This is a genomic window from Neobacillus sp. 204, assembly GCF_046562815.1.
Classification (GTDB): Bacteria; Bacillota; Bacilli; order Bacillales; family Cytobacillaceae; genus Neobacillus.
In genome coordinates, this window is sequence record NZ_JBJORY010000005.1 from 230,687 (window position 1) to 288,357 (window position 57,671).

A 57,671-nucleotide genomic window follows, 5' to 3' on the forward strand; every position below is an offset into this window, starting at 1 on the left:
CTTTCTGTGAAATATCATCTACGTAACAAAAAATAAATCTGTCTTGTGCTAAACAAGATTAGTTGGATAAAAACAAAAAAACATCTCCACAATGTAATGGAGATGTTGGTGTGATTAGATTCAGGTTACTAGTATTAAGTAAAAAGAGTCTAGCCTTCAACACCTTCCTATCCTCGTAGGTTTATTGGCGCACAAGAATTAGGCAGGTTTCCTGGCTCATGGTCATCGCTTCCTATGCCTTCCCATCGTATTCGACAGTGACACAATATAGGTTGCTCTCATTTACAGTGGCGGGACCGCGTTGGCTTATACCAACTTCCCTTTTAAGCTTAAAATCTACTGACAAGATTTTAGCACCTAATTTTAAAAATATTTTTTGTTAAATTAATTATAGAAAAAGTGGAATGATTTGTATATGTTTTTTTACAATAATTTATTGATCAATACTTCTGCATAAATTTGCCATTTCAATTGCAGCTGTTGCGGCATCCCAACCTTTGTTACCTGCCTTTGTACCAGCCCGCTCTATTGCCTGTTCAATGGAATCGGTTGTTAAAACTCCAAAAATAACCGGAATGCCACTTTTTAGATTGATTGCAGAAACACCCTTTGCCACTTCATTACAAACAAAGTCAAAATGTGGAGTTGATCCGCGAATGACGGTTCCTAGTGTGATCACTGCATCATATTTTTTGCTATTAGCCATTTTTTGCGCGATTAATGAAATCTCAAATGCACCTGGTACCCAAGCAAGATCCACATCCTCCTCACTCACTCCATGTCTCTTAAGTGCATCCTGTGCCCCGCTTAATAATTTACTTGTAATGAATTCATTAAAACGTCCAACTACAATTCCTATCTTTAATCCAGATCCAACTAAATTTCCTTCAAAAATATTTCCCATGAGTATGCCTCCATCAATAGTTTTTGAGTTTTTTAATTAAACTCCCCGTTTAACCAAGTTTTCCTTTTTCACTCGATATTCAACTAAGTCCTTGATTGTAATCATTTTTAGGTTCATCTTTTCAGCAATTTTTTGAAGTTCAGGGACGCGCGCCATCGTTCCGTCCTCCTTCATAATTTCACAAATGACCCCAGCAGGCTTGGCACCGCATAATTTGGCAAGATCTACGGCTGCTTCAGTATGCCCTGTTCTCCGTAGGACTCCCCCTTTTTTAGCAATAAGCGGAAACATATGACCTGGTCGTATAAAATCAGATGCTTTCGAATCCTGGTCAACCAGACTCATCACCGTTGCCGAACGTTCAAACGCTGAAATGCCTGTCGTCGAAAACTTGTGATCGATGCTTACGGTAAAAGCTGTTCCGTGTGGATCCGTATTATTGGAAACCATTGGAGATAAATCCAGCTTTCGAGCTAAATCTTCCTCAATCGGGACGCAGATTAAACCTCTTCCGTGTGTCGCCATCAAATTGATCACTTCCGGCGTTGCCTTTTCAGCAAGGGCAAGAAAATCCCCTTCATTCTCCCGGTTCTCATCATCACAGACAATGACAACTTTCCCTTTTTTCAAGTCAGAAAGGGCTTCATCAATTGTATTAAACACGTTTCCTCTCTCCTTTCGATTGTTTTTAATGCTAGAAAATTAACTCACCTTATTTAAAAAAAGCCATTCTTTTCTAAAAATTCAGCAGTTATCCCTTTGGAACTTTTTTGCCCAGGATCAGTCGACAAGTTTTTGATCATATGTCCCACATATTTACCAATCATATCGCATTCTATATTAACAATATCTCCGGAACCTTTAAGTCCTAAAATCGACTCAGACAATGTATGTGGGATAATCGATAATGTAAAACTGTTTTCCGATACTGCAAATACAGTTAAGCTTGTCCCATCCACTGCAATGGATCCTCTTAAGATTACATACCTTAATAACTCCTGCTCTGCTTCAATTTCATAGTAAATAGCATTTTCAAGAGATTGTTTACTTTTTATTACCCCTGTACCATCAATATGTCCTGAGACGAAATGACCGCCAAATCTTCCTCCTGCCGCCATCGCCCGCTCAAGATTTACTTTGGAACCACGTTTTACCATGTTTAGACTGCTGGCTCTGACCGTCTCTGGCATTACATCTACCGTAAATAGTTTACCAGTAAAAGATGTAACCGTTAGACAGACCCCATTAACGGCAATACTGTCGCCAAGATGGACATCATTCAGTATTTTTTTCGCTTCAATGGTTAACACAAACGACTCGCCAGTCCGCTGGATGTTTGCGACTACGCCTATTTCTTCAATAATTCCAGTAAACATATCGTTCCTTCTCCTAACTATGTTTCCCTTTAATGCTTACTCTAAAAAATAAGAAAGACCCTGAAGACAAACGTCCTCAGGGTCCTGTATAAGACAATAGAAAATAAAGGCTTAAAAATAGGCATACTTCACCTACAGTTAATCCCGTCTTTTCCTTCTCCCATCCAGACTTTAACTGTCGGCCCTGGAGTTTCACCAGATCCACCGCTTAACAAACAAATGTTAACCGGGTCACGGACTAAGAAGCATGGCTTCATCACCGCCGGTTAGGAATTTCACCTGACCCCGAAGGAAATTATTCGAATATATATTTATATGTTATGATACTTGATTCTAATAGTAAAGGATTTTGCACTAAATAGTATGCCCTAAACTAGAAATCAATACGCTAAGCTTTAACAGACCTCTTATTTATAAGTCTTGACTGGCAAGTAAATATCAAAATGGAGCTCGCCATTCTCTATAAGATGTTTATTATCTTCCTTGTATACCTCAATACTTAATGCGTTGTGATCTTGTTCATACCCATATTCGTCCATCCATGAAAAAATTCGTTTATATGTATTTTCTACTTCGTCATGGCTTCCTTTATGGGTAGCGCAAACATAATTTTTACTTGGAATCGTAAACCCAACCATTCCATCTGGAACTTCCTCAATTTTTTCAACGGGTGTTGTCACATAATAAGTAACTTCTGTTTCTCTACTATGAAAAGGTGCAATTAAAACAGGTTCGTTCGTTTGATAAGATACCTCTTCCAATCGATTTAGCATCTCCTTAAATAAACTCGGGAGTGCACTGATTTGTGAATAGGTTCCATTCCATGAAATTCCAACAACTTTTATCTCTTCTTTTTCGATTACTTGGATACTCATTCTAATCCCCCTTTTGAATTATCATATTAATATAATTCTAATCCTTGCTCTTAAATCCTGCATAAATAATTCGACTAAATCATTCAAAAAACTAACGATTACTCCGCTTACTTAGATTCAAAAAGGCCGCTCACGTTAATGAACGGCCTTTTACTAGTTTTTAAGGTTACTTTACCTCTTGAGGGATGGCTAAATTCAACCCTTTGGCTACTTTTTCACCATATTCTGGGTCTGCTTTGTAGAAATGCTGGATTTGGCGAAGCTTAATGTCCTCTCTCTCTATCGGCTTCATTGCACCTACAACTGTTTCAATTAGGCGGGCACGCTCTTCTTTAGACATTAATCGATAGAGGTCACCGGCTTGTGAATAGTGGTCGTTATGATCATAGGCCACCTGTTCAGCAACCCCAGTAACCTGGAAGGCTGTTTGTTTATGATTAGGTTCTTCCTTTGGTCCGCCAAAACTATTGGGCTCATAATAAACAGAGCCGCCGCCGTTTTGATCGGAACGCATCGCGCCATCACGTTGATAGTTATTAACCTCCACTTTCGGACGGTTAATTGGCAGCAAGTTATGATTTGGACCTACACGATAGCGGTGGGCATCTGAATAAGCAAAAAGTCGGCCTTGAAGCATTTTATCTGGTGAAGCCTCGACACCAGGGACCATTGTTCCCGGTGAGAATGTGGCCTGCTCAACTTTAGCAAAGTAGTTCTCAGGATTACGGTTGAGAACCATCCGTCCTACCTCGATTAACGGGTAGTCCTTATGTGACCATACTTTTGTGACATCAAATGGATCGAAGCGATACGTATCAGCATCTTCAAATGGCATGATTTGAAGATGCAATCTCCAAGCAGGGAAATCTCCCTTCTCAATTGCATTAAATAAATCTTCCGTATGGTAATCAGGGTTATCTCCGGCTAGTTTCCCGGCAAGTTCTGGTGCCATGTTCTTAACGCCTTGCTCTGATTTAAAGTGATATTTCACCCAAACGGCTGCTCCATCCGCATTTACCCATTATCGGACGTCCCTTTGTTTATTCTATCATATCAATTGTTGGAAAATTTTAAAAAATATGAAATAAATATGACTTTATAAATAATAGTGGCAACTTGCCTGATTATCTTTTGAATAAATACTTAAATTTTAATTTAGATGAAAATAGCATATAATGGACTTAACACTTTTATAGGAGGATTTTTTATGACTGATTCAAATCAAACAAATACAAATGAAGAAACGAAGAAGAAAATTAGTCTGCAAGAGGCGATGAAACTACAGCTGCAAAATAAGAAAAACAAATCCGCTGGCGGAAATGTAGGCGGAAGCGCTTCTATGGCCACTAAAAAGCTGCAAAGCCAGCAAACGAAAAAAGTAAGTAATTCACGGAGAAAAATGGGTGTCTAGCGGTCAAAATCGAGCCGATATTTCCCCAGGTGCTCTTGTCAAAATAGTCCTTAAAGCGGATCAAAGAAGCGGGAAACTAACAGAGGGTACCGTCAAGGATATATTAACCAAGTCCAGTTTTCATCCTCATGGTATAAAGGTTAGGCTCACGGATGGGCAAGTTGGCAGAGTGAAGGAAATAAATAATTAGTTAGTTAAACCCCTTTGTGCTAAATCGCAGAGGGGGTTTTTTTAGTGAATTGCTCTATCATTTACCCTGCGGATTATTTATTATCCTTCTCGGTCAATCCAACTCCTTTTCATTTTTCAGTAGAAACTAAAAAAACAGACCCATTCGCTGGGTCTGTTTATCGGCGGGTCATTATGATTTACGGACGTTTACTGCTTGTGGTCCACGTTGGCCACTTTCAATTTCAAACGTTACCTCTTGACCTTCGTCTAATGTTTTGTATCCTTCGCCTTGAATAGCAGAAAAGTGAACAAACACATCTTCTCCACCTTCGCGCTCAATGAATCCAAAACCTTTTTCACCGTTAAACCATTTTACTTTACCATGTTCCATTCTTTGTAGCCTCCTAGCATGTAACAATTACATGTAAATTGCAAATTGACTTGCCTAATTATTTTTACCCATTTTTTTTTATGCTATACTAGCCAACTTTCAAAAAAATTTTTTCTCTGAATCAGCTATTATCTAAGACCCATTTCTGGATTGCTTTTGCGACACCATCTTCTTCGTTCGTCACTGTAACCCAATCAGCAGACTCTTTAACAATGTCTTGAGCATTTCCCATTGCGATTCCTAATCCGGATGCCTTGATCATCGCCAAATCATTGAGACTATCTCCAACTGCCATCACATTTTTCATTTCCAATCCAAGCCTGTTGCAAACAATTTCAAGACCTTTGGCTTTATTAATTCCAGCTGAATTAACTTCGATATTCTTCAAGGTTGAATTGCTAAGTTCAAATTCACCTTTTTCCTGTAATTCCTTCATGATAAGCGCTCTTGTTTCGTCATCATCGATATTGAAACCAAATTTCATCCATTCGAGTGAATGTAGGTCTTCTGGCATTTCATTATGCCAATTTCGTTCCGTACTAATTGCCCAAAACTTTGTATTATGCTGCTGCGTTAAATTCCACATCCACTCTATATGTTCTGACTTTACCAAATTCCTTTCCACTAATTCACGTTTATCATCCCAAATTTCACTTCCATTAACCGTTACTAAATACGAATCTAATTCCAATGAGTCAGCATGCTCTCTACTTGTCAGCAGCGAACGTCCTGTGCTTAAAACTACAAATATTCCTTTGTCCTTAGCCGCTTTAATGGCTTGGCGATTTCCTTCTGAAACCTGTCCTTTATTATTTAAAAGAGTACCATCCATATCGAGTGCAACTAATTTAATTTCAACATCATTTTTAAAATTTTCCATATGTATAACGTGCTCCCTTCATATTTTTCCCATTACTAGATTAACACCATCACTAAATACTAATCAAACATTTTAGTTTACATAATGTTTTTATAGTTAACAAAAAAAGAGAACCCTTCGAATTTGTCGTAGGGTCCTTGGATATTTATTGTTGATACTGAACACGATGAAGGTTGGCAAAAATGCCTCCTTGTTCAATTAACTCATCATGGCGGCCTTCTTCAGCGATCCCCTCCTCCGTCACCACAATGATACGGTCAGCATTACGTATGGTTGCGAGCCTATGGACAATAATAAGTGTGGTCCTGTTTTCAGCAAGTTCTGTCAATGCTTCTTGGATAATCAATTCTGTTTCCGTATCAAGAGCTGAAGTGGCTTCATCCAATATTAAAATGGGCGGGTTTTTTAAAAACATACGAGCAATTGCCAGGCGCTGCTTCTGACCACCTGAGAGCTTCAATCCTCGTTCACCGATTTGTGTGTTGTAGCCTTCAGGCAAGGAAGCTATAAATTGTTCCAAATGAGCCCTTCTCGCTGCCTCTGCAATTTCCTCATCGGATGCATCCAGTTTTCCATAAGCAATATTTTCTCTTAGTGTTCCAGTAAACAGAAACACATCCTGCTGAACGATACCGATTTGTGACCGCAACGACTTTTTAGTCATGTTCCGGATATCAAGTCCATCGATATATATGCCTCCACCATTCACATCGTAAAATCTTGGTATCAGGGAGCACATGGTTGTTTTGCCCGCCCCAGATGGGCCGACAAAAGCCACAGTCTCCCCGGCAAGAATGTTCAAATTAACATGATCAAGGACGGATTTATGATTATCGTAGCAAAAGGATACGTTATCAAAGATGATATTTCCATTAAGTGATCCTATATCCACCGCATTCTCTGTATCCTTCACGTCTGGCTCTGCATCAATTACTTCAATAAATCGTTTGAAACCTGCCATCCCCTTTGGATAAAGCTCCATGATTGCACTAATTTTATCCACAGGTTTCAATAAGACATTCACATAGAGAATAAAACCGACCAGTGCCCCATAGGTGAGTTGGCCAGTAAAACTCAACCATGATCCATAAACAAGAACGATAATGGTAATTAGCCTTGTCATCATGTAAATACCCGAAATACTAAAAGACATGACACGATATCCGCCTAACTTTGCGCCGCGGTAGGTCTGATTATTCTTTTGGAATCTAGCAATCTCAAATTCTTCATTTGTAAAGGATTGAACCACGCGACTGCCGGAAACACTATCCTCGACACGAGCATTGACGTCTGCAATGCTTGTGTACATGTGCCCCCATGCCTTATTCATTTTTAAATTACAGACAACTACTAGTAACATCAAAAATGGAAGCACTAAAATCGAAACAAACGCGAGTTTCACATTTATCGTCAACATGATCCAGAATGCGCCAACAAAAGTCATGATTGTGATAAAAACATCCTCTGGACCGTGGTGGGCAAGTTCGCCAAGATCAAATAAATCATTGGTAATTCTGCTCATTATATGACCTGTTTTCGTATTATCAAAAAAACGAAAGGATTGCTTCTGGACATGTTCAAACAATTCCTGCCTCATATCCGTTTCGATATTAATCCCGAGCTTATGTCCCCAGTAATTCACAATGAATTGCAGAAACGTACTTAGTAAATAAACCAGAAATAGACCAATGCTGACAGAAACAATCGCTTTCCAATCTCCATTCGGAAGTAATTTATCAATGAACCATTGCATTGCAAGCGGGAAGGCTAATTCAAGGGCTGCTACTATGACTGCACTGACAAAATCTAAAATAAACAGCCTCTTATGGGGTCGATAATAAGAAAAAAAACGTCGAATCATATGTAATCTCCTTTTGTGTAGAAACTCATAATTGGTTATGAATCACAATAATAGGATTATATGAAAAATTTACTAACTTTTTCAAGTTTTAAGAAAATATTTACAATAAAAAAACGCCAGTCACATTTAACAAGCGTTTTTTTGTTCTATTAATGGTGATGGTGGACGCCCATTGTAGGGTTAGTAATTAACCATTCTTCTTTCGGTAATTGGAAATATTGGATCCAGATACTATTTAAGGCAGGTTCATTTTTATCAAGAATAAAATCAATTTCTTTATCGCTTGTAACCACTACATCGTTTTCTGTTGGCGTATCCAGCATTAAATCATAATGGGCGTGGTCCCCATGAATACTTGTGACATAAACTCGGTATAGTTTTCCTTGTGCTTCTTCTTGTTCTAACATTTTTTTCAACGCTTTAGCTGCATTACGATTAACTTTTACCTTCATTTTTTGCTCTCCTCTATCTATGTATTCCTACGTATTATCCCACTTTTTATCTAAAATAGACAATTAAAAGATTTGTGACAACAAAAACATAGTTAGATTTTTTATAAAATCAACTTCCCTTATTTTCCCTCGCATTGGATATTAAATCCTTAACAAATTTGTCACAATTTAATCCAAAAACCTATATTATCATCACAGCAATATTGTTAATATAGGTTTTGAGAAAAAACAAAAAGACTAATTAATATTAAATAATAATTAATATAAACATATTTAATTCAGTAAAAAACAGAAAGGAAAATAGTTTTATCTTGTTTGTGAAAGATTTCACGATTATAATCTTAAAAGTGTACATTATGGAAGGGAGATATATACATGTTTAAAAAAAGCTACTTATTTCCACTGTTAGCTTTATTACCAATTCTACTTTTAAGCGGCTGTTCAAAAATGGTCGTCTTTGATCCAAAAGGACCTGCAGCACGTGATATTCTTGATTTGATTAACTGGTCACTTATTTTTATGCTGCTAGTGGTTGTCGTGGTATTTGGTTTATTTGGATATATCATATGGAAATATCGTGCTAAACCTGAAAATGCAGATTATCAGCCTCCTGAAGAACATGGAAGCACAAAATTAGAAATAATTTGGACTGTGATTCCTATTCTTATTGTTATTGCTTTAACAATTCCTACTGTTAAAACAATCTATAAACTAGAAAAAGTACCTGCCGGGTATGAAAATAAAAAACCAATTACCATCAATGTGACTTCCGCCGATTGGAAATGGATTTTTAGCTATCCTGAGCAAGGAATCGAAACTGTGAACTATGTGAACATACCTGCTGGTACTCCGGTACAGTTTAAATTAACCTCTGCTGGCACAATGCAATCCTTCTGGGTTCCTGCTTTAGGCGGTCAAAAGTATACCATGAATAAGATGGAGACAGAGTTGTACCTTACCGCTGACAAACCTGGAGAATTTTTAGGAAGAAATACAAACTTTAACGGCAAGGGTTATGCTGAGATGGAATTTACAGTCGAAGCAAAATCCCCGCAAGCCTTTGAAAAATGGGTAAATGAAGTCAAAGATACTGCGCCTAAGTTAACGGAAAAGAAATACGTTGAACTACTTAAGCCTACACACTTAGGACGTGAGACATTCGTTGGTACTCATCTAGTCTGGGTCAACCATGCAGATATGAATTCAAAAACGTATACAAACCCTGAATTATATGAAGTACATGGCGTAAAAGGAAAGATTTTTAAAGAAAAAGAAACAACTGGGAATTCTATGGACATGGATGGAATGAACACGGACGAAAATTCTGATGGAGGTGAACACAATGGGCATTAATTGGCATGACTTTTTTATCGTCGGCAACCCATTAATACTAGGTTCACAGATTGCTATTCTCTTAACGATGATAGGCATTGTAGCTGGAGTTACCTATTTAAAGAAATGGAAATGGCTTTGGAGAGAATGGTTGACAACTGTCGATCATAAACGAATTGGGATCATGTATATCCTTTCTGGTGTGCTGATGTTTTTCCGAGGCGGAGTAGATGGGCTTTTAATGAAGGCTCAAACATCTCGACCAGAGATGAAATTTTTAGATGCACAGCATTACAATGAAATTTTTACAACACATGGTGTTATCATGATTCTCTTTGCAGCAATGCCATTATTAATTGGTTTAATGAACGTGGTGATTCCGCTGCAAATTGGTGCTCGTGACGTGGCCTTCCCACAACTTAACGCTCTTAGCTTTTGGTTGTTCTTTAGTGGTGCGATGTTGTTTAATATTTCGTTTGTTATTGGTGGTTCTCCAGATGCTGGTTGGACTGCGTACTTCCCTCTTGCAGGTAAAGAGTTTACGCCTGGAATCGGGAATAACTATTACGCAATTGCCCTGCAAATTGCCGGGATTGGTACCCTGATGACGGGAATTAACTTTATTGTTACAATTTTAAAAATGAGAACAAAAGGCATGACATTAATGAAAATGCCAATGTTTACTTGGACTTCCTTTATTGCGTCAGTCATTATTGTAGCATCCTTTCCTATTTTCACTGTAGCTCTTGCATTAATGACATTTGACCGGATCTTTGGGACGCACTTCTTCACCTTAAGCGGTGGAGGAATGGATATGATGTGGGCTAACCTTTTCTGGTTATGGGGTCACCCTGAAGTTTATATCGTTGTTCTTCCTGCGTTTGGAATGTTCTCTGAGGTTATTTCCACCTTCTCCAGAAAAATGTTGTTTGGATATAAATCAATGGTATTCTCCATTGTTGGTATTGCGTTTTTAAGTATGCTTGTTTGGGTCCACCACTTCTTCACAATGGGAGCTGGACCAGGAGTCAACTCTGTCTTCTCGATTACGACAATGATGATTGCCATTCCAACGGGTGTCAAAATGTTTAACTGGTTATTCACGATGAGAAAAGGTCGAATCGAGTTTAGCACTGCGATGCTCTGGGCGCTTGCGTTTATTCCTTGCTTTATCATCGGTGGTGTAACTGGGGTCATGCTCGCAATGGGAGCTGCCGACTATCAATACCATAACACCCTATTCCTTGTCGCTCACTTCCACTATGTGTTAATTCCTGGGGTTGTGTTTGCGGTATTTGCAGGATTATATTACTGGTGGCCAAAAATGTTCGGCCATATGCTCAATGAAAAAATCGGAAAAATTCATTTCTGGTTCTTTACGATTGGATTTAACTTAACCTTTATGCCAATGTTCTTCCTTGGATTAGACGGTGCAGTTCGCCGTTCATACACCTACTCGGCTGAATCAGGCTATGCACCATTATTCATGTTATCTACGATTGGTGCTGTCATTTTAGCGATCGGGTTTGGTGCCCTTTGCTATAACATTTATTGGAGCGCACGCTATGCAGACCGCAATATTTCAAACGACCCATGGAATGCAAGAACCCTAGAATGGGCTACTGCTTCACCGCCTCCATTCTATAATTTTGCAAAACTACCTGAAGTAAAATCTGTTGATTCCTTCTGGTATATGAAAAAGAATAACGAAGGATTAACACTAAAAGACGACGAAATTACAGAGATCCATATGCCAAGTAATTCCGGCTTACCAATTTATATGGGTGCTATCTTTGGCATCGCTGGTTTCTTCCTTGTCTTTGAATGGAAAATTGCGGCTCTTATAGCCACTGTAGGAATAATTATTGGCTTAATCATTCGTTCATTCGATTATAACGATGGCTTCCATGTTTCTGTTGACGAAATAAAAGAGACGGAAAAAGCATGGCGTAACGTCGAAAAAGGGGGGAACAGCCATGTCAGCTAATGTGAACACAGCCTTACCACTCGAATATCAAACGGAACAAAACCGGATGAATATTCTCGGGTTCTGGATTTTCTTAGGAGCGGAGATTATCCTCTTTGGTACTCTCTTTGCGGTCTTTTCTGTACTAAATGCGAGATATGCTGGTGGTCCAACACCAAAGGACCTTTTTGAAATCAAAGATGTCATGATTGAAACGATCCTTTTATTAACAAGTAGTTTTACATGCGGTCTAGCAATCTATGAGATGCGCCGCCATAACCGTAATGGTCTATTATTATGGTTCATTATTACCCTCCTGCTAGGAGCCGGCTTCGTGTTCATGGAGATTACGGAATTTATTCATTATGTCCACGAAGGCGCAACAATGCAAACAAGTGCCTTTCTATCTAGTTTCTTTGTTTTACTAGGTACACATGGACTGCACGTGAGCATGGGGATTGGCTGGGCCACTATGGTGATTATCCAAATTTTAAAACGAGGTTTAACACCTGTAACTGCCCGTAAAACATTTATTATCGGCCTTTATTGGCACTTTTTAGATGTTGTTTGGATCTTTATATTCACATTTGTGTATTTAGCAAGGATGGTGGCATAAATGGCTAAAAATACAAAAGGGTTTCCACTTACACACGTATTAGGTTTTATCATGTCACTAGTACTAACCTTTGCAGCACTCGGTGTGGCACTAAAAACCAATCTTCCTTTTAAAACGATCCTCTGGATTATCGGTTCCTTAGCTATAATCCAGGCTGCGCTTCAACTATATATGTTCATGCACATGAACGAAGGAGAAGACGGCAAATCCCAAATCATCAACGTCGTTTACGGCTTCTTCATCGCCTTCGTAACCGTCGCAGGATCCATATGGGTCATGTCATTTGGAATGTAATTAGAAACAAAAATAGGTGTCAGGCACCATGTGAAATTTTCACATGGTACCTGACACCCTTTTTTTATTTTTTTATTCCACCATTACTTTTTCTTTTATTTCTTATTAATTGGAAGATGATAAACGCCACATATAGTGGAATCGCGACATATATGAAATATGGGAAGCGGTGCTGTTCTTTTTTAAAGACGAGGTAGATCGCGTACCCTAGGAAAAGCGTAACCAAAATTCCATATTTCGGTAGTGGAACATCTTTCAGGCTAGGAATTTTTATCGTACTAACCATCAAATAGCAAATAATAAAAAAGGCAATTGGAAGAATGATCTCTGGCATTTTCCCCTGGAATAGAGTAAGCAGAGTTAACAAGCCTCCCCCTGCAGTTATTGGCACACCGGTAAAATACTTTTTTGAAGATTTGACGGCATTAATATTAAACCGCGCTAATCGGTAGGCTCCAAATAAAGGGAATAACCCTGAAATAGCCATCCCTGCAATGCCAAAGTCAGAGAAATAGGAATAATAAGCCATCATAGCAGGTGCCACACCAAATGTAACCACATCCGCTAACGAGTCAAGTTCTTTCCCCAATTCACTATCCACATGTAACATCCTGGCTATCCTGCCATCCATGCTGTCAAGCATCATCCCTATCAAAATTAGGATGGCTGCATTTTTATAATCCCCCAGGGCGGAATACATAATGGATAAATATCCAAAAAATAAATTTGAAATGGTAAATAGATTAGGAATACTGTTTCTGATAATATGTATCACTCCATACGTTTAAAATAATTACGCAATTTCTTTTTCCTGCTTTTTATTCCTATTATAACGTTTTTCTTGATAATATTGGAAAGATAAAATCGCTGTTGTAAGCCAAAAGCCGCTAGCAAAATAGCCGCCCAGGATATCACTGGGGTAATGGACACCTAAATAGATCCGGCTGATACCAATGGCTAAAATCATTACCACACTTACGAAAATTAATATCCATCTTCCCAAACTGCTAGTAATATGCCGCCATAATAAAAACGAAATAATTCCATAGACCGTAAATGCATTCATCGCATGACCGCTTGGAAAACTATAGCCTTCTATCTCAATTAAGCGATGAAAATCAGGGCGTACTCTTTGAAAAAAATTCTTTAAGATCCCATTTAATATCGCAGACCCTGTTATTGCTGCAACAAATAAAATCAATTCTAAGCGATGATGCAGCACTTTATAGAGGAAAAATAAAAGAAAAAGGCTAAGGACAATGACAAATGGGGCAGAACCAATAAACGTAAAAAATTTCATTACATTAGTTAGATCCGTCGTTTCGAGTCCTTGAACACTATTGATGATTATCCGATCAAAATGGATGATTTTTCGGTCACTTATGAATAAGGATATCAAACTAAAGCCAATTATGGAAACAACACTTATGATAAAGGCGATAACAAGATACGATTTTAATTTCATTCAAACAAACCTCTCTGGCAAAATGGAATTATGATTCTAATTGATATGATACTCTTAGTTCCAGCTTCTACAACCTTTAGTATCACTTTACCTTTGAATAGTATGTCAAAAAAGTACTATCCTAGTTAGCAATCATAAAAAAAGGCAGATTTGTTAAGTCTGCCTTTCAAAATAGGCAAAGGCTGTGTTAAACATGTCTGTTGATTTCCGCTCCAATCAACAGAGTGGCAAAATCAACAATAACCTTTAACACTGCCTAGGAAAAAATAATTAAAATGTTTCAGGCTCTTCTCTCACTGGTTTTGTGCTCTTCTCTTTTGAAAAAAACCAACCTGCTGCAGCAATACCTACCAATACCACATAAAAGCTTATTTTCCATCCTGTTGAATGCGCAAAATCCTCGTTTAAAATAGATAACATTGGATGTGATAACGTATAAACGGCAAGTTTCACACCCACCCACCCTACGATCGTAAAGGCAGCAATTTCAAGACCTGGTCGTTTTTCTAAAAGCTTGACAAACTGATTCGCAGCAAAGCGCATAATAATTAGCCCAATGATACCACCAGCAAAAATAACTAAGAATTTACCACCATCCAGACCACCTATATTTGGAAGTGGTGTGTTTGGTAAGGCAACAGCCATCGCTACAGCAGCAAGGATCGAATCAACCGCAAAAGCAATGTCCGCGATTTCAACTTTCAAAACAGTCACCCAAAAGTTGCTTTTCTTTGATACTTTCTTCTCCTCTTGTTCTTCTGCCTTTCCTTTTATGACCTTACGGAATATATGATTACCGGCCATAAACAGTAAATATAGAGCTCCAATAGCTTGAACCTGCCATACATCCACAAGAAACGAAATCACAAACAAGGAAGCAAAACGGAATATAAAGGCTCCTGCTAAACCATAAAATAATGCCTTCTTACGTTTTTCTTCTGGTAGTTGTTTAACCATAATCGCAAGTACTAAAGCGTTGTCTGCTGCTAAGAGACCTTCTAATGCCACCAAGATCAATAACACCCAGCCGTATTCCAGTAAAAGAGTAATGTCCATGAATATTTCCTCCTTAAAAGTTGTTTCTTTTCAAAAATACTCCCTAACGCCATAAAAATAGGCCTTTACTGATTACAGCAAAGGCCTAAGAGAACACAAAAAGACCTTTACAGTAAAGTAAAGGTCTTGCTAACAACGTCGATGTTGCCAATAAAGCCGGAGAAGTGAATCCTCGGAATGACGACTTTATTGTAGCAGCTACTCCCCTTTAAAAAGGAAATATTTAATTACTATTACTTTATTATAATTCCATTAAAATGTCAATGCGAGTTTAAGTTTGTAATAAACTTATCCCCCATGACCTTACATTTACATTCCGTAAACCTCTAAGTATTTCTTCTCAAGATATTCAACCAGATATTCAGCGTTTAATTCTTCCCCAGTTACCTTTACAATCAACTCATTCGGTGTATACAGCTTTCCATATTGATGGACATTTTCTTTTAACCATTCTTGAATCAGATCAAATCGCCCATTTTCAATATGATTATAGAAATCAGGCATATCTTTTTGAATCATACGGAGGATTTGCGCTGCATAGAGATTTCCTAATGAATATGACGGGAAATAACCGATGCCTCCAAAGGACCAATGAACATCCTGCAAGACCCCTTCAGTGTCCGTACTTGGTGTGACACCAAGATAATCCTGCATTTTCTGATTCCAAATAACTGGCAGGTCTTTCGCTTCAATCTCCCCGCTGATTAATGCTTTTTCAATCTCATAACGAAGCATAATATGCAAATTATACGTTAATTCATCCGCTTCTACACGGATAAATGATGGTTCCACTGTATTCACGGCCCGATAAAATTCATCGACAGAAATATTTTCGAGTTGCTTTGGAAAATACTCCTGCAATTTAGGGTAGAAGTATTTCCAGAATTCCTTACTGCGGCCGACCATATTTTCTAAAAATCTCGATTGAGATTCATGAATGCCGAAGGATGCCCCGCTTTGGAGAACTGACTCCTCAAACTGAGGATTGATATGCTGCTCATAGATTCCATGCCCTGCCTCATGGATGGTTCCAAATAAAGCAGATCTCACATTTCTTTCTAAATAACGAGTTGTTAATCGTACATCTCCTGTATTTACAGTTTGAGCGAAAGGATGCACCGTTTCATCCAATCTGCCAGCCTCGAGGTCAAAGCCAATAATAGGCAGGATATAGCGATTGAATTCTTTTTGCTTTTCAACTGTAAACGATTGAGCAAATAGTTCTGCCCTCGTCCGCTTACCATTTTGTTGAATGCGTTCTAATAGCTTAACACTTGAATCTCTTAATTTAGCAAAAAGTGGATCTAGTTTTTTCACAGTTAATCCCGGTTCAAACTCATCCAAGAGAGCATCGTAAGGATGGTCCTCATACCCATAGATATCAGCAAATTTCCGCTTATAATCTACGATTTTCTCTAAATATGGAAGGAAGTGGGCAAAATCATTTTTTTCCCTCGCCTCTTCCCAGGCATCATTTGCCTGAGCTGTTAAAATGCTGTATTCCTGAAATAAATCAGCAGGAATGCTTTTCGATTTTTCGTAGTACTGATTATATTCTCGAACTTTTGCTCTTGTCACTTCATCTAATAAATCCAAGTTTTCTGGGAGGGTTAGTTCTGATAGCAGGTCGCCCATTTCTTGAGAAACAGAGAGTTTAAAAATTTCTGTCCGAAGGGTTCCCGTTGCCTTGGCAAAGGTATTCCGCCCTTTTTTCGGTGCCATGACCTTTTGATCCCAGTCGGCTAAACCGATGATGCTTGAAAAATGAGTTATTTTTTCATCTAAAGCCTTAAATTGCTTTAATGCCTTTTGTACCACTGGATCAATTACTTTCTGTTCCACGATATACAGACCTCCTAATCAATCTTTATTTTTTTTCTAAAGATGTTTGTTCAAGAAAACAACCACATCCCTTTTTGATTATAAAGTAAAATTTCAAATATGGGAAAAAATTAGAATTTTTTTTATAGACAAAAAATTTATAAACAATGAAATGTGTCGATTCCTAAATACTTATTCAAAAAAGAATTGGAATAATTATCATACGGCCATTTACGAATGGGCAGAATATGTATGTAAATCAGATTGTTCTGTAAAAAGGATGTGCAGGAAATTTGGAAAAACAGCATAAAAAAAAATCCAACCACCCCTTTCGCCTAAATATACTATTTTTCAGTGTTTTTTTATTATTTTCTGTGCTAATCCTACGGCTTGGCTTTGTGCAAATTGTGTATGGAGAAAATTTCAAAAGGGATTTAGCAAGAAAAGAAGATATAACGATTAGTACTCCTGTACCAAGAGGAAGAATCCTTGACCGCGATTATAGAATTATTGTTGATAATGTCCCTAAAAGTGCCATTTCCTACACAAATGAAGGATTTAGCCAAAGAGTTATGCTTGAAACTGCAGAAAGATTAGCGAAACTGATAACTATAAAAACAGATAAGGTGACAGATAGGGATAAACGTGATTTTTGGATTTTGACTAATCCTGAGCGGGCTGAAGCCAAAATTACCAAAAAGGAAATGGAGTTATACTATGCAAAAAAATTATCTGATAGCGATATATATCAGTTAAAATTAGAGCGCATCACAACCAGTGAATTAAATGAAGTATCTAAAGTCAGACTAGAGGTTCTTGCGCTATTTAAAGAGTTCAACAATGGCTACAAGTTTACCACCCAAATCATCAAGAATGAAGACGTTACTGCTAAAGAATTGGCGGTGGTGAGCGAGAATCTTCAATCACTTCCTGGGGTGGATACAACTACTGACTGGGAGCGATCCTACACATTCGACCGAACTTTAAAGTCAGTCTTGGGAAAAGTAACTAAATCAGATGAAGGACTGCCTGCCGATCAATTGGAATATTTTTTAGCAAGAGATTACAGCCGTAATGACCGAGTGGGTAAAAGTCAACTAGAATGGCAATATGAGAATGTCCTTCATGGTTATAAATCAAGAGTTAAAAATGTAACGGATAAAACAGGCAATGTGATCGAAAATCATCCCGTTTCAAATGGAAAAAAAGGAAAAGACCTTGTCTTAAGTATTGATATGGATTTGCAAATGAAGGTGGATCGAATTATTGAAGAGGAGCTTTGGGCTGCGAAAAGATTTCCAGGAACATCTCTAACTGACCGAGCTTATGTAGTCTTAATGAACCCAAAAACCGGCGAAGTATTAGCTATGTCTGGTAAAAAAATAGTTAGTGATAAACAAACTGGCAAAGTAGGAATGGAGGATGACGCCCTCGGTACGTTTACCACCACTTATAACGTTGGTTCCACTGTCAAGGGGGCAACTATCTTGACGGGATATAAAACAGGCGCTATTGCTCCAGGTACGATTTTTGATGATGCCGGTTTAAAAATCAAGGCCACCCCTCTAAAAAAATCATATGCCTACTTAGGTAGATTAAATGAAATCAATGCCTTAAAATTATCATCCAACGTTTATATGTTTCATACAGCCATAAGAATTGGAAACGGGCATTATCAATATGATAAACCATTAAATATAAGCGCAAAGGCTTTTGATACTATTCGAAACTCGTTTGCATCGTTCGGTCTTGGAACAAGAACAGGTATTGATTTACCGAATGAGCAATCTGGATTTAAAGGTCAGAGTCATCTCCCAGGATATTTGCTTGACCTTGTGATTGGACAATATGATACTTATTCTACAATGCAGTTAGCACAATACGCTTCAACCATCGCAAATGGCGGATACCGGATGCGGCCGCATGTCGTCAAACAAATGCTCGAACCAAAAGAAGGAACGAGTGAACTCGGCGCTGTCGTAAAAGAAATCTCCCCAACGGTCCTAAATACCATTGATATGAAATCGGATTGGATGTACCGTGTCCAATTAGGTTTTAAAAAAGTCATGCAAGAAAGGGGCGGCACGGCCTTTAAATATTTCGGAAATGCACCCTATTCTCCAGCAGGTAAAACAGGGACAGCTGAGGCCTTTTATGACGGACCGGAGCGGTACCAATTTGGTAAGGAGCCACCTCCAGTAATGAACCTTAGCTTGATAAGCTACGCCCCTAGTTCGAATCCTGAAGTTGCGATGGCGGTTATTGTACCATGGGCTTACCAGGGGAAAAAAGATAACCGAGCGAATCTAAAAATAGGCCGGCGTGTCTTGGATACTTATTTTCAGATGAAGAAAAAATAATGATTCCTAAGGGTGCCATAAATAGGCATCCTTTTGGTTATTTTCTACTTTCATTTTTCCTCAGCACTGATTTTACTGCTTTTTCAATTTCTGCATAGCCCGTACAGCGACAAATATTTGATTCCAGCCATTCCTTGATTAGGTCATCATCTGCATCTGGATGCTGCTCAATTAATGAGTGACAGTTCATAATAAACCCAGGGGTACAATAGCCACATTGGAAGGCAAAATTTTCAACAAAAGCCTGCTGAATGGGTGTATTCTCTAAACCCTCAACGGTCGTTACTTTTTTTCCATCCGCTTCAACTGCCAGCATAAGACATGATTTCATCGGCCACCCTTCAACATTAATCGTACATGCGCCGCAGTCCCCGTTTAAGCAGCCAGGTTTCGAACCTGTTAATCCTAGATTATTTCGAATCGCATATAAAAGGGTGTCGCCTGACCTCACCATTAAATTCCGCTTTTCTCCATTGATGTTTATCCTAATCGTGTGAGTTTTCACCTCTCCCCCACCTTCCTTTAAATAATCTATCAATCTCAAGAACCCGTTGTATCCAAAGCAGCCAACACATCTGACAATAGATTCCGCAAAACAAATAGCCTGTATGGTGCTGAACCTTCAACATCATCTAGAATTGGCTTTGGTAACTTGGCGAGGGACTCATCAATTCTTGCCACCACTGGTAGGTCTCTATTATTTAAAGCAGCCTCTAACTCCTTTGAACGAAACGGAAATGGGCACAAGCCGCTGATAGCGACGCGCATTTCCTGGCCCGATTTCAATGCGGCAATTGTAATTAATGGGTATCCTGTATCCCATTGCTGCCGACGCTTGATACTAACAAATGGTGCTGAAATGAACCGGGTTTCTGTTGCTAATTGTACGAGAAATTCCCCTTTTTTCAATTGAAGCTGTTCGTGAAAGATTTCATTAATCGGGACCATCTTTTTTCCTTCAGGTCCCACAATTAACACTTGGCTATCTGCTAATAAAAATGGTAAAACCGCTTCTCGGTAAAAAATTTGTGCACAGATATTCCCGCCTAAAGAAATTTTCCCTCGTGCCGTATGGTCGGCCACTTCACTCGCTGTTTTTGTTAATAATGGAAAAAGATTTGCTTCTTCAATCTGTGTGAGAGTGAGGGTACTGCCAAGCAGCAAATGGTCACCGCCAATTTGCATAACCTTGCATTCGGGGATGTCCTTAATATCAATAACCGCTTCGGTATACGATAAATCTATTCTCCCCAGCGTAATTAATTCCGTGCCTCCTGAAAAGAACTGCGGTTGCTTTCCTCCCTGATCTAAATATTGATATAAGTGGACTGCCTCTTTCAATGTAGTTGGCTTAAAATAATCAAAATCAAAGGGAAGCATTATTTTTGCGCCTCCTTTGCTTTCCAAATCAACTCTGGAATAAGGGGCAAATGGTGAAGCGAAACACTTGCTGCAGTTGACAAAGCATTTCCAAGTGCTGCAGGCATGCCCATTAAACCATGCTCACCTACACCGCGGGCCCCATACGGACCATCTATTTGCGGTGTTTCTACGAATTCCACTATATATTCGGGATTCTCCCCGTAGCGAAGCGGCCGATACGTTCGCAGCTGAGGGTTCAGTACCCTGCCAAGTTCGTCAAAATAAAACGTTTCCCGCCCTGCAAAAGCTAATCCCATGCTCATTGCTCCCATTACCTGACCCAATGCGGCTTTTTCATTTAAGACGCGTCCAATGTCGACAACGGTACATGCCTTCAAAAGCCGATAGGTATAATCTCTTTTATCAAATTCTATTTCAACCCCGTAAGCAGCAACCGTCCATTCAGGGCCTGGCTTACCCGCTCCTGTTTCAGGATCCAAATGGGTTAAGTGACGTAAGATATAGTTTCCCCTGCCAATGATTTGCCCGCCAATCGAATTACCATTGGGATATTGATACCCATAACAAATGTCTTTAAAAGGAATTCCGATGACAGGATCATCCCTTAAAAAGACTCTACTGTTAGCGACTTCAAGATCTTCTGTTGATGCCCTTAAAACGGTTGAAGCGATCTCCTTTAACTGCTTTATCACATCCTCAGCCGCTTCGAGGAGCGCCCTGCCCGCCATAAATGTTCCTCTGCTCGCAACTGTCTTCCAATGCTCTGGTGTTGTTTGGGTATCCACTTCCATTCGAACATGGATTTTATCCACATCCATCTTCAGCTTTTCAGCAAGGATCTGAGCAAGGATTGTCTTCGTTCCTGTTCCAATTTCAATTACACCTGAAAGTAAATTGATACTCCCGTCTCGATTAAAGGTTAATATCACTCCCGAAGGGGCATTAGGATCAATGGTCGAAGTTTTCCAACTGCAACTAATACCTTTCACTCTAACAAATCTTTCGTTTACTTCTTTAACTGCCCCTTCATCCCATTTCATTAAAGCTCTTACTCTTTCAATACACTTTTGTAAGTTGCCGACATTACTTTTGTTTAAGCGAACCCTTGTTGGAGTAGTATTTCCTGGCTTTATCGCATTGAGATAGCGAAGGTCAAGCGGGTCCATTTTTAATTTTTGGGCAAGTAAGTCCAATGTTCGTTCGATCGCAAAGGAAAGTTCGGAATGGCTAAAGCCTCTAAATGGGGCTGCATAGGGATGGTTCGTATACATGTCATAGGAATCACACCAGACATTTTGAATATTGTAAGGTCCAGTACAATCGGCCGCTCCCGCCCTTGTTAGGTCGACAGCTTTATCGGAATAAGCTCCGCCATCCCATAAATAACGTATTTCAGCTGCTTTTATTTTCCCGCTGCGGTCGGCACCTAGTTTAACTTTTGCATCTAAACCGATATGACAGGGGGACGTTAAGATATCTTCTTCTCTCGTATTAAATATCTCCACCGGTTTTCCGCCAACTGCCTTGGAAGCGAGATAGGCCAGAACTTCAAGCTGAACGGCGGCCTTTCCGCCATATGCACCGCCAACAAGTGGCGTTCGGACAATAATCTTTCCCATATCCTCATCAAAGTAATCAGCGATCAGTCTTTTCACCATAAATGGGGCTTGAGAAGAAGTGGTAATCATGATATTTCCATCGGGCAAAATTTCGGCTGACGCACATCTTGTCTCCATTGCCGCATGATCAGAAGGAGCCAACGAAAAACTCGCTTCCACCACCGTGTCAGCTTCGGCCCAGCCTTTTTCCATATTTCCTTTCCGAATTTTAACGTGTGAAGCAATGTTGGTGTCAGGCACCGGGTGCGAGTCATCCTCCTTTTTATATTTACTTAAATTTTCATGGACCAACGGTGCCCCTTTTTCAAATGCTTGTGACGGTGAATTTACGACGGGAAGTAATTCATATTGAACCTTAATCAGATCGGCTGCCATTTTTGCCTGTGCAGGTGAATCGGCAACAACAAGTGCAACCGTTTCACCGTGGTATCGTACCTTGTCAAAGGCTATAGGTGGTCGGTCTCGGATTGATTCCCCCGTTAACGGATACTCCTTCCCTGCAAGAATGGCTCTAACCCCATCTATTTTCCATGCTTCTGATGTGTCAATGTTTACAATCTTGGCATGCCCATAAGGACTTATGACCATTTTGACAGACAGCATCGGAATGGAATGGTAATCATGGGTATATTTTGCCCTCCCTGATACCTTATCCAGTGCCTCCTTGCGAATGACGCTTTTCCCAATGACCTCCAAATTTATCCCTCCTCCCACATTGGATCATAAAAACATCCATGTATCTCCAACAAATGAATCACATTCATACCTATCCTATTTATATTAGTTTGGAAGCTATTCTTAGAATGAGAAATTTTATTAGTTGGACCACGCTGTTACTTTCTCTCCTTAACTACTTCAGCAATTTTCCTTTTTAAGACTTCTGAAATATACTAGTAAATGGTATGATGTTGCAGATATTGCAAAAAATATATAGATTCTATATCCAGCAAAGGAAGAAGTTATGAAGAAAAATCGAGCATTATTTTTAACGGCGGTTGCATCGGGCACGATGTTAAATCCACTTAATTCATCAATGATTGCGTTAGCATTACACAGTATTCAAAAGGATTTTAACCTTTCCTTTTCAACCGTTTCCTGGTTAATATCCAGCTTCTATTTAGCAAGTGCAGTAGCACAGCCAGTGACGGGAAAAATTGGTGATATTTTCGGACGAAAAAAGACCTTCTTAACCGGTCTAATTATCGTTGCTTTTTCTGCGCTTGGCGCCCCTCTAGCATCCACTTTTATGATGTTACTGGTCATGAGACTATTTCAATCGATTGGCAGCAGTGCCATTTACCCCTCAGGAATGGCGTTAATTCGAGATCATATTAAAGATAGACAAGCTTCGGCCCTCGCTGTATTATCAATTTTTGCTTCAGCCATGGTCGCACTTGGACCGACGATTGGTGGATTCTTAATCGTGTTGGGGAATTGGCCAGCCATCTTCTGGGTCAATTTTCCGTTTATTATTCTCAGTTTTCTTCTAGGTTGGTATTTGTTTCCCAAGGATAGGAAGCAGGATAAGTCACACATGAAGGAATTGCTCTCCCATCTAGATTTTCTTGGAATCGGATATTTTGCTGCAGGAATGGTATTCTTTTTATGGTTCCTGTTATCCTTTGAAGAAAAAGTTCATTATCTATCAGGTATTGTTGGAATCATCTTTTTCGGTTTATTTGCTTGGAGAGAGTTAAGGGTTAAAGAACCATTTATCGACATTCGAATTTTTAGAATACATCCAAAGCTATCGATGGTATATATCCAATTTATCATTTTGAATATCTTTTTCTATTGTTTATTTTTCGGTTTGCCAAGTTATTTTCAAGAAGGAATGGGTTTAAGTGTGGAATTGAGTGGTCTGTTAATGCTGTTTATGTCCGGTATCAGCATTATTATTTCATCTGTCACCGGAAAATGGATCGACCGAACCGGTGTAAACCAGCCGATTATGGTTGGCGCTTTTATTTCCATAATTGGGGCCCTCGCTTTTATGCTGTTTTTTGTTCAGTCTTCCTATCTCGGGATTGGGATTATTTTATCGATCATGGGTTTAAGTTACGGAACTGGAAATGTGGTTCTCCAAGTGGCAATGGTAAAGGAGAGCCCAAAAGAGATTATTGGTACAACATCCGGCCTTTTTCAAACTTGCCGATATTTAGGCTCAATTTTAGCCTCGATTATTTTAGGGTTAATTTTTGGGAAAGGCATAACAGCGGAAAGTATGAAAATCGTTGGAGAAGTATTACTGATAACGGGAATCATCAGCTTTTTAATGAGTTTATGGTTTTCACGAGAGACATTGAATTTTAGAAAAATGCGGCATATTTGATGTTGAGATTCCTCAATCAATACTAAAAGAAACAGCCTCGATTGAGACTGTTTCTTTTATTTAATCGGCAATACATAAAACAATACACAAAAAAAGTGAGCCACACTTGCTGCCAATACAAACACATGCCAGACTGCATGGTGATACTTAAACCCACGCCAAACATAGAAAATGGCACCAATTGTGTAAAGAGCACCGCCAATAATTAAATAGGTCATCCCTTGCGGTGATAGATTATTTACTAAGGGTTTCCAGGCAAAAACAATTAACCACCCCATGACAACATAAAGAGCCGTTGAGGAAAAAAGGTACTTTTTCACAAAAAAGCATTTAAAGACTGTGCCTGCAATCGCAAGTCCCCATACAATTCCAAAAAGTGTCCACCCTAGTGTCCCTTTAATTACTACTAGTAGAAACGGTGTATAGGTACCAGCTATAAAAAAATAAATAGACGAATGGTCAAAAATTTCGAAAATGTCCTTTGCTTTGCCTTCCGGGAAGCTGTGGAGCAATGTGGAGGACATATAAAGTATAACCATCGTTACACCAAAGATCGTAAAACTTACAATATGCCAAACATTTCCATAATGGAATGAAAAAACAATTAATATGACCAAGGCAGAAATACTTAACAATGCTCCCACACCGTGTGTGATAGAATTGGCGAGTTCCTCTTTTTTGGAAAAAATATGTGTTGCTGCCATTAGGAATTACTCCTTTCAAATCATAAGCCTACTATTTCAATTTCATAGAAATAATATTCATGAAAATACCATGATTATAAAAGAAGGACAATGGACATTTGTCATTTATTCTAAGTAAAAAAAACTCATCCTTGAGGATTACTAACTATTATTGTTCCGATCTTCCATTATTTTCTTAATATCTTCTCGAGGGCTCCAGCAATTAAATTTGTAGTTTGTTTTTGTTTCAAATCCTAATCGACCACAAAAATAGAGCATCCCCTCTGACTTCTTCTCTGCTTTAAAATGCCTGCATGTCGCACAACAATGAAAATCTTTCATTTACACACCTTTTCTTAAACTATTAATCTTTCGTTCATAGTTTATTAATAATTATTCGTTAAGATATTAATAGGTTCACGGAAGAACCTTAAACCTCCGCCCCCTTAAAATATAGATTAGTTTGTATACCCGGCCATTGCCGGGTAATTTTTTTGTCAATTTAACCCTCCCCTTCATCTTGTATTTTTAAAAATAAGTATACTTATTCAAATCCCTGTCAATAACAATACCAATTAAAGGAAAATTGGGGTGTTAGATGATGCAGGGAATTTATTTTATTAATGATCGAATTTGTTTAAATGGGCTGACTAAGGAAGAAAGTATTTCCTTACAAGAACAATCCTTAAAAAAATTTATCAATGACCAAAAAATTCAAGTGGTAAAGTTCAATCCCTACCAGTTAAACGACTATTACACCATTCCACATGCGCTTCTGTACGACTTAAAAAAGGAAAAAGTCCATATCGATTGTTTCATGTATTACTCCTCACAAGTAATAGAAGACTTCATATACAGTTATCCAGCTAAATGGCTGATCTTAAAGAGCTTCTTTAAGGAACTTATTTCTATTGAAAAGCAAAATGATTTAAATATTCCAGAAGTCGTTTAATCAAGTGAATTTTTTGCTTGTTTCCGATAAATAATGACAAAGTTAATGATAAAAATAATGATCAAATAAACGCCATAAATGCCAAAAGAGTAAAGCTTGTTGTTACTAAATGATGCACCGGCATACGACAAAAGTAGAATATTTGGGATTTTCCCTATGATGGATGCCGTAAAAAAAGTCAGCCATCTTACATGACTTAAACCACAAATAATATTAACAACCGGTGCGGGGATAATTGGAATGAGACGACAGGTTAAGATGGCAACAAAGGAATTTCTGTTCAGAAACTCATCGTATTCTTGAACTTTTGGATATTTCATCAGTTTTTGTTGTGCATAATCGCGAAAACCATACCTAGATAAGAAAAAGAATGCCATTGTTCCAACCATTGCTCCTGTTAAGGAAACGACCATTCCTTGAGCTGTCCCAAATACAGCGCCAATCGTTCCTGCTAAAACAGGAAATGGTATAACGGGAAAAAAGACACAAATTGCTACTAGCAACATGCTTATGAGAATTGAGATCGTCCCGCCTTGTTTCATAAGGTGCAGTAATTCATCCTTTTGTATCAAACCAATCGCAATAATTACTAGTAAAATGCCAATACTTATCGCTCTTTTAAACATCCAGCTCCCCCATTAAGTTCTTTTTTTTACACAATTTTATCATACTATATTTTTAATTTTTAAAAAATAAAAAGAGCCTTTCATTGAAAGACTCCTTCTACTAGTCTATTAAAATGCAGTTCTTGCGCCAAGGTATCTTGGCTTCCAATAGGAATTTGTCATATCTGCAATTGAAACACCTTTTGAACCCGCTTGAATGAATTGGTTGTTGCCTAAATATATCCCCACATGTGTAGGTCCTGGAGCGTAAGTTTCAAAGAATACTAGATCTCCAGGTTTTGGTGTACTAACGGCTTTTAATCCTGACCATTGTGTCGCTGCAGTTCTCGGGATCGGTACACCAACTTTATTAAATACGTAAGAGGTTAACCCACTGCAATCAAAACCTGCTGGTGTATTTCCGCCCCATAAATACGGTGTCCCAATGTATTTTTTGGCTTCATCTATTACCATTTGCGCTTTTGATACTGTTGGTGTTGATGTCGCACTTGATGTTACTTTCAAAACTTGTCCAACATAAATCGTGTCAGTTGTAAGATTATTCAGTGATTTTAACTGGGTAACGGATAGATTAAAACGGACTGAGATCAGGTATAAAGTATCCCCTTTTTGGACCATATACGTTCCTGTTGCCGTTTCATGGGCATGTGGTGCTAATAATGTTAGCTTTTGATTTACATAAAGATTATCAGATGTTAGGTGATTCCAAGTTTTTAAGTCTGTGACAGTAACTTTATTGGCTTGTGAAATTTTCCAAAGAGTATCCCCAGATTGCACAGTATAGATGTTTTCGTGTGCACTTGCCGTTCCACTAAAGGTAGAAAACAGGATCCCCGCCGTTGCTGCGAATGATAGTAGATGTTTTTTCAACGTAGCACTCCTTCAATTCGTTTGTGTACTTTCATCATAAACGACAGTGGAGGGTTGTTAAAATCCCCAAAGATATGGCTTACAAGTAAAAAAAATACAGTATTAGCAAGAATAACCGTAAATATATCAAAAAGTCATGGCCAAATCCTATATATACTGGTTTTCGTGGCGTTCTTACATTATTTATTAATATTTTTGTAACATAATTGTAATAGAAAAGATGTTTAATATTTTTATAGAAATCAGACATTTCACCCTAGTAATGTAGAAATATTGTAACATTACTCCCATGCACTGCCGATTGATAAACCTATAATAAACCTATAGAAATAATCTTTATAGTTTTATAAATAAAAATGAATTTAGGTGATGAAGATGCAAGGAATAGGAAAAGGACATCCACATGCAATGGGGCATCCTCATGGAATACGAAATGTAATAGATTATGAAAAGAATCCATTTATTGTCATTTGGGAAGTAACAAGAGCTTGCCAATTAAAGTGTGTTCACTGCCGCGCTGATGCACAGCTTACTCCAGATCCCCGTGAACTAACACATGCAGAAGGAATTAATCTAATCGATCAAATATATGAAATGGATAATCCGATGCTCGTTTTCACTGGCGGGGATTGTATGATGCGAGAAGACCTTTATGAGCTTGCAGATTATGCAATCAAAAAAGGTATGCGTGTTTCCATGACACCTAGTGCCACTGCTAATGTCACAAAAGAAAAAATGAAACTGTTCAAAGATGTCGGACTTTCACGCTGGGGCTTCAGCTTAGACGGACCCACACCAGAGATTCATGATCATTTCCGCGGGACTCCTGGATCATTTGATCTAACCGTTGAAAAAATAAAATACTTAAACGAATTAGATATGCCACTACAAATTAATACAGTAATCTCCCGCTATAATTATGATTCTCTTGAGCAAATGTCCAAACTAGTTGCCGAACTTGGAGCTGTCATGTGGTACATTTTCTTACTTGTTCCAACAGGCCGAGGACAAATGGATGCGTGTATTTCTCCTGCTGAGCATGAAAAAGTATTCCGTTGGTTGTATGAATTAAGCAAAACTGCACCATATGATATCAAAACAACAGCAGCACAACATTACCGCAGGGTTGTTTTACAGCAAAAAACACGAGACCAATTGATTGAAAAAGGTGAGATTCATTACGAAGACTCAATTACCACTGATTTTGCTTCCATGCACGATGGTTTAAAGCGGGCACCAAAGGGAGTAAATGACGGGAACGGCTTTGCTTTTGTCTCTCATATCGGTGATGTCATGCCAAGTGGATTACTTCCAATCGTCGGTGGAAACATCCGTGACACCCCACTTGCAGAAATTTATCGCGAGGCTACAGTATTTAAAGATTTACGGCAACCTGATAACTACAAAGGAAAATGCGGCGTATGTGAATATAACAAAATGTGTGGCGGTTCCCGTTCACGTACATATGCAGTAACAGGTGATTATATGGAAAGTGAGCCGTTCTGCGTTTATATTCCGCAAGCAATGAGAAATAAAGAAACTACAACGAGCTTATAACCTTTCGTTTCAACCAAGAGGGATTCTATATTAGAATGCCTCTTTTCTATTTTAATAATTCTGGTTCTGGCTTTGGCCACTTGTGTTTAGAAATTTCCTAAGTTACTTTGAAATTTGAACATTAAAAGTTATGATTAGCTTACGGATAACCACAAACTAAGGAGTTAACATGATTAGAACAATTGCAGTAAATCAAGCGTTTCAATTAATTAGGGATCTTCCAATTGAGGAATTGGTTAATGGTGAATTCCTTTGGTACTGGATTGATTTTCACCAGCCAACCACCGAAGAAATTGAATTCTTAAGAAGCCCCCTCAACTTTCACCATCTAGCAATAGAGGATTGTATTCATCATTTACAAAGGCCCAAGTTGGATTATTATGAGAACTACACTTTTTTTGTGACACAGGCCCTAAATCAACAGACATTTACTAGAGAAGAGATTAATTTCTTCCTCGGTGAGAACCAAATCATCACCTTTCACTACGAACCCTCAGTCGAAATTGATACGGTGTGGAAACGATTTAACCTATCAACAAGTATTGATCAGTGGGATCCTTCCCACGTTTTATACTTTATCCTTGATAAAATGGTGGATAATTATTTCCCTCTAGTCTATCAAATTGAGGATATGTTAAATGAAATTGATGACAATTCAAAAAGGAAAACGATGGAGGCATTGCTTGAGGATTTATTTGAAATTAGACATCATCTCCTTTCGTTACGGCATACTATTACACCGATGCGTGACCTTATTTATCGAATCCTCAATTCTGAGCGAATGACTTATATCAATGGAAAAAAAGAATATTTTTCAGACATTCATGATCATTTACTTAAATTAACAGAAATGATTGAGGCAAACCGTGAACTTACCACGGACATCCGCGATAGCTATATCTCACTTAACTCACATCAAACCAATCATGTCATGAAGGTTTTAACAGTTATTACTACTATTTTCATGCCGCTCACCTTTATAGCTGGATTATATGGAATGAATTTTCACTATATCCCTGAATTATCCTGGAAATATGGTTATTTTGCCACGCTGATCCTGATGGTATTAGTTGCGATAGGCATGTCTCTTTGGTTTAAAAAGAAAGGTTGGTTTAAATAAAAAGAAGGACTAGCTCCAGCTAGTCCTTTCCTTTTCCCTAAGTCATCGCTTATTTCCACTCTTCATAGTCAACCGTTCCACCTGTTAAATCAATCGTGTTCCGCTCACCTTTATAATATGTTTTTCCATCTTTTTCAAAAATCAACTTTTCATAAGTATATACTTTTTGCCCATTAGGCAGATGTATAACAACCTTAGGGCCAGGGTTTTCTATTGGTGCTTCAATTTTGATTGTGTTTTGGTAATATTGACGAAAAACAAAGAAACTGGCAGTAACTACAAGGCACATTACTATGAAAAAAAATAAACCCTTAAAGGAAGTTTGCTTCGGCTTAGAGTGATATAGTTCAACTCTGGTCAATTTTTTCTCCTCCTGCTGTTGATTATGCTTTAAATAATTTTTCAAATAGTTTGAATACTCCATTCTTGCCCAAACATTTATTATTTAATCCATTAAAAAAATTTATCACCTGTTAATTTATGCAGTGTCTTTACAATAGTTGACTATAATCGCTAAAAAACACATGAAATACATAATTATGTATAATAGTAAGGAAAGATTATTCAGAAAGGAGAATTGGCTATGCTAAATACAAATACAAAAGAAACCATGAAATTAATTGCTGATTTAGTATCTATTCCAAGTCCATCAGGGAATACGAATGAAGTTATAACCTTTGTTGAAAACTACCTAGCCGAGTTACAAATTCAAACTTATCGAAACCGTAAGGGCGGATTAATAGCAACCATCGAAGGGAAGGACTCAAGTAAACACCGCATGCTTACAGCTCATGTGGACACGCTTGGTGCAATGGTAAAGGAAGTAAAATCTAATGGGCGCTTAAAGATTGATTTGATTGGGGGATTTAAGTACAACTCCATTGAAGGAGAATACTGTCAAATTGAAACAAGCAGCGGAAAAAAGATTACTGGAACCATTTTAATGCATCAAACTTCTGTCCATGTCTATAAAGATGCAGGGAAAGCTGAACGGAACCAGGATAATATTGAAATTAGAATTGATGAAAAGGTACATAATGCTGAAGAGGTTCGTGCGCTAGGAATTGAAGTAGGTGATTTTGTTTCGTTTGACCCTCGTGTAGAAATAACGCCAAGCGGCTACATTAAATCACGCCATTTGGATGATAAAGCAAGTGTGGCCATCCTGCTTCAATTAATGAAACAAATTAAAATGGAAAATATCGCCCTGCCTTATACAACTCATTTCTTAATTTCTAACAATGAAGAAATCGGATACGGCGGGAACTCAAATATTAATCCAGAAACAGTGGAGTATTTAGCAGTCGATATGGGCGCCATGGGCGACGGCCAGTCTACTGACGAGTATACTGTTTCGATCTGTGTTAAGGATGCAAGTGGACCTTACCATTTTGAACTCAGAAAAAACCTAGTTAGACTTGCCGATGAGAACAACATCAAATATAAATTGGATATTTATCCTTTTTATGGTTCAGATGCTTCTGCCGCTATCCGCTCTGGTCATGATATCGTTCATGGGTTAATCGGACCTGGTATCGATTCTTCACATGCATTCGAGAGGACACACGAAACTTCCATTGAAAATACAGCAAAACTACTGTATCATTACGTACAAGCAGATTTAATCCAGTAGGAGATGAATATATGTTTTCAAATATTGGTGTACCAGGATTAATATTAATTTTAATCGTGGCATTAGTAGTCTTTGGTCCAAACAAACTTCCGGAAGTGGGCCGTGCCTTTGGCAGATCGATTCGTGAATTCAAAAAAGCTACAGAAGGAATTGCGGACGACATTAAGGAAGAAATAAAAGAAGATATCCAAGAGAGCAAACAAGCTACCGTTAATTTAAAAAAGTAATTTTTTTAAAAGTATACTTAAGAAAAACATCCCCTTCAACTATGAATGGGGATGTTTTTGATTCTCATTTCTTAGTAAAAGCTTGGACCTGATTCATTAATTTTTTCCGTGACTTGGGATTTCGGAATAGATATGCCGCCCCTAGAGCAACAGTAGTCATCATTAAATTTTTTCTTTTCATAACAAACCTCCTTGGTGGTTATCATTCTTAAATGTTCCCTTTATCAAGTCATTTTAACAACTGTAATTATTAACAATCTGAGCGGAAAACAATGAAGAGTAAATACAAAAAAACTAATTCACGAGGAATTAGTTTTTTATTGAAGCTGATTACTTTTTTAGTAATTCTTTGATTTTCGCATTATGTTGTTTAGATTGGTCTAACAATTGATTTAGGAGTATTGCTGCTTGCTTGTTGTCCTTCTTATCAACTGCCATTTTTAATTCATGCAACGTTTTCCAATGGGAAGTTTCTTTTCCGCCATGAGCTTGCTTTAAAAACTCTTCTTTCGTTAACTTTCCGGCATCAAATTGTTTTTTTAGTTCTTCTATTTTTGCTCTTTTTTCATTTTTCCATTGCTCACGTTTGGCAGCATTCTCAGGACTCATCCATTGGTCTCTGAGTGTTTTCTTTTCTGCAAGGACTGCTGTCCATTCTGCTTTTTTATCAGGCGTATACAGGTCTACCCAGGAAAGAAGCATTTTCTGTCTTTCCTCCATTTTTGCCTGCCAATCTTTGTGCATCATGTGATGATCGCCGTTCTCTTTACAATCACATGGGGCTTTTTCTCTTTGAATACCCTTGCTGTTGTCAGGTGTTGATGGGTTTGCAGAAGCCATTCCAGGTATTGAGAATAATAAACCTAGTGATAAAAGTAATATCGGTAACTTCATGAGTATCTCCTTCCATTTCAGTTTTTTAGTAAATTCACCATTTTTTGGTACGAATTTATCATTCCCAATTTGTGAAAAAAAATTTACCAATTCGACAAATTTTTAGTTAAAAACCACTTGTGAATTTATTTTAATTCACGTATTCTATGAATATAGAAGGTATGTGATATAATTCACAAATAATATATGAGTTTTAGTTTTATTTTTATTTTTTTCCCTTCCAGATGGTCCCCCCTTTCTGGAGATTGAATAGAATATCCCTAAGTAATAATGCCTTCAATCCCCCCATTAAAGGCAGACAGCCCCATTCCACATCTATGGAATGGGGCTGTATTTTCTAGTGCCATTCTAATAATTCAAGACGATTGCCAAAGGGGTCATGGATGTGAATTCTGCTTGCACCAGGAAGAAGATCGTCTTCTGTAAATGTCACTCCTTTTGCAAGAAGATGTCCTTTTAATTCCTCGATATTTTCAACAACAAAGGCAGGATGTGCTTTTTTAGCTGGTGAAAATGGTTCCTCTACACCAATGTGAAGTTGGAAGGTCCCAAACTCGAACCAAACGCCACCACGTTTCTTTAATTCCACAGGCTTTTCAACTTCAACTAGTCCTAGTATATCACTGAAAAATTCCCTTGCTGCTACTTCACAGTCCTTAGGGGCAGCCAGTTGGATATGGTCAATTTTTTTTATTGCAAATGCCATAGACACTCCTCCATTTGTCAATTATTCTCTCCCATATTTTATTAATTTTATAATTTTCTTTCAAGTTAGAACTTTCATTATTTGGTTTAAAATGCTGTGTTAAACTTGTCTGTTGATTTGCGCTCCAGGCGCTTCGCTTTCCGCGGGCGTGCCGGGGAGCCTCCTCGTCGCTTCGCTCCTGCGGGGTCTCCCCTGCCCCGTCCTCCCGCAGGAGTCTTCGCGCCTTCCGCTCCAATCAACAGGGTGCCACAATCAATAATAAGCTTTAACACAGCCAAATAAAAAAGGCTATTCCCGTTCAAAAAACGGAAATAGCCCCTCTTTAATAGACATCTCTTTTTGTAAATACAAAAAATGACACGAATAAACCTACTGCCCACCAAACAAGGAGGACTTGGATGGAGAATGAAAGATTCATCCCTTCAATGGGTGGGGCGGTTCCTTTCATAAAATCAGTTAGCCGTAAATTGACCATAAAAAAGTATTTGGCGGATTCCCATGAGGATACCATATTTGTTAAGATGGCTCCTGAGATTAAGGAAGCTAGCATTACACCCATACCTGCTGCGGTACTACGAATCAATACTGACAACATAAATGAAAGCGTACCGACGACAATGGACACAAACCAAACTAGTCCAAAGTCCATTAATAAAAACTTCCACTGACTGATCAGTTTGACTTCTGAGGTATTTAATCCTGTTTCAGTCACATTAAATCCAGTAAGAATCGGTGCTCCCCATCCTTTATAACCAAAAACCAAACCTGAAATTAAATAGGAAAGAATCCCTGCGATCGCAATAATTAAAGATACAGCTAAACATAAGGTTAAGTACTTACTCAAGAGTACCTTCCACCTTTTGACGGGCCTAGTCAAAAGCAGCTTTATCGATCCTAGGCTATGTTCGGATGAGACCAAATCACTAGCTATGACCATAACCATTAAAGGAATAAACAGGTCTATGGAGTTTTCCAAGAAGATTCTCATAAACGTTGGTGCTCCTGGTTCAGACGGATTAATATTATGATCCAGATAATATTGCTGCTGCTGTAAAGAGATTTGCAACTGTTTTTTCCATTCATCAGTGATTCGACTGCTACTTAAACGATTCGTTGTATCAACAATCTGCTGTTGTAATATCGTGCGCCAATCACTGGTTCCTAATTTTTCACGTTGTGTTTGAACTTGTTTGTATTGTGCATATGTAAATAACATGACAAGTACGCCGATAATGATGGCAATGACAAAAAGGCGCTTCTTGGCAACCAGCTTCATCATTTCATTCTGAATCAATTTATTCAATCGTGTCACCCCCCGTTAGTTCGAGGAATAAATCTTCTAGAACTGGTATTTTTCGATTCATTTCCGTCACTGAAACACCAGCTTCAACAAGCTGTTTATTCCATTGAGGTATCTTTTGTTCATTAAATTCAGTCATGATGGTTCCATCTTCTGTTTCTTCAATTTTTGTTAATGAACGTAATACTTCCTTTCCCCGCTCCAAAGGTTGTAGATGCCAAATTACGCGTTCACGATTTGAAAGCAAATGTTGGACCGTATCCGTCCGTATAATCGTCCCTTTTGATATAATTGCGACCCTATCACATAATAATTGGATTTCACTTAAGAGATGACTTGAAACTAAGACACTTAAACCTTCTTCCTCTGCAAGATACCGAATAAATTGACGCATTTCACGAATTCCTGCAGGGTCCAACCCATTGGTTGGCTCATCTAGGATCAGCACTTTTGGTTTTCCCAATAATGCTTGAGCAATTCCAAGCCGCTGGCGCATTCCTAGGGAATAGGTCTTTACTTTATCATGAATTCTTTCCGTTAAGCCTACAAGTTCGGTCACCTCTTTAATTCGCTCTTCCCCTATTCCTTCGAGCATTCTGGCAAAATGAAGCAGATTATTATAGCCAGAAAGATAGGGATATAATTCGGGATTTTCCACAATGCAACCGAGGTTTTTCATCGCCTCCTGGAAATTCCCTTCAATATTAGAGCCACAAATAAAAATACTTCCGGATGTTGGTTTGATTAATCCGACGAGCATACGAATGGTAGTTGTTTTCCCTGCTCCATTGGGTCCTAAAAAACCAAATACTTCACCCTCACGTAAATCGAAAGTCAGTCCTTTAATGATTTCCTTTTTTCCGATGACTTTTCTTAAATCCTTTACTGCTAATGTAATTTTCTTCTCCATTGAATTCCTCTCCTTACCAAGTGAGCAATGAGGCTACCCTTTCGGCAATTAAACGATACCCTTTTGAGTTTGGATGAAACTTATCTGAATATAAATAATCATTCACCTTTAACTCAAATAAATCGAAAGTTGGGACAAACACGATTTTTGGAAAAGAGGCACTGACTTCAGCGCTGTCGTAATTCCAGTGTCGGACCACTTTGGACATTTCTTTTCCCTGATCTAAATTTATAAATGGATTATACAATCCAATGAAAAACACATTTGCATTGGGATTATTCTTGCGTATTTTTTCAAAAACATATGTTAAATTGTCGAGGTATTTCTTTTCAATATTTGCAATGTCAGCTTTTTCAAAATCCATTAATACTTGTCCCCCACGGAACAAGTCGTTGCCGCCAATCGTTACCAGCACCATGTCAGCTTTTTGAATTTGGCGCCCTACTTCTGTTTCCTGAACTTGCTTCCTAAGAGAATCTGATCTTTGACCATTGATGCCAAGATTGGTAAGTTGAACCGGACGACTTGTTTTTTTCTTGATTTCATCAACCAAGACACCCACATAACCCTTTCCAGTCTCATCACCTGTTCCTCGAGTTAATGAATCACCGAGCGCCACGATGGTTAATCCTTTTTTATTTTCTACCTTGGAAACAGTCTTTACTTCCGGAACCTTTTCCGGTTTTCCAGCATAATACTCACCGACTGCCCAGCCAAGCCCGATCAGCCAGAGGAGGCAAAATAATACAGCGATGCCCGTGATCGAACGTATGACATTCTTATTCATGAAAATAACACCCTTTCTGGCCATTTCTCTCTTTCATTTAATCATAGTTGAGAAATGAATCAAACTTTCAATACCTATAATTGCTAACAATCTTCGAAAGTGTTGGTAATTAGTAACTTTTTAAAATACTCCCATAATAAAAACAAAGGAACCTTCAAGAGGATTCCTTTGTTATGAATGGTTCTACTATTTGGTCCCAGTTTCAATAGCAACATTCCTCAATTTCTTAATCAAATAAATGACTCCTATTAGGATGAACAGAATTATTCCTGTAAGAATCAAGTATCGCTTAATGACTTCAAATAAAGTCCCCCATTGAGGTCCGAGAATTTTCCCTAAAAATATAAAACTGGAAACCCAAATCGTCGATCCAATTCCTGTATACAAGGTGTAAACCTTTATTGGAACACCAGTGATCCCTGAAAAATATCCGATAAAATGTCTAAATACTGGGATGAATAATGAAATGATTAACAGTTTATTTCCATACCTTCTTAACCAGTTTGAGATTGCCTGTAACCGATCAGGTTCTAGATGAACACGTTTGCCATACTTTTCAAAAAAACGGATACCGAGCTTGCATCCAACCCAATACGATAGCAACATCCCTAAGGTACTTCCTGCCGCTGATGCAACAATACTACCGATCCAGTTGAGCTGTTCAAGAAAGGAAAGAAACCCTGCATACGCCAGCACAGCTTCCATAGGGATTGGAAGTGCCAATATTCCTAAGGCAATCGAAAGAAAAAGAACAAGATATCCATACTCGTTCATCGTTGTGGTTAAGTAGTTCAATGATAAAAGCCCCTTTCGATTATTCGAATATATGGCAGTAACAAGGCATAAAACCATATAGGTATTTTATCCATTCTTCCCTAATCTAGTATTGTTTTAGATGATTTCTAAGGGTTTTTTAGAAAAAATGTTTGTAAAAATACCTTAAAAAACAAGCCGACTTCAGTGGAAGTCGGCTTGTTTCTCTTCTATTCTTCTAGATTCCCCATCGGACCAAAAAATTCAAAGTGAATTTTGTCCTCCGTAACACCTATTTCCTTTAAGGAACGATTAATGGCTTTCATAAATGGTACAGGTCCACAGAAATAAAAATCTGCGTCCTGGATATCCATTTTTTCTTTCAGCCAATCATGTGTTACATAGCCTTCAACATCAAAACGATTATTTTTGCGGTCCTCTTCGGTAGGTGAATCATAGAAAAAATAGGAATTTACATTGTCTAGGTTCGATAAATCCTCTACTTCATCTCTTAAAGCATGCACATTCCCATTGGCAGCCGCATGAACAAATGTTACCTTCCTTTTTGGCTGAACCTCAACAACAGTTTTTAGCATACTCATCATTGGTGTTAAACCAACCCCGCCGCTTAGTAACACAACTGGGGTATTTTTTTCAGTATCAAGAACAAAGTCCCCTGCAGGTGCACTAATTTTTAAAATATCTCCTTCATTCACTCCATCATGTAGATAATTGGACACCAAACCATCTGGATTTTCTGTTCCTGCTTCACGTTTGACACTGATTCGGTAATAATCTTTACCAGGAGCATCTGAGAGGCTATATTGACGAATATGGGTGAACTTTTCACCTGCTATTTCTAATTGGATACTAATATATTGACCAGGAGAAAAATCTGCAATTCCATTATTATCTTCAGGTTTTAAGTAAAATGAGGTGATCACTTCACTTTCAACTACTTTACGGTCCACAATAAAGTTGCGAAAACCACTCCAGCCTCCCTGTTGTTTTTCCGTTTCATCATATAATTCAGCTTCTACACTGATAAAAACATCTGCGATGACATTATAAGCTTGTGCCCATGCATCAATAATTTCATCCGTTGCCGCATCTCCCAATACATCCTTAATTGCTAACAAAAGGTGCTTCCCAACAATCGGATAATGCTCTGGCAAAATTCCAAGGCTTCTATGCTTTTGCGCAATTTGTTTTACAACCGGAAGAATAGCCTCCAGATTATCAATGTACATAGCAGCTGCATAAACCGTTCCAGCTAATGCTTTTTGCTGTCTCCCTTGTTTTTGATTGGCATGATTAAAGATATTTAATAATTCAGGATGGTTGCCAAACATCAATTGGTAAAATCGAGTAGTAATTGTTTCTCCGTGTTTTTCTAATACAGGTACCGTAGATTTAATGATTTCAATTGTTTGTTGATCTAGCATGAATAACACTCCTTGTGTAATTACTATTTCCATAGTGATTATATGAAATTTACCACAGAGAATAAGTGATTTAAATCACTTATTGATATATTTGAATAATTCGAACTATATATTTTGTCACAAAACGTTAACTTTTTAACATGACAAATATAACTTGTTGCAAAATTTTCATTCTTGTAATGTGGATTCTAGTTATCAATAAACTTAGTAACTACACTAAAAGTCACTTTTGAGGTAATAGGATAACTTAAATTGGAGATTTTCACTGGAGGAAGAGGATGAAGATGAATAAAGCTAAAATTGCGTGGATAACTGACACCACGGCTTCTCTCAGCACAGAATTTATCGAACAAAATAATATACATGTAGTTCCCCTTTATATTGTAATAAACCAAGAATCCTACAAGGAGACAATCGAAATTACACAAAAAGAGTTTTACGAGCGAATGAAACATGAAGATTCGAAATTTCAAACCTCGCAGCCGGCACTCGGTGATTTTGTGGAACTGTATACAAAATTAAAACAAAACTATGACTTTGGTATCGCTGTTCATGCCTCCAGTCTATTATCTGGTACATTTCAAACCTCTGTGATGGCAGCGGAAATGGCTGATTTTAAATTGGTACCTATAGACTCGCTCACAGGTTCCTACCCTCTCTCATTTTTAATAAAAAAAGGGATTGAACTAGTGGAAAAAGGGCATGAAATCAATGAAGTGGTTGAGGAACTCAATGGACTACGTAAGCACACTCGCTTATATTTAGTCCCATCAAATTTAGACCAGCTCAAAAAAGGCGGCAGAGTATCTGGCGGTCAAGCGATTTTAGCTTCTTTATTTAACATCAAGCCAATTTTAGCCATTGAAGATGGAGGAGCCAAGATTAAAGATAAAGTTCGAACAGAAAAGAAAGCAATCGCCTGGCTGATTAATAATTTAAAAACCGACCTAGAAACAAAATGTGTCAAGAAAGCAGCCATTGTTCATGCAAATGATTCCGAACGGGCGGCTGAGTTAGAAAAATTAGTGAACGAAGCCTTCCCGGATATTGAAACTGAAATAATGATGCTGATTACGGTTGCCGGGGTGCACACGGGGGTTGGAACGCTGGGACTCTCGTGGGTATGCGAATAAAGATTCGGACTGAGCTTCAGTCCTTTTTCTTTTTTAAATATGTTATTATTTTCCACAATCTTAATCTATTATTTTGTATAATAAGCTTAATTGGTTTATAAAAAACATGAAATGGATTTGAAATGATGAAAAATAAGAAAAGAGTGTTTTTATTGGCAGGAGTTCTTATAACTTTAGGTTTGATTTATATTGGTATTTTACAATTTAAAATTAGTCAATATAGTCATAAAGAAGTACCTAAAAATGCAGACTATTTGATTGTTCTTGGGGCAAGGGTTAAAGGAACTGTTCCTTCTCTGGCGTTTGCGAGTAGAATAAATGAAGCAGCTGAATATCTAAAGAAAAACGAAGAGACATTCGTTATTGCTTCAGGAGGAAAAGGACCTGGAGAGGATATTTCCGAAGCGGAATCGATCAGGAGAGAACTTGTCGATCAAGGTATTAGCGATGCTCGGATTATTTTAGAAGATCAATCAACTGATACATATGAAAATATTAGTTTTTCAAAAAGACTTATTCCTGAAGGTGCCAGGAAAGGTCTTGTGGTTACAAATAATTTTCATCTTTACCGGGCAGTCTCAATTGCCCGAGATAACGGCTTAGTGGTGCAAGGACTCCCCGCAGAAACTCCGTGGAGTGCTGTGATAAAATCCTATTCCCGTGAATATTTAGCGATTACAAAATTCTATCTAAAAAGATATATTCTTAACTAGCTCCTAGTTATGAAAGATCAAACAAGAGTTCTGTGAATCAGTACTCTTGTTGTTTATTAATCTTGGGTTGTTTTTGCATAGATACATGTATCTCGTAATTCTTGAGTATCTGCAGAAATTCCATCATTTCTTAAAATGCCTTCTAATGTAAATCCTAACCGTTCTGGAATGGCCCGGCTTTTAATATTTTTGGAGTCGCAGCGGATTTCAATCCGTTTTGCATTAAGTTCTGTAAAGGAAAATTTTGTTATCGCTTTCACCGCTTCGGTTATGTATCCCCTCCCGTTATGACGCGTATCAATCCAGTACCCTATCTCAAACTTTGGTATTGTCCAGTTGATTCGATGCAAACCTGATGAACCTATGAATTCCCCTGTTTCTCGATTAAATATATGTAACCTCAAATCCTCGCGGGTTAAAAACTTAGCATGCGCTTCACGCATATTTGCTTCTACATCTTCTTCTGTTTGCTCGCGGTGGGCCCAAGGCATCCAGTCTTTAAGTTCGTTAAATGATGCCTGCATTGCTTGGTACACTGCTTTACCATCTCCAGGCAGCGGCATACGTATTAATAATCTTTCGGTATAAAACTGCTCTGGAAAGTCTAGTAGTATCGGATTCATTTTTTTGCTCTCCTCCTGTACTTATTCTAATCGCTCAAAAACCACAGAAATTCGCTCATTGAATTGAAAAATTCGCTCATAAAACAATTTTATCAAAAAAAACAGTCCAATATGTTAGTACATTTTATAAAAAAGACTCTTCCCAATTAGGAAGAGCCCGAAAAGTCATAGTTTTAGTATGCTTTTGCCCAATAAACCATCTTGTCTGCATCATTTCCACAGCAAACGCACTTATCCGATACTTGTTCTTGCTCAAAGGGCATACATCTAGAGGTTGCCCCAGTATCTTCTTTAATTTTTTCCTCGCATGCTAATTCGCCGCACCACATTGCCTTAATAAAACCTGGTTTAGCTTCAAGCGTTTCCTTTAACTCAGCAAGAGTTAAAGCAACGGAGGTTCTCTCCTCCCGATGATTCAGTGCTTTATTATATAAACTCGTTTGAATTTCATCTAATAGTTCAACCAGCTTTGTTTCTAATTGATCTAAAGGAACGAACACTTTCTCTAAAGTATCGCGTCTTACTAAAACAACCTGCTTGTTTTCAATATCTTTAGGACCAACCTCAAGACGAACTGGAATGCCTTTCATTTCATACTCATTGAACTTCCAGCCTGGCTTTTTATCACTAGCATCAATATCGACACGGGCAACCTTACCAAGCGACTTTTTCAAATCATAAGCAAAATCAAGTACGCCTTCTTTATGCTGCGCAATCGGAACAATCATCACTTGAGTCGGTGCAGCTTTTGGTGGAATCACTAGACCGCGGTCGTCACCATGAACCATGATTAAGGCCCCGATAATTCTTGTTGTAAAGCCCCAAGATGTTTGATGTACATATTGAAGCTTTCCTTCTTTGTCAGTGTACTGAATACCAAATGCTTCGGCAAACCCTGTGCCAAAGTGGTGAGACGTACCGGACTGCAATGCTTTACCATCATGCATTAAGCTTTCAATGGTAAACGTAGCTTTCGCACCAGCAAACTTTTCTTTTTCCGTTTTTTGTCCCTTTACCACTGGAATTGCAAGGATTTCTTCACATACAGCGGCATAAACGTTAAGCATTTTAATCGTTTCTTCCATTGCTTCTTCGTCAGTCGCGTGCGCCGTATGACCTTCCTGCCATAAAAACTCTAATGTCCGTAAGAACGGACGCGTTGTTTTTTCCCAACGGACAACGTTTGCCCATTGGTTATAGAGCTTTGGCAGGTCTCGGTAGGAATGAATGATGTTGCTATAATGCTCACAGAAAAGCACCTCTGACGTTGGACGGACAACCAATCGTTCAGCAAGTGGTTCAGACCCGCCATGTGTGACCCATGCTACTTCAGGTGCAAAACCTTCCACATGGTCTTTTTCTTTTTGAAGCAAGCTTTCAGGAATAAACAATGGCATATACACATTTTCATGCCCGGTTTCTTTAATTCGGCGATCCAGCTCATTCTTTATATTATCCCATAGAGCATAGCCATAAGGTCGAATAATCATTGAACCACGTACGCTTGAATAATCAATCAAATCAGCTTTTGTAACGACATCTGTATACCACTGGGCGAAATCATCGTCCATTGCAGTAACATCTTTAACAAATTCTTTTGCCATGTTTGACACCTCATTAATTTTTTTAAAATATGAGAATGGGCGCTTCCGCTTTTCGACGCAAAAAGGCCTTGATCCTAATAAGGGACCAAGGCCTGGCGGTACCACCCTAAATTCATAAAGCAAAATTGCTTTATACTCTTTACCTGATAACGGACATGATCCGCATGTATCTTCAAATTCATCCGATACAGAACTCAGGAGGCAGGTTCAAATGACCGTCTTAAGAAACCTCACACCAATGGTTTCCTCTCTTGATAAGACCACTTCACTTTACTAATCCCCGTCACAGTTTCAATAGTATTTTTGAAAATTATATATTTCAAAGTAAAAAAAGTCAATTTTTTTATGGAATATTTTTCTGAAGTGAGCATAATCCGATCGAATTCACTTTAAACGAAGTTTCAAATCGGTTAAAATGCTAGTAATTAGAAAAAAATGGGGTGGTTTACATGGAAAAAGAGAAGGATGATCTTCAAAAGGAAGAAGAAGAAAAAGAATTTTTGCTTGAATATATCAAGATGCAAAATGAGGCCATGAAAAGGATTTATAAAAATACCCTGGATAAAGAAGAAAAAGAATAAAGTGATCTCTCAAAAATCCTCATTAGTAATTTTACCCTTAACAATATTCATAAAACGTTCATAATAATCACTGAATATACAAATTTGAATCGTTTATTTGCATTTATAATACTCTTATGTTGTTAATCATTTACTCATAAGAGGAGACCAAAAATGAATGTATTTGCGATTATTACGGCAATTATTGTTGCACTCGGGACCAGCTATTCCATCTATTCTGTTTACCGTCATAACAAAAAACTAGCAAACCAATCTGGAATATTGATTAGTATGGTCATTGCGGTGATTACAGGTTTACTTACCGGAAGTATCATTGGCATCATTTCCGGTGAGATTTTTCTAGTAGTCGGAGTCAGTATGATTATAGGTTTTGTCGTAGGTTTCTTAGCTGGCCATCCAGTTGGTATTTTAGCCATCCTAATGGGATCTATTTCTGGTTTGATGGGAGGAATTATTGGTGCCATTCTAGGTGTTTTCCTTCAATTTATTAATCCCACTATTTTATTAGGAATTTTGTTAGGATTCTATATTCTAATTATCGGATTCGTAATAATGTATATTTTCGTAGAATCCAACAATAAATTAACGCTTGATACCCAAGAGCTCTCGCCATTTGCGATCATCGCAGGAGGAGTAGTACTGGTATCGTTGTTTCTATTTATGTACAGCAGTGATATGGTGGAAATTCCAGGTCAAAGTAAATCAGCCCAAACAAATTCTGCACAAACAAATGCGAGTCAAGCGGTTGCCAAAACGGAAGTTGATGTAACAAAAGAAAGCAAGCCGCTTGTTAAGATGGAAGTAACCACTCAGGGGTACGAACCCAATGTCATTCGAGTCAAAAAGGGAGTACCAGTCGAGCTAGAAATTAAAAATCCACTTGATAGTAGTAACTGTATTTCTACTTTTATGATTCCTGATTTTGATATAAACAATGTCAACTTAAAAACTGGTATAACAAAACTAACCTTTACTCCTGATAAAACAGGCGAGTACACCTTTAGTTGTGGAATGCAAATGTTTAAAGGAACAATCATTGTAGAATAAACATGTCAATAAGCACACGAAATTGAATTCGTGTGCTTATATTTTATTCATCTATTCAAATAAGCTATCGACTTCTCGCTTCTTACGCTTACTTTCGGCAGCGAGGACTTTAATAGACAGATAGATTCCTGTCCCAGTTAAAATCATTAAGGCCACGGCAATTAAATCAATTAACCATTTCACATTTGTATTTCCAATTCTACCTTCATGAAGTCCACGGATAGTGGACATAATCGAACCTTGCCCCGAGCCTTGTTCGCGAATTCCTTCAGGCATGTTTCCATTTCCTCCAATTCCACGTTGCCCATGGAATTGACCATTTGCATTTGTTCCATTCTGACCATTAGCTTGTCCTCTAAATTGACCACCTTGCTGCCCTGAATTTTGTTCATTTCCTTGCGTAAAACCACCATTCATTCCTTGTGAACGCTGTCCTTGATTAAATTGTCCTGGTTGAAAATTCCCTCGCATATTTTCGATTTGCGTTTGGCCGATTAACCATGGTTCATTCATTACCAGGCCTGTCAAGGACTCGATAAAGATGAAAATGGAAGCAATTAGGCCAATCCAAAGATGCGCCCTTCTCGTTTTCTTCATGTTCAGATTTCTCCCTTCAGTTTTACATTTCATCATGTGATATGCTTGTATTAATAAATATCAACCACATTATGAAGGGCTTTCCTTAAGATTTTCTTAAGAAACATCCGCCTCGCTCCATCTTTTTTCATAGAAAAAACCCAAAATCAATGTTTTTGGGTTCTTGGAAAAATAACTTCAATTGTTGTTCCTTTACCGAGGGTACTTTGCACCTTTGATTTACCATGATGTTTCTCAATAATCCACTTCGCAATTGATAAACCCAGTCCTGTTCCTTCGACAGCAGTCCTTGCTTTATCGCTTTGATAGAAACGGTCAAAGATTTTTGGAATATCATTTTCAGGAATTCCGATCCCGGTATCCTTAATTTTAAGAAAGATAGATGAGTGATTCTGTGAACATGACAGTAGGATCTCTCCGCCTTCATTCGTATATTTCATAGCATTATCCAGTAAAATGACGATTAACTGATGAATCCGTGCCTTATCTGCAAAAAATATAACAGGTTCAGATTCTTGCAATTGCAGCGACTTTTCTTGATACAGTGCAATTTCCTCATAATGTTGAAGAATTTCTTTCAATAGTTCGTCCAGTTGAAAAGCTTCCTTTTTGACTTCAATTTGATCAGAGTCAGATCTCGCTAGGGTTAATAAGTTCGTTACTAATTTAGAAAGCCGCCTTGATTCATTTGATATGGTTGAAACATCGATAATTTTCTCCTGAATCGTTGCATTGGGTGCCCTAAATAGTAAATCCGTTTTTGCTTGAATGACCGCTAATGGGGTTCGTAACTCATGTGAAGCATCAGACACAAACTCTGTTTGCTTATGCCAGGCTTTTTTAATTGGGACAAGTGCCCTTCCCGCTAAAAAATAGCCAGAAGCAACAGCACAAATGATTCCAACACCCATTCCAATCAACATAATTAACAATAGCCTGTCCAATAATTCTTGTTCCGAGTTAACATTGCGAATGAATTGAACGGTTAATCTTCCTAATTCAGGATGATTTACTTCAATGGCAATATATCTAAACGAAAAATCTTCTACATCAACATCCTTTAACGTATTTAATTCTTTTGGTCGAATCAATTTCTCATTACCAGCGAAAATGTCTGAATCCCGGTTTTGTTCCAACAGAAGCTGATGGTCGGCATTCCAGATTAGGGTTAATATCCGTGGGTCTCTCTTAAAAAATCTTAGAAATCCTCCTCCATTCCCCTCATGAATTTCACCTGGTCCTGCCGGCTGCTGTTGAAAATGTTCAATCGATTCAAGCAGTGATTGATTCACATCTTTATATAATTTATTATCTGTATAAAAATAAATAACGGTCCCGAGTATGCTAATAAGAACGATAAATACTAATGAATTTAGAAATGTCAATTTAATAAGTGTTTGCCGAAACATGTGAGCTCCTATTCTTCGTTCAACATATAGCCGACGCCACGAATCGTTTTAATATCAGTATGATATCCTGATGGTTCTAGTTTTTTACGGAGATGGTGCATAAAAACCTCAACAATCGCGATAGTTGTATCTGAGTCAAAGCCCCACACCCGGTCATAGATTTGTTCTTTTGTTAGGATGGCTCCTTTATTTTGAATCAGATATTCTAACAGCTCGTATTGCTTTGCAGTGAGTTTTAACTGATTTCCATCGACAATAATGTCTCTTTCCTTGCCTAACAATTCTATGCCACGATACTGGATTGTTTGATTGGTTGTTAAACTGCCACTTCTCCTTAACAAAGCACGGATTCTTGCCTTTAATTCTGCTGCTTGAAATGGCTTCACTAAATAATCATCCCCGCCGCTATCAAGTCCTTTAACTCGATCTTCAAGTGAATCTCTAGCGGTAAGGAAGAGGACTGGTATTTTCAATCCTTCCTTTCGAATGGTTCGTAACACTTCAAAACCATCAATCTCAGGAATCATGACGTCCAACACGAGCACATCATGAATATTCTGCATGGCCAAAAACAATGCATCCTCTCCATTAGAAGCTTGATCCACTTCAAATTCATCGGATAAAAGTTGAACAATTGATTCAAGTAATGACAAATTATCCTCAACTACTAATACACGCATGTCTATCTCTCCTATGCAAGGAATTATTATAACTGTAATTATATAGAAAACAAAGCGATCGTAACATCCTTACGACCGCTGTTCTCATTCTTAACTTACTTGAAAATGTGATGTTCTTCCAAGAACACCATCAGAATGATTTTTCCTTTAGTTTCTGTTTTTTTCGCCAAATTGTCCATTACCAGTACGATTCATCCCACCTACATTACCAAAGCCGCCGATTCCAGTTCCAAAACCGCCTCCTTGCAACGTTCCTTGCGTTTTAGTTGCTTTACTTCCAGTAGCTAGTTGAGGTAATTGAAGGATTTCACCCTCTGTGACTCCTTCCGTAATTTCGACATAATCTTCGTTTGCCAATCCTGTTTCGACTGTTTTATGCTTCTTATCAGAGGTTTGTTTATCCATTTCAATAGAGGTTACAATTACATATTTTTGATCATTTGAACTGTAAATGGCATCAAGTGGTACATAAAGGACATTTTCTTTACTTACGGTAAGAATACTCGCTTCTGTGCTCATTCCTACCATTAATTTATCTGGTTTGCTGATGTGAATAGTGACATCAAAAGTGGAAACACCAGTTTCAGCTGTTCCCTCATCCGCAATCGCCGTTACTTTACCTGTGAAGGTTTTATCAGGGAAGGAATTCACATTTACACTTACTGTTTGCCCTTTCTTGATTTTTGAAATATCCAGCTCATCAATTTGGACCACCGTTTGTAAGTCTTCATAGTTGGTTACATGGGCGACAACTTGTCCGCTCGTTACGCGCTCACCTGCGGTAACTGGAATAGTCGTAATAACTCCAGTCGCGGAAGCCGTCACAGGGTCACTCCCATCCGTAAAAGTTATTATTTCATCTCCTTTTTTTACTTGCTCACCAGATTCTACTAATACCTCGTCTATTTCTTTGTTATTAAGCTTGGATTTAATGTCCTCGCTCGTTACCGCTTGAACTGTTCCCGAACCGCTAATTTTGACCTCAAATGTTCCTTTTTGGACAAGGGCTGTTCGGACTTGGGCGGACGCAGCCGCCTTTGTTGTTAATTTCGAGGTATACCATTGATAACCGGCAAAACTAATAATAAGGAAGCCGAATATAATGATGATCCATTTTTTCATCCTACTTACTCCTTTTCTAATCCTCTCCATCTCCCTGGTACAACTTATTTTTTGGAATAAGTTTATTATTATCTCCTTTCCTTAACTTTTCCTTAATAGATGGTACAAACACGAAAAGAGAGACCCTGCCTGTCCGAACTTGATTATTGATTGACACTGTTTTTTGTTTATTATATAGTTTAACAAGTGAATAGTTAAACAGTTTAACTATTTTTATTATAAGGGGTGAAAACAACCATGGATAAAAACATCATCCAAGAGTTAATCGACCGTTATGTGTCCGTTTCTTTTCAAGTACACAAAAAGGCGGAGTATTTAATCAAGGGACAAATTGGCGACGAACTCACGAACGATCAGCATTACATACTAAGATATATTCATCAGGCAAAGGAATGCACTTCCACGGAGCTGGCCGATGCTTTCGAGGTCAATAAAAGTGCCATTACGGCCATCATTAATCGGATGGTAGACCGAGGACTAATACAAAGAACTCGTGATGAAAACGACCGCAGAGTGGTTTACTTATCCCTAACAAAGGAAGGTTACACCCTTTACGTGGATTGCCAAGAAAAAGTTCAACTGCTCGTTGAATCAATCATCACCCAATTTGAAGAAAACGAAATTACTGCTTTTATTAATACGTATGAAAAATTAGCGCAAATTTTAGTCAACAAGAAAAACGAAGAACTGGGGGAATAAAAAATGAGAGCAATCATAAAAGGAAAATGGCTCATATTAATTGCGTGGATCCTTGTTATCACTGCACTATTTATGGTAGCTCCAAATATGGAAGCGCTTGTTCGGGAGAAAGGGCAAATTACTGTACCAGAAGGATATTCCTCAACTATCGCCGAAAAAATCCTCAAGGATGTTCAATCCAGTGAAAACAGCGAAAGTAATTTGCCAACTGCCCTGGTTTTTCATAGTGAGAAAAAGTTAACACAGGCAGACTTTACAAGTGCCGAAAAAGCCGTTAATCAGTTGGAACAAAACAAGGAAAAACTAGGGATTTCCGAAATTTTAACCCATTTTAATAACGTGGACCTAAAGGATCAGCTGGTTTCAGAGGATGGGAAAACGATTCTGGTTTCCCTTAAAGTCGATGTAAAAGATCGCGAAGCCAAAGAAATTGCAGATGAATTGTATCAAGAAATTGACGATGTAAAACTCGATCATTACTATACAGGAAACTGGGTGATCAGCGATGACCTAGTAACCAACTCTCAAGAAGGATTGAAAAAAACAGAGGGGATTACAGTTGGGTTCATACTGATCGTGCTCCTTCTTGTGTTTAGATCCGCGATTGCACCAATTATTCCGTTAGTTACTGTAGGCTTCAGTTATCTTACAGCACAATCGATTGTGTCTTTATTAGTGGATAAGGTAAACTTTCCACTCTCCACCTTTACACAGATTTTCTTAGTCGCTGTCCTCTTTGGAATTGGAACAGATTATTGTATCTTGCTGCTGAGTCGTTTTAAAGAGGAAATGGCAAAGAATGATAGTGTAACAGATTCGATTATAGAAACCTATCGAACTGCCGGAAAAACCGTTTTCTTTAGCGGAGTTGCCGTCATGATTGGTTTTGCTTCAATTGGATTTTCAACCTTTAAACTTTATCAATCAGCCGCAGCTGTTGCTGTAGGCGTGGCGATTCTTTTAATTGCACTTGTTACGATTGTCCCCTTCTTTATGGCTGTGCTTGGTAAAAAACTATTTTGGCCATCCAAAGGCAAACTCGAACACAGTGAAAGTAAATTTTGGGGATTTGCAGGTAAATTTGCACTTGTACGTCCATTGATTGCTTTTATTATCGTCGGCGTTATCTCTGTTCCCTTCTTATTCACGTATAAGGATCAGTTATCGTTTAATTCACTAGAAGAAATCAGTGATGATTTTTCTTCGATCAAAGGCTTCAATATTATTTCCGATTCATTTGGCCCTGGTGAATCGATGCCAACCCAAATTGTGATTAAAAATGATGATCAAATGAATACTTCCGAATATATGGCGATCACTGAAAAAATAAGCCAAGAACTCACCCGCGTCAACGACGTGAATACAGTCCGGTCCGTAACCCGTCCAACCGGTAACACACTTGACGATTTATATCTTTCTAAACAGGTAGCAAGTCTTGGTGATGGACTTAGCCAGGGTAATGATGGAATTAAAAAAATCAGCGATGGCTTAGAGGAAGCTGGCAGTCAGATGGCAGCCAATCAGCCTAAAATGCAGGAAGCCACCGACGGAATCAGCGAATTAATAACTGGAACAAATAAACTAAAAACGACAATGGGAGACATCCAAGACGGCCTTACAGAAATTGAGAAGGGTCTTAAATCGGGTTCTGCTGGTTCTACCCAGATTAAAGATGGTTTGGCCCAGGTTAAGACGAAATCTGAAGAAGTTCTAGCTGGAAGCAAACAATTGTTAGCGGGCTATCAAAAAGCAAGTGCTGGATTAGACACACTTAACGGACAATATGAAAAAGTAGCTACTGGATTAAATACATTGCACAACAATTTATCTGCCACAAATCAATATTTTACTAATCTAGAAAAGCAATACAGTGATATCGGTCAAAATCAAAACTATCAAGCTATTAAAATGACAGTTCAGGGCTCGCAAACCGCGACAAAAGAGTTAGCGGGAGGAATGCAGCAATTAAATGGAGAACTTAAGAGTGCCCAAGAAGGAATTCAGTTTGCGAATAGTAAATTTGCCGAAATTACAAAAGGCCAAAAAGCACTGATTTCAGGGATGCAAGGTCTTTTAAAAGGGATTTCCGGTTTGGAAACTGGGCTCGATAAAATGGCTGAAGGACAAGGAAAAATCATTGCAGGCCTTCCTCAATATACTGGTGGACTATCTGGATTAAATAACGGGCAAAAGCAGCTTCTAACGGGCTTCCAGGATATGGGTAGTCAGATCACTCAGCTTTCAGATGGATTAACCCAAAGTGCTGATGGTTTAAATCAAGTTTCTGACGGACTGAATTCTGCTCAAGATTACCTGTCTGAGGTCTCCAAGCAGCAACAAAATGGATTTTATATTCCACAGGACGTTCTTGACAGTAAGGACTTCGAGCAAGCACTCGACGCTTATATGTCAAAAGATAGAAAAGTAATGACCATTGATGTGATTTTTAGTAAAAATCCTTATTCTAATGATGCGATCGACCGCATTCCCGAAATTAAGGAAGCAGTAAAACGTGTGATTAAGGACACCAAGCTTGAGAATGCCAAAGTAGCGGTAGGCGGTGTATCAAGTATGCATAACGATCTTGATTCCATTTCAAAAGCGGATTATTCTAGAACCGTTGTGCTCATGCTTGTCGGGATTAGTATTATCTTAGTGATTCTGCTCCGTTCTCTAATTATGCCTCTTTATCTGATTGGCTCATTGGTGTTAACCTATTATACTTCGATGGCCATTTCAGAAAAAATCTTTGTCAATTTATTAGGTTACTCTGGAATTAGTTGGGCGGTTCCCTTCTTTGCCTTTGTTATCTTAGTAGCCTTAGGTATAGATTACAGTATTTTCTTAATGGATCGCTTCAACGAATATCGAAACCTGCCAGTTGAAAAAGCCATTCTACTTTCCATGAAAAAGATGGGTACGGTTATTATTTCAGCAGCGATCATCTTAGGCGGTACCTTTGCCGCGATGATGCCTTCTGGTGTTTTATCCTTGCTTGAAATTGCTACAATCCTACTAATCGGATTAGCCTTGTATTCCCTGGTTGTGCTTCCATTGTTTGTACCTGTCATGGTGAAAACATTCGGCGAAGCCAACTGGTGGCCTTTTATAAAAAATAAAGATCATTCGAATCATATAAACTAATATAATGATTTTATAAAACTATGCCCCCTAAAAGCTCAGTTAAAAGACTCCCATCATAGCAGTAAACTGATGACTCCGGAATTGTACCGGAGTCATTTTCTTTAAGCTACATTGAAGGTTGATGTCTCCTCTATTTATCCTCTGGCAACATTGTCATTTTGTTTTGGTCTATTTATAGGACTTTTTTAATAAGATTTTAATGAATGAAGCATTAATTAGGGGGTTTGACATGATTGGGGATGGAGGTTATTTACATCCAGATACGGGTGTAACATCTGGAATGTTCGTAGAGCGATCTTTAAATGAAATTCGTTTTTGGGGCAGAATTATGAAAGAGCATTCATTATTTCTTCGCTTAGGTTTTAGAGCCGAGGATACTCAACTTATTCAAGAGGCTAATCAATTTTACCAAACGTTTGAACAAATTGAACAAGCTGCCTATTCCTTTAACAATCAAACTGATCCTGAACAAATAAGAAGATTTAATACAGAAGTACAACTAGCAGCAACCAATATTTTCCTATTTAAACGAAAAATACTAGGATTAATTCTCACATGTAAAATGCCAGGGGCAAACAATTTTCCACTATTAGTGGATCATACAAGTCGGGAAGCTAATTATTTTAGAAAACGATTAATTGAATTGAATGAAGGTAAATTGAAACCTCTTCCTGATGCCATTATTAAAGAAAATGTCTTTTTCTTAAGGATCATGGCCGACCATGCTAAGTTTATTGGTCATCTGCTAGATCCGTCTGAGAGGAAGTTAGTTGATATGGCTCGTAATTTTAGTAATGATTTTGATCAATTGATGTATCAAGCGATAGATTTAGAATCTATGCGGCCACAATCTCAAACAGTTCCTCTTCTAGATCAATTCCTGGATCAGAATCGTGTATCGGTCTCATCGCTTAGGGACTTTAAGAAAACGGCACGTGACCTAATAGAGCAATGTAAAATCAAGAGTATCATTCACCCGCTCTTAGCAGACCACGTATACCGTGAAGCTGATAGATTCCTTGAAATAATTGATATGTTTGATGCTCATCTTACCAGTGGTAACCCACAAACTTGATAGTAATTGATAAATAGAAAGAGACCAACTTCCAAAGTTAGTCTCTTTAATTTGATTTTTCCATGAAAACTTGAAACTTTTTTCACTCTAACCTCGTACATAATGGTGACCTAAATCATGAAGAAATTTTTTCCTTTTTAAAAAATACATTATAATGTACATAGGTAAATAATCGATGAGGAGTGAAAACAGTGGGTGTTACACTAAGCAAGGGACAAAAAGTAGATTTAACAAAATCTCACCCTGGCCTGCAAAACGTCGTGGTTGGGTTAGGCTGGAATATTAATCAACAAGGTTCAAACTTTGATTTAGATGCATCTGCCTTTTTATTAGGGGAATCTGGGAAAGTGAACAGTGATCAGGATTTTGTGTTTTATAACAATCCTTCAGGTGGAAATGGCTCGATTATTTATAGCGGTGACAACCGGACGGGTGCAGGGGCACAGGATGATGAACAGATCAGGATTGATTTAGCAAGGGTACCTGCCCACATTCACCGGGTTGCCTTCACCATTACCATCCATGACGCTCAAGCGAAGCGTCAAAATTTTGGACAAATATCAGATTCCTATGTACGTATTTTCAATGAGCAAACACATGAGGAATTATTGAGGTTCAACTTAGGAAGAGACTTTACGGTAGAAACAGCAATTGTTACAGCTGAACTGTATCGCCACAATGGGGAGTGGAAGTTTAATGCCATTGCCAGTGGCTTCCAAGGAGGATTGGCTGCACTTTGTCGGAACTTCGGGATTGCGGTGGATGACCCTCCAGCGAGTGTGTCAACACCAACACCATCTCAGCCTTCAACGTATCAACCAAGTCAAAGGTATCAGCAGGCTAGTCCATACCAACAAAACCAATCAAACGGTAATTATCAGCAGCCTGTTCATCTGCAGCCTGAATCATCTTACCAACATCAACAGCCTGCCTACGGATATCCGACACAGTCTTATCCCGCGACAGTAAATTCACACCAGACATACGGTGGAGATGAAATCATTTGTCCGCGCTGTCACTCGTCCAATGTTAGGACAGGCAAGAAAGGGTTCGGTCTGGGTAAAGCCGCAATTGGCGGACTAATCCTTGGTCCTGTTGGCTTACTTGGCGGTTTTATAGGAAAAAATCAATTGAAGTTTTCATGTAATAGCTGCGGCAATTCCTGGTCCCCTTCGCAAACCGATTACGCAGAATGGGCAAACAATCAAAAGAGAAAAGCACAGGAACTCTTTAATCGTTATAAAAGTCAGGATGTCCTTGATGCAGTGGTAGCTGCCTGTGCCTTAGTGGCGATGGCAGATGGATACCTAGATGCATCTGAACGCCAGAAAATGATCGAGTTTGTCCATCAAAGTGAGGAATTACGAGTTTTTGATACCACTAAGGTCATCCAAAAATTCAACATGTTTGTTTCTCGAATCGAAAATGACCGTATGATGGGTCGTGCTGAGGCCTTCCGTGCTCTTGCAAAAATAAGAACCAAGCCCGAAATTGCTCGTCTTGTCGCCCGTTATTGTATCGCCATTGGCTATGCGGATGGAAATTTTGACAACAATGAGAAGCAAATGGTTAGCGATATCTGTAATGAACTTGGCCTAAACCCTGCAGAGTTTTTATCTTAAATAAAAGCCTCAATTCCATCACGGAATTGAGGCTTTTAAGCTAATTTTTCCAAACTCGTTTATTCTCCACTCTCTTGGTAAGTCCTAAAGAATCTAATCTTTCTAAAAACGGGATCATATATTTCCGTGATAGATCAAGAACGTCTTTCGCCTCGCCGACATCAAATTCTGTTCCAGTTTGACTGCGGAGTTTAGCAACTGCTTGCTCAAACACTTCCCCATGGTAAGCAAACTGTTCATCCAACTGGACAAGTAATTCTTCCTCTTCTAAAAAGCGTCGTAGATCAGCCACAAGATTATCAGGAATACCGGCATCTGCAAAATAATCTTTTAAGTAACGAACCTTTAATCCATCCGATTTTAAATCAGAAATCAGATTTTCAGTCCGCTTTGCCCAGTTTTTCGGGACATGTGGGACGAAGCTTGCCAACGAAACAAATTGCCCTCTTCTGTTAAAAATGTGATTCTCCATTCCATTTTCGACAACAAAATCTAGTAAATGTTTTGGAACTCTTTTTTGCATTGTTTGCAAAAGCTCTGCTTTGTTTATCCCGATTTTCATCGAATAAAGCAGATGGAAATCCTGTAATTTATCGAAGATATCCTCCTCAATCGAATTGATCAGCAATTGGAGTGTATATTCCTTCCCATCAAATAAAACAAATTCTTCCTCCGCTAATTGCTCGGTTAATGTGGCTTCGTCTAAAGAAGTTCGTTTGATTAACTCAGTCAAAGGCAAGCATTTCGCTTCCAATAAAGCAGCAGAAATCCTCTCCTTAGGTGAACCGACCTTTTTCTTTTCTAGGTCTTCAATCGTCTGATTTCCAAAACGATATTTATCACCACGTGGGTCAATCACCCAGCCCCCGCCTATCGTTTCTTGCGGGCTAGGACGACGTAGAATAAAACGATCGCCGCGTTTTGTAAGAATTTCTACCTCAAGTCTGAGTTGACAGAGAATTTCCCCATTTTCCTCTTTGATTTCATTGCGGTCAAAAAAGACAATTCTCCCCATTACCTCCGCGGTTCCGATATGAAGTTTAATTGGCATCCGCTGTTTGACCATATGCTCAAGGTCTTCAACGACACGAATAGCAACATCTAGGGTTTTCGTTACGAGGAAATGTTCCGACGAAACAAGCACATCTCCCCTTTCTACTTCTTCCCTTGAAACACCCGAAAGGTTAATGGCCGTCCGTTGACCCGCATAGGCCTTTTCGGCGGGGTTATGGTGGACTTGAATCTGCCGCGCCCTGACCTCTAGCCCTATAGGCATGATTTTTAGCGTTTGTCCCTCTTCGACTGTTCCTTCGTACACAGTGCCTCGAACGACAGTCCCTTGGCCTTTTACTGTGAATACCTGGTCAATTGGCAGACGGAATGCCCCTTTAGCATCACGCATTTCTTGTTCCTTTAAAGTTTTAATGATTAATTCCTTAATCTCGTCGATGCCTTTGTTAGAAAGACTATCTATTAAAACAAACGGTGCGTGCTCAAATACGGTTCCACACAGTTCATCCAAAATATCATCTTTTACAAGTTCGATAAATTCCTCATCTACTCTATCAATTTTTGAAATGGCGACCAAACCATTTTTTACCCCTAAAAATTTCAGGATATCCAAGTGCTCCCTCGTTTGCGGCATCACACCTTCGTCTGCTGCTACGACGAGCACGACCAGATCAATCCCAGCAACACCAGCAATCATTTGTCGGATAAACCGTTCGTGCCCTGGAACATCTATAACCGAAATTTGTATTTCATTATCTTCGTATAAGGGTGCAAACCCAAGCTCGATTGAAATTTGACGTTCCTTTTCTTCTTTTAACCGGTCTGTATCTACATTGGTTAACGCTTTAGTTAAAGACGTTTTCCCATGGTCTATGTGCCCTGCCATACCAATTGTAAAATATCGTTTTTCCAAGGATGCCACCTACTTTATCGTTCTTCCTTTCTAATGTATCTATTATGACTCTATTGTTCAAGAGGAGATTTTCTGACATTTACACCCTCTTTTCAATATATCTCCGTATTTTAGAAAAAAAGCGACTAAATTGACAAAAAACCAGAATTCATCTGGTTTTTTTCATTTCCTTATTATCACCTTGTAAGAATCGATAAATCACTACTAATAAAGATTGAATAAAAAGATAAGCACATATCGAGTAAACAATATTGTTCCCGTTTTTATAATGAAATACCCCCATTTTATGGTAAACCCACTCTACCCCTACAGCAACTGCAGTGAAACATGATATGAAAAACACTAAGTATTGATCTTTCAATTGATACTTTTTATAAAGATACAGAAATAGGTACGAAAAAGGGGGATAAAGGAAATAAACGACTACATCCATAACCGTGTACTCAGGACCATCCATAATATCGTAAAAGTCCAACGGCGGAGCTCCCAACGAGTTATCAAAAAGACTTGCTACTGTCACGCTATAAAGGAAAATAAGGATGGTCAACTGCTTTGAAAACACTTTTGGCAAAAAGAAATAAATTCCCCATGAGATAATAATCGCAAAAATAACAAAATAATCATTTTGGTCAAATTTATTTTCTACCAACATCATCCTTGTTTTTCACCT

The 57,671-nt window shown here is 38.4% G+C and carries 55 protein-coding genes, 2 pseudogenes, 2 riboswitches and 1 other annotated feature (1 of these 60 cut by a window edge); of the genes and pseudogenes, 21 read left to right on the top strand and 36 right to left on the bottom strand.

Translation table 11 applies throughout. The features are described from left to right. Positions 1 to 184: 184 nt before the first annotated feature. A riboswitch (cobalamin riboswitch) is annotated at positions 185 to 376 on the bottom strand. A gap of 57 nt (positions 377 to 433) precedes the next feature. The 5 genes and pseudogenes from ribH to ACJ004_RS12545 all read right to left on the bottom strand — a co-directional run. After that, a complete protein-coding gene (gene ribH / locus ACJ004_RS12525; RefSeq protein ID WP_410893343.1) occupies positions 434 to 904 on the bottom strand; it encodes a 6,7-dimethyl-8-ribityllumazine synthase in 471 nt (156 codons plus the stop codon). 39 nt (positions 905 to 943) lie between these two features. Then, positions 944 to 1,567 (bottom strand): annotated as a pseudogene (gene ribB / locus ACJ004_RS12530) (3,4-dihydroxy-2-butanone-4-phosphate synthase); the annotation flags it as partial. 53 nt (positions 1,568 to 1,620) lie between these two features. Next, positions 1,621 to 2,280 carry a riboflavin synthase gene (gene ribE / locus ACJ004_RS12535; RefSeq protein WP_410893345.1) on the bottom strand — a complete coding sequence of 220 codons (660 nt, stop codon included), beginning with the start codon at positions 2,278 to 2,280 and terminating at the stop codon, positions 1,621 to 1,623. A gap of 148 nt (positions 2,281 to 2,428) precedes the next feature. After that, a riboswitch (FMN riboswitch) is annotated at positions 2,429 to 2,577 on the bottom strand. A gap of 110 nt (positions 2,578 to 2,687) precedes the next feature. Further along, on the bottom strand, positions 2,688 to 3,155 hold the full coding sequence (locus ACJ004_RS12540; RefSeq protein WP_410893346.1) for a GyrI-like domain-containing protein: 468 nt from the start codon (positions 3,153 to 3,155) through the stop codon (positions 2,688 to 2,690). A 166-nt stretch (positions 3,156 to 3,321) separates the two neighbouring features. Next, positions 3,322 to 4,176 (bottom strand): annotated as a pseudogene (locus ACJ004_RS12545) (catalase); the annotation flags it as partial. Between the two features lie 186 nt (positions 4,177 to 4,362). Here ACJ004_RS12545 and ACJ004_RS12550 point away from each other — a divergent pair. Continuing rightward, positions 4,363 to 4,566 (top strand): hypothetical protein, encoded by a 204-nt coding sequence (locus ACJ004_RS12550; RefSeq protein WP_410893347.1) that lies wholly within the window; start codon positions 4,363 to 4,365, stop codon positions 4,564 to 4,566. After that, positions 4,559 to 4,756, top strand: a complete 198-nt coding sequence (locus ACJ004_RS12555) for a YwbE family protein (RefSeq protein ID WP_410893348.1) — start codon at positions 4,559 to 4,561, stop codon at positions 4,754 to 4,756. The genes ACJ004_RS12550 and ACJ004_RS12555 overlap by 8 nt, the downstream gene beginning before the upstream one ends. A gap of 171 nt (positions 4,757 to 4,927) precedes the next feature. On the opposite strand, the gene ACJ004_RS12560 is transcribed toward ACJ004_RS12555, so the two are convergent. The 4 genes from ACJ004_RS12560 to ACJ004_RS12575 all read right to left on the bottom strand — a co-directional run bounded on the left by ACJ004_RS12560 (position 4,928) and on the right by ACJ004_RS12575 (position 8,321). Continuing rightward, entirely contained in the window at positions 4,928 to 5,128 is a 201-nt protein-coding gene (locus ACJ004_RS12560) for a cold-shock protein (protein WP_218346505.1), read from the bottom strand. Positions 5,129 to 5,249: 121 nt separating this feature from the next. After that, a complete protein-coding gene (locus tag ACJ004_RS12565) occupies positions 5,250 to 6,008 on the bottom strand; it encodes a Cof-type HAD-IIB family hydrolase (protein WP_410893349.1) in 759 nt (252 codons plus the stop codon). 145 nt (positions 6,009 to 6,153) lie between these two features. Continuing rightward, positions 6,154 to 7,869, bottom strand: a complete 1,716-nt coding sequence (locus ACJ004_RS12570) for an ABC transporter ATP-binding protein (protein ID WP_410893350.1) — start codon at positions 7,867 to 7,869, stop codon at positions 6,154 to 6,156. 149 nt (positions 7,870 to 8,018) lie between these two features. After that, a complete protein-coding gene (locus tag ACJ004_RS12575; RefSeq protein WP_410893351.1) occupies positions 8,019 to 8,321 on the bottom strand; it encodes an iron-sulfur cluster assembly accessory protein in 303 nt (100 codons plus the stop codon). Between the two features lie 375 nt (positions 8,322 to 8,696). Between ACJ004_RS12575 and qoxA the strand changes: the two genes are divergently transcribed. From qoxA to qoxD, 4 genes are read left to right on the top strand one after another with little or no spacing between them, the layout of a single operon-like run. Beyond that, positions 8,697 to 9,674: a cytochrome aa3 quinol oxidase subunit II gene (gene qoxA / locus ACJ004_RS12580; protein WP_410893353.1), complete on the top strand. Its 978-nt coding sequence runs from the start codon at positions 8,697 to 8,699 to the stop codon at positions 9,672 to 9,674. Continuing rightward, positions 9,664 to 11,640, top strand: coding sequence for a cytochrome aa3 quinol oxidase subunit I (gene qoxB, locus ACJ004_RS12585; RefSeq protein ID WP_410893354.1), 1,977 nt, complete (start codon positions 9,664 to 9,666; stop codon positions 11,638 to 11,640). The genes qoxA and qoxB overlap by 11 nt, the downstream gene beginning before the upstream one ends. Further along, positions 11,630 to 12,235, top strand: a complete 606-nt coding sequence (gene qoxC / locus ACJ004_RS12590) for a cytochrome aa3 quinol oxidase subunit III (protein WP_410893356.1) — start codon at positions 11,630 to 11,632, stop codon at positions 12,233 to 12,235. Before qoxB ends, qoxC begins: the two co-directional genes overlap by 11 nt. Beyond that, positions 12,236 to 12,529, top strand: a complete 294-nt coding sequence (qoxD, locus tag ACJ004_RS12595; protein WP_410893357.1) for a cytochrome aa3 quinol oxidase subunit IV — start codon at positions 12,236 to 12,238, stop codon at positions 12,527 to 12,529. A 64-nt stretch (positions 12,530 to 12,593) separates the two neighbouring features. Here qoxD and pssA read toward each other — a convergent pair whose 3' ends face one another. The 4 genes from pssA to ACJ004_RS12615 form a co-directional block, all read right to left on the bottom strand. Continuing rightward, on the bottom strand, positions 12,594 to 13,304 hold the full coding sequence (gene pssA, locus ACJ004_RS12600) for a CDP-diacylglycerol--serine O-phosphatidyltransferase (RefSeq protein ID WP_410893359.1): 711 nt from the start codon (positions 13,302 to 13,304) through the stop codon (positions 12,594 to 12,596). 18 nt (positions 13,305 to 13,322) lie between these two features. Continuing rightward, positions 13,323 to 13,994 (bottom strand): phosphatase PAP2 family protein, encoded by a 672-nt coding sequence (locus tag ACJ004_RS12605; protein ID WP_410893360.1) that lies wholly within the window; start codon positions 13,992 to 13,994, stop codon positions 13,323 to 13,325. A gap of 270 nt (positions 13,995 to 14,264) precedes the next feature. After that, entirely contained in the window at positions 14,265 to 15,050 is a 786-nt protein-coding gene (locus ACJ004_RS12610) for a TerC family protein (RefSeq protein ID WP_410893361.1), read from the bottom strand. 309 nt (positions 15,051 to 15,359) lie between these two features. Next, the gene (locus tag ACJ004_RS12615; protein ID WP_410893363.1) at positions 15,360 to 16,892 is read right to left on the bottom strand and encodes a carboxypeptidase M32; all 1,533 of its coding nucleotides are present in this window, start codon (positions 16,890 to 16,892) and stop codon (positions 15,360 to 15,362) included. A gap of 272 nt (positions 16,893 to 17,164) precedes the next feature. Here ACJ004_RS12615 and ACJ004_RS12620 point away from each other — a divergent pair, with 272 nt between their 5' ends. After that, positions 17,165 to 19,231, top strand: coding sequence for a peptidoglycan D,D-transpeptidase FtsI family protein (locus tag ACJ004_RS12620; RefSeq protein ID WP_410893365.1), 2,067 nt, complete (start codon positions 17,165 to 17,167; stop codon positions 19,229 to 19,231). A gap of 37 nt (positions 19,232 to 19,268) precedes the next feature. On the opposite strand, the gene ACJ004_RS12625 is transcribed toward ACJ004_RS12620, so the two are convergent. The 3 genes from ACJ004_RS12625 to ACJ004_RS12635 are packed head-to-tail and all read right to left on the bottom strand — an operon-like array spanning position 19,269 to position 22,929. Further along, positions 19,269 to 19,736, bottom strand: a complete 468-nt coding sequence (locus ACJ004_RS12625) for a (2Fe-2S)-binding protein (protein ID WP_410893367.1) — start codon at positions 19,734 to 19,736, stop codon at positions 19,269 to 19,271. 35 nt (positions 19,737 to 19,771) lie between these two features. Next, a complete protein-coding gene (locus tag ACJ004_RS12630) occupies positions 19,772 to 20,611 on the bottom strand; it encodes an FAD binding domain-containing protein (protein ID WP_410893369.1) in 840 nt (279 codons plus the stop codon). Further along, positions 20,611 to 22,929, bottom strand: coding sequence for a xanthine dehydrogenase family protein molybdopterin-binding subunit (locus tag ACJ004_RS12635; protein ID WP_410893370.1), 2,319 nt, complete (start codon positions 22,927 to 22,929; stop codon positions 20,611 to 20,613). Before ACJ004_RS12635 ends, ACJ004_RS12630 begins: the two co-directional genes overlap by 1 nt. Positions 22,930 to 23,194: 265 nt before the next feature. On the opposite strand from ACJ004_RS12635, the gene ACJ004_RS12640 reads away from it, so the two are divergent. After that, the gene (locus ACJ004_RS12640; RefSeq protein ID WP_410893371.1) at positions 23,195 to 24,565 is read left to right on the top strand and encodes an MFS transporter; all 1,371 of its coding nucleotides are present in this window, start codon (positions 23,195 to 23,197) and stop codon (positions 24,563 to 24,565) included. A gap of 56 nt (positions 24,566 to 24,621) precedes the next feature. Here the strand turns inward: ACJ004_RS12640 and trhA are convergent, their stop codons facing one another. Next, positions 24,622 to 25,269, bottom strand: coding sequence for a PAQR family membrane homeostasis protein TrhA (gene trhA, locus ACJ004_RS12645; RefSeq protein ID WP_410893372.1), 648 nt, complete (start codon positions 25,267 to 25,269; stop codon positions 24,622 to 24,624). Positions 25,270 to 25,849: 580 nt separating this feature from the next. Between trhA and ACJ004_RS12650 the strand changes: the two genes are divergently transcribed. Then, complete coding sequence (locus ACJ004_RS12650; protein WP_410893373.1) at positions 25,850 to 26,200, top strand: hypothetical protein; 351 nt, start codon at positions 25,850 to 25,852, stop codon at positions 26,198 to 26,200. Here ACJ004_RS12650 and ACJ004_RS12655 read toward each other — a convergent pair. Beyond that, a complete protein-coding gene (locus tag ACJ004_RS12655) occupies positions 26,197 to 26,826 on the bottom strand; it encodes a TVP38/TMEM64 family protein (protein ID WP_410893374.1) in 630 nt (209 codons plus the stop codon). The two genes, ACJ004_RS12650 and ACJ004_RS12655, sit on opposite strands and share 4 nt — an antisense overlap. A 108-nt stretch (positions 26,827 to 26,934) precedes the next feature. Continuing rightward, on the bottom strand, positions 26,935 to 27,696 hold the full coding sequence (locus ACJ004_RS12660; RefSeq protein ID WP_410893375.1) for a C40 family peptidase: 762 nt from the start codon (positions 27,694 to 27,696) through the stop codon (positions 26,935 to 26,937). Positions 27,697 to 28,104: 408 nt separating this feature from the next. On the opposite strand from ACJ004_RS12660, the gene ACJ004_RS12665 reads away from it, so the two are divergent. Beyond that, the gene (locus ACJ004_RS12665) at positions 28,105 to 29,253 is read left to right on the top strand and encodes a TIGR04053 family radical SAM/SPASM domain-containing protein (protein WP_410893494.1); all 1,149 of its coding nucleotides are present in this window, start codon (positions 28,105 to 28,107) and stop codon (positions 29,251 to 29,253) included. A 169-nt stretch (positions 29,254 to 29,422) separates the two neighbouring features. Next, complete coding sequence (gene corA, locus ACJ004_RS12670) at positions 29,423 to 30,373, top strand: magnesium/cobalt transporter CorA (protein ID WP_410893376.1); 951 nt, start codon at positions 29,423 to 29,425, stop codon at positions 30,371 to 30,373. A 49-nt stretch (positions 30,374 to 30,422) separates the two neighbouring features. On the opposite strand, the gene ACJ004_RS12675 is transcribed toward corA, so the two are convergent. Next, on the bottom strand, positions 30,423 to 30,734 hold the full coding sequence (locus tag ACJ004_RS12675) for a hypothetical protein (RefSeq protein ID WP_410893377.1): 312 nt from the start codon (positions 30,732 to 30,734) through the stop codon (positions 30,423 to 30,425). A gap of 222 nt (positions 30,735 to 30,956) precedes the next feature. Between ACJ004_RS12675 and ACJ004_RS12680 the strand changes: the two genes are divergently transcribed. Beyond that, positions 30,957 to 32,006 (top strand): M42 family metallopeptidase, encoded by a 1,050-nt coding sequence (locus ACJ004_RS12680; protein WP_410893378.1) that lies wholly within the window; start codon positions 30,957 to 30,959, stop codon positions 32,004 to 32,006. Between the two features lie 11 nt (positions 32,007 to 32,017). After that, on the top strand, positions 32,018 to 32,233 hold the full coding sequence (locus ACJ004_RS12685; protein ID WP_410893380.1) for a twin-arginine translocase TatA/TatE family subunit: 216 nt from the start codon (positions 32,018 to 32,020) through the stop codon (positions 32,231 to 32,233). A 330-nt stretch (positions 32,234 to 32,563) separates the two neighbouring features. Here ACJ004_RS12685 and ACJ004_RS12690 read toward each other — a convergent pair whose 3' ends face one another. The 7 genes from ACJ004_RS12690 to hmpA all read right to left on the bottom strand — a co-directional run bounded on the left by ACJ004_RS12690 (position 32,564) and on the right by hmpA (position 39,028). After that, the gene (locus tag ACJ004_RS12690; RefSeq protein ID WP_410893381.1) at positions 32,564 to 33,127 is read right to left on the bottom strand and encodes a hypothetical protein; all 564 of its coding nucleotides are present in this window, start codon (positions 33,125 to 33,127) and stop codon (positions 32,564 to 32,566) included. A gap of 337 nt (positions 33,128 to 33,464) precedes the next feature. Beyond that, positions 33,465 to 33,833 (bottom strand): VOC family protein, encoded by a 369-nt coding sequence (locus ACJ004_RS12695; protein WP_410893383.1) that lies wholly within the window; start codon positions 33,831 to 33,833, stop codon positions 33,465 to 33,467. Between the two features lie 322 nt (positions 33,834 to 34,155). Beyond that, positions 34,156 to 35,136 (bottom strand): ABC transporter permease, encoded by a 981-nt coding sequence (locus ACJ004_RS12700; RefSeq protein ID WP_410893384.1) that lies wholly within the window; start codon positions 35,134 to 35,136, stop codon positions 34,156 to 34,158. Continuing rightward, positions 35,129 to 36,043, bottom strand: coding sequence for an ABC transporter ATP-binding protein (locus tag ACJ004_RS12705; RefSeq protein WP_410893385.1), 915 nt, complete (start codon positions 36,041 to 36,043; stop codon positions 35,129 to 35,131). The genes ACJ004_RS12700 and ACJ004_RS12705 overlap by 8 nt, the downstream gene beginning before the upstream one ends. Positions 36,044 to 36,056: 13 nt before the next feature. Next, positions 36,057 to 36,830, bottom strand: a complete 774-nt coding sequence (locus tag ACJ004_RS12710; protein WP_410893386.1) for an SGNH/GDSL hydrolase family protein — start codon at positions 36,828 to 36,830, stop codon at positions 36,057 to 36,059. A gap of 186 nt (positions 36,831 to 37,016) precedes the next feature. Further along, positions 37,017 to 37,625 (bottom strand): DedA family protein, encoded by a 609-nt coding sequence (locus ACJ004_RS12715; RefSeq protein ID WP_410893387.1) that lies wholly within the window; start codon positions 37,623 to 37,625, stop codon positions 37,017 to 37,019. A gap of 188 nt (positions 37,626 to 37,813) precedes the next feature. Next, on the bottom strand, positions 37,814 to 39,028 hold the full coding sequence (hmpA, locus tag ACJ004_RS12720; RefSeq protein ID WP_410893388.1) for an NO-inducible flavohemoprotein: 1,215 nt from the start codon (positions 39,026 to 39,028) through the stop codon (positions 37,814 to 37,816). 278 nt (positions 39,029 to 39,306) lie between these two features. Here hmpA and ACJ004_RS12725 point away from each other — a divergent pair, with 278 nt between their 5' ends. Further along, positions 39,307 to 40,161, top strand: coding sequence for a DegV family protein (locus ACJ004_RS12725; RefSeq protein WP_410893389.1), 855 nt, complete (start codon positions 39,307 to 39,309; stop codon positions 40,159 to 40,161). A 122-nt stretch (positions 40,162 to 40,283) separates the two neighbouring features. Further along, on the top strand, positions 40,284 to 40,874 hold the full coding sequence (locus ACJ004_RS12730) for a YdcF family protein (protein ID WP_410893390.1): 591 nt from the start codon (positions 40,284 to 40,286) through the stop codon (positions 40,872 to 40,874). A gap of 56 nt (positions 40,875 to 40,930) precedes the next feature. Here the strand turns inward: ACJ004_RS12730 and ACJ004_RS12735 are convergent, their stop codons facing one another. Both ACJ004_RS12735 and proS read right to left on the bottom strand, forming a co-directional pair. Then, complete coding sequence (locus ACJ004_RS12735) at positions 40,931 to 41,497, bottom strand: GNAT family N-acetyltransferase (protein WP_410893391.1); 567 nt, start codon at positions 41,495 to 41,497, stop codon at positions 40,931 to 40,933. Positions 41,498 to 41,670: 173 nt separating this feature from the next. Continuing rightward, positions 41,671 to 43,110: a proline--tRNA ligase gene (gene proS, locus ACJ004_RS12740; protein WP_410893392.1), complete on the bottom strand. Its 1,440-nt coding sequence runs from the start codon at positions 43,108 to 43,110 to the stop codon at positions 41,671 to 41,673. Positions 43,111 to 43,178: 68 nt separating this feature from the next. Continuing rightward, positions 43,179 to 43,397, bottom strand: a binding site (T-box leader). Positions 43,398 to 43,550: 153 nt separating this feature from the next. Between proS and ACJ004_RS12745 the strand changes: the two genes are divergently transcribed. Both ACJ004_RS12745 and ACJ004_RS12750 read left to right on the top strand, forming a co-directional pair. Next, a complete protein-coding gene (locus ACJ004_RS12745) occupies positions 43,551 to 43,682 on the top strand; it encodes a hypothetical protein (RefSeq protein WP_410893393.1) in 132 nt (43 codons plus the stop codon). Between the two features lie 153 nt (positions 43,683 to 43,835). After that, positions 43,836 to 44,729: a cupredoxin domain-containing protein gene (locus ACJ004_RS12750; protein ID WP_410893394.1), complete on the top strand. Its 894-nt coding sequence runs from the start codon at positions 43,836 to 43,838 to the stop codon at positions 44,727 to 44,729. 51 nt (positions 44,730 to 44,780) lie between these two features. Here the strand turns inward: ACJ004_RS12750 and ACJ004_RS12755 are convergent, their stop codons facing one another. The 4 genes from ACJ004_RS12755 to ACJ004_RS12770 form a co-directional block, all read right to left on the bottom strand. Further along, a complete protein-coding gene (locus ACJ004_RS12755; protein WP_410893395.1) occupies positions 44,781 to 45,326 on the bottom strand; it encodes a PepSY-associated TM helix domain-containing protein in 546 nt (181 codons plus the stop codon). Positions 45,327 to 45,472: 146 nt separating this feature from the next. Further along, positions 45,473 to 46,735, bottom strand: a complete 1,263-nt coding sequence (locus ACJ004_RS12760) for a sensor histidine kinase (protein WP_410893396.1) — start codon at positions 46,733 to 46,735, stop codon at positions 45,473 to 45,475. Between the two features lie 8 nt (positions 46,736 to 46,743). Next, the gene (locus tag ACJ004_RS12765) at positions 46,744 to 47,415 is read right to left on the bottom strand and encodes a response regulator transcription factor (protein WP_410893397.1); all 672 of its coding nucleotides are present in this window, start codon (positions 47,413 to 47,415) and stop codon (positions 46,744 to 46,746) included. 147 nt (positions 47,416 to 47,562) lie between these two features. Beyond that, positions 47,563 to 48,537, bottom strand: coding sequence for an efflux RND transporter periplasmic adaptor subunit (locus ACJ004_RS12770; protein WP_410893398.1), 975 nt, complete (start codon positions 48,535 to 48,537; stop codon positions 47,563 to 47,565). Between the two features lie 237 nt (positions 48,538 to 48,774). Between ACJ004_RS12770 and ACJ004_RS12775 the strand changes: the two genes are divergently transcribed. The 4 genes from ACJ004_RS12775 (at position 48,775) to ACJ004_RS12790 (ending at position 55,077) form a co-directional block, all read left to right on the top strand. Then, the gene (locus tag ACJ004_RS12775) at positions 48,775 to 49,236 is read left to right on the top strand and encodes a MarR family winged helix-turn-helix transcriptional regulator (RefSeq protein ID WP_410893399.1); all 462 of its coding nucleotides are present in this window, start codon (positions 48,775 to 48,777) and stop codon (positions 49,234 to 49,236) included. Positions 49,237 to 49,239: 3 nt separating this feature from the next. Continuing rightward, on the top strand, positions 49,240 to 52,380 hold the full coding sequence (locus tag ACJ004_RS12780) for an MMPL family transporter (protein WP_410893400.1): 3,141 nt from the start codon (positions 49,240 to 49,242) through the stop codon (positions 52,378 to 52,380). Between the two features lie 229 nt (positions 52,381 to 52,609). Beyond that, positions 52,610 to 53,455 (top strand): DUF2935 domain-containing protein, encoded by an 846-nt coding sequence (locus ACJ004_RS12785; protein ID WP_410893401.1) that lies wholly within the window; start codon positions 52,610 to 52,612, stop codon positions 53,453 to 53,455. 191 nt (positions 53,456 to 53,646) lie between these two features. Then, on the top strand, positions 53,647 to 55,077 hold the full coding sequence (locus ACJ004_RS12790; RefSeq protein WP_410893402.1) for a TerD family protein: 1,431 nt from the start codon (positions 53,647 to 53,649) through the stop codon (positions 55,075 to 55,077). Between the two features lie 40 nt (positions 55,078 to 55,117). On the opposite strand, the gene selB is transcribed toward ACJ004_RS12790, so the two are convergent. The 3 genes from selB to ACJ004_RS12805 all read right to left on the bottom strand — a co-directional run. Further along, entirely contained in the window at positions 55,118 to 57,001 is a 1,884-nt protein-coding gene (gene selB / locus ACJ004_RS12795) for a selenocysteine-specific translation elongation factor (RefSeq protein WP_410893403.1), read from the bottom strand. A 148-nt stretch (positions 57,002 to 57,149) separates the two neighbouring features. Next, positions 57,150 to 57,656 carry a hypothetical protein gene (locus ACJ004_RS12800; RefSeq protein WP_410893404.1) on the bottom strand — a complete coding sequence of 169 codons (507 nt, stop codon included), beginning with the start codon at positions 57,654 to 57,656 and terminating at the stop codon, positions 57,150 to 57,152. Next, positions 57,637 to 57,671, bottom strand: partial view of a hypothetical protein gene (locus ACJ004_RS12805; RefSeq protein WP_410893405.1) — the 3' portion only. 460 nt of this gene lie beyond the right edge of the window; the window shows 35 of its 495 coding nt (coding positions 461-495); the start codon falls outside the window, past its right edge; the stop codon is at positions 57,637 to 57,639. The genes ACJ004_RS12800 and ACJ004_RS12805 overlap by 20 nt, the downstream gene beginning before the upstream one ends.

Coding starts and splice junctions, on each gene's coding strand:
- ribH (WP_410893343.1), bottom strand. CDS start 904: ATGGGAAATATTTTTGAAGGAAATTTAGTTGGATCTGGATTAAAGATA.
- ribE (WP_410893345.1), bottom strand. CDS start 2,280: ATGTTTACTGGAATTATTGAAGAAATAGGCGTAGTCGCAAACATCCAG.
- ACJ004_RS12540 (WP_410893346.1), bottom strand. CDS start 3,155: ATGAGTATCCAAGTAATCGAAAAAGAAGAGATAAAAGTTGTTGGAATT.
- ACJ004_RS12550 (WP_410893347.1), top strand. CDS start 4,363: ATGACTGATTCAAATCAAACAAATACAAATGAAGAAACGAAGAAGAAA.
- ACJ004_RS12560 (WP_218346505.1), bottom strand. CDS start 5,128: ATGGAACATGGTAAAGTAAAATGGTTTAACGGTGAAAAAGGTTTTGGA.
- ACJ004_RS12565 (WP_410893349.1), bottom strand. CDS start 6,008: ATGGAAAATTTTAAAAATGATGTTGAAATTAAATTAGTTGCACTCGAT.
- ACJ004_RS12570 (WP_410893350.1), bottom strand. CDS start 7,869: ATGATTCGACGTTTTTTTTCTTATTATCGACCCCATAAGAGGCTGTTT.
- ACJ004_RS12575 (WP_410893351.1), bottom strand. CDS start 8,321: ATGAAGGTAAAAGTTAATCGTAATGCAGCTAAAGCGTTGAAAAAAATG.
- qoxA (WP_410893353.1), top strand. CDS start 8,697: ATGTTTAAAAAAAGCTACTTATTTCCACTGTTAGCTTTATTACCAATT.
- qoxB (WP_410893354.1), top strand. CDS start 9,664: ATGGGCATTAATTGGCATGACTTTTTTATCGTCGGCAACCCATTAATA.
- qoxC (WP_410893356.1), top strand. CDS start 11,630: ATGTCAGCTAATGTGAACACAGCCTTACCACTCGAATATCAAACGGAA.
- qoxD (WP_410893357.1), top strand. CDS start 12,236: ATGGCTAAAAATACAAAAGGGTTTCCACTTACACACGTATTAGGTTTT.
- ACJ004_RS12605 (WP_410893360.1), bottom strand. CDS start 13,994: ATGAAATTAAAATCGTATCTTGTTATCGCCTTTATCATAAGTGTTGTT.
- ACJ004_RS12610 (WP_410893361.1), bottom strand. CDS start 15,050: ATGGACATTACTCTTTTACTGGAATACGGCTGGGTGTTATTGATCTTG.
- ACJ004_RS12630 (WP_410893369.1), bottom strand. CDS start 20,611: ATGCTTCCCTTTGATTTTGATTATTTTAAGCCAACTACATTGAAAGAG.
- ACJ004_RS12640 (WP_410893371.1), top strand. CDS start 23,195: ATGAAGAAAAATCGAGCATTATTTTTAACGGCGGTTGCATCGGGCACG.
- trhA (WP_410893372.1), bottom strand. CDS start 25,269: ATGGCAGCAACACATATTTTTTCCAAAAAAGAGGAACTCGCCAATTCT.
- ACJ004_RS12650 (WP_410893373.1), top strand. CDS start 25,850: ATGCAGGGAATTTATTTTATTAATGATCGAATTTGTTTAAATGGGCTG.
- ACJ004_RS12655 (WP_410893374.1), bottom strand. CDS start 26,826: ATGTTTAAAAGAGCGATAAGTATTGGCATTTTACTAGTAATTATTGCG.
- ACJ004_RS12665 (WP_410893494.1), top strand. CDS start 28,105: ATGGGGCATCCTCATGGAATACGAAATGTAATAGATTATGAAAAGAAT.
- corA (WP_410893376.1), top strand. CDS start 29,423: ATGATTAGAACAATTGCAGTAAATCAAGCGTTTCAATTAATTAGGGAT.
- ACJ004_RS12680 (WP_410893378.1), top strand. CDS start 30,957: ATGCTAAATACAAATACAAAAGAAACCATGAAATTAATTGCTGATTTA.
- ACJ004_RS12685 (WP_410893380.1), top strand. CDS start 32,018: ATGTTTTCAAATATTGGTGTACCAGGATTAATATTAATTTTAATCGTG.
- ACJ004_RS12690 (WP_410893381.1), bottom strand. CDS start 33,127: ATGAAGTTACCGATATTACTTTTATCACTAGGTTTATTATTCTCAATA.
- ACJ004_RS12695 (WP_410893383.1), bottom strand. CDS start 33,833: ATGGCATTTGCAATAAAAAAAATTGACCATATCCAACTGGCTGCCCCT.
- ACJ004_RS12705 (WP_410893385.1), bottom strand. CDS start 36,043: ATGGAGAAGAAAATTACATTAGCAGTAAAGGATTTAAGAAAAGTCATC.
- ACJ004_RS12710 (WP_410893386.1), bottom strand. CDS start 36,830: ATGAATAAGAATGTCATACGTTCGATCACGGGCATCGCTGTATTATTT.
- hmpA (WP_410893388.1), bottom strand. CDS start 39,028: ATGCTAGATCAACAAACAATTGAAATCATTAAATCTACGGTACCTGTA.
- ACJ004_RS12725 (WP_410893389.1), top strand. CDS start 39,307: ATGAAGATGAATAAAGCTAAAATTGCGTGGATAACTGACACCACGGCT.
- ACJ004_RS12730 (WP_410893390.1), top strand. CDS start 40,284: ATGATGAAAAATAAGAAAAGAGTGTTTTTATTGGCAGGAGTTCTTATA.
- ACJ004_RS12735 (WP_410893391.1), bottom strand. CDS start 41,497: ATGAATCCGATACTACTAGACTTTCCAGAGCAGTTTTATACCGAAAGA.
- ACJ004_RS12745 (WP_410893393.1), top strand. CDS start 43,551: ATGGAAAAAGAGAAGGATGATCTTCAAAAGGAAGAAGAAGAAAAAGAA.
- ACJ004_RS12750 (WP_410893394.1), top strand. CDS start 43,836: ATGAATGTATTTGCGATTATTACGGCAATTATTGTTGCACTCGGGACC.
- ACJ004_RS12755 (WP_410893395.1), bottom strand. CDS start 45,326: ATGAAGAAAACGAGAAGGGCGCATCTTTGGATTGGCCTAATTGCTTCC.
- ACJ004_RS12760 (WP_410893396.1), bottom strand. CDS start 46,735: ATGTTTCGGCAAACACTTATTAAATTGACATTTCTAAATTCATTAGTA.
- ACJ004_RS12765 (WP_410893397.1), bottom strand. CDS start 47,415: ATGCGTGTATTAGTAGTTGAGGATAATTTGTCATTACTTGAATCAATT.
- ACJ004_RS12770 (WP_410893398.1), bottom strand. CDS start 48,537: ATGAAAAAATGGATCATCATTATATTCGGCTTCCTTATTATTAGTTTT.
- ACJ004_RS12775 (WP_410893399.1), top strand. CDS start 48,775: ATGGATAAAAACATCATCCAAGAGTTAATCGACCGTTATGTGTCCGTT.
- ACJ004_RS12780 (WP_410893400.1), top strand. CDS start 49,240: ATGAGAGCAATCATAAAAGGAAAATGGCTCATATTAATTGCGTGGATC.
- ACJ004_RS12785 (WP_410893401.1), top strand. CDS start 52,610: ATGATTGGGGATGGAGGTTATTTACATCCAGATACGGGTGTAACATCT.
- ACJ004_RS12800 (WP_410893404.1), bottom strand. CDS start 57,656: ATGATGTTGGTAGAAAATAAATTTGACCAAAATGATTATTTTGTTATT.